The organism is Thermodesulfovibrionales bacterium (assembly GCA_035686305.1).
Lineage (GTDB): Bacteria > Nitrospirota > Thermodesulfovibrionia > Thermodesulfovibrionales > UBA9159 > DASRZP01.
In genome coordinates this window covers 1-43,846 of record DASRZP010000094.1, presented here as the reverse complement: position 1 = coordinate 43,846, position 43,846 = coordinate 1, and the positions used below count along the sequence as shown (strand labels likewise).

27 protein-coding genes are annotated in these 43,846 nt (G+C 49.2%); 7 read left to right on the top strand and 20 right to left on the bottom strand.

Annotated features, from left to right (window positions below):
• The 9 genes from VFG09_11005 to VFG09_10965 all read right to left on the bottom strand — a co-directional run.
• A partial coding sequence (locus VFG09_11005) for a hypothetical protein (protein ID HET6515679.1) occupies positions 1 to 708 on the bottom strand: 708 nt, incomplete at its 3' end.
• Positions 709 to 911: 203 nt separating this feature from the next.
• Positions 912 to 3,935, bottom strand: a complete 3,024-nt coding sequence (locus VFG09_11000; GenBank protein HET6515678.1) for a fused MFS/spermidine synthase — start codon at positions 3,933 to 3,935, stop codon at positions 912 to 914.
• Between the two features lie 85 nt (positions 3,936 to 4,020).
• On the bottom strand, positions 4,021 to 4,422 hold the full coding sequence (locus VFG09_10995) for a hypothetical protein (protein HET6515677.1): 402 nt from the start codon (positions 4,420 to 4,422) through the stop codon (positions 4,021 to 4,023).
• 82 nt (positions 4,423 to 4,504) lie between these two features.
• On the bottom strand, positions 4,505 to 6,667 hold the full coding sequence (locus VFG09_10990) for a tetratricopeptide repeat protein (GenBank protein ID HET6515676.1): 2,163 nt from the start codon (positions 6,665 to 6,667) through the stop codon (positions 4,505 to 4,507).
• A 1-nt stretch (position 6,668) separates the two neighbouring features.
• Complete coding sequence (locus tag VFG09_10985) at positions 6,669 to 7,022, bottom strand: DUF2304 domain-containing protein (GenBank protein ID HET6515675.1); 354 nt, start codon at positions 7,020 to 7,022, stop codon at positions 6,669 to 6,671.
• Positions 7,023 to 7,024: 2 nt separating this feature from the next.
• Positions 7,025 to 7,732, bottom strand: coding sequence for a glycosyltransferase family 2 protein (locus tag VFG09_10980; GenBank protein HET6515674.1), 708 nt, complete (start codon positions 7,730 to 7,732; stop codon positions 7,025 to 7,027).
• Position 7,733: 1 nt separating this feature from the next.
• Positions 7,734 to 9,146: a hypothetical protein gene (locus VFG09_10975; protein HET6515673.1), complete on the bottom strand. Its 1,413-nt coding sequence runs from the start codon at positions 9,144 to 9,146 to the stop codon at positions 7,734 to 7,736.
• Positions 9,143 to 10,243 carry a hypothetical protein gene (locus VFG09_10970; protein HET6515672.1) on the bottom strand — a complete coding sequence of 367 codons (1,101 nt, stop codon included), beginning with the start codon at positions 10,241 to 10,243 and terminating at the stop codon, positions 9,143 to 9,145. The genes VFG09_10975 and VFG09_10970 overlap by 4 nt, the downstream gene beginning before the upstream one ends.
• Positions 10,244 to 10,253: 10 nt before the next feature.
• Entirely contained in the window at positions 10,254 to 12,401 is a 2,148-nt protein-coding gene (locus VFG09_10965) for a tetratricopeptide repeat protein (GenBank protein HET6515671.1), read from the bottom strand.
• Positions 12,402 to 13,084: 683 nt separating this feature from the next.
• Here VFG09_10965 and VFG09_10960 point away from each other — a divergent pair.
• Complete coding sequence (locus tag VFG09_10960) at positions 13,085 to 15,115, top strand: tetratricopeptide repeat protein (GenBank protein HET6515670.1); 2,031 nt, start codon at positions 13,085 to 13,087, stop codon at positions 15,113 to 15,115.
• Positions 15,116 to 15,306: 191 nt separating this feature from the next.
• Here VFG09_10960 and VFG09_10955 read toward each other — a convergent pair whose 3' ends face one another.
• Complete coding sequence (locus VFG09_10955) at positions 15,307 to 15,900, bottom strand: hypothetical protein (protein HET6515669.1); 594 nt, start codon at positions 15,898 to 15,900, stop codon at positions 15,307 to 15,309.
• 439 nt (positions 15,901 to 16,339) lie between these two features.
• On the opposite strand from VFG09_10955, the gene VFG09_10950 reads away from it, so the two are divergent.
• Positions 16,340 to 16,990, top strand: coding sequence for a DUF2155 domain-containing protein (locus VFG09_10950; protein HET6515668.1), 651 nt, complete (start codon positions 16,340 to 16,342; stop codon positions 16,988 to 16,990).
• A 264-nt stretch (positions 16,991 to 17,254) separates the two neighbouring features.
• Here VFG09_10950 and VFG09_10945 read toward each other — a convergent pair whose 3' ends face one another.
• Entirely contained in the window at positions 17,255 to 21,718 is a 4,464-nt protein-coding gene (locus VFG09_10945) for a hypothetical protein (protein ID HET6515667.1), read from the bottom strand.
• Between the two features lie 521 nt (positions 21,719 to 22,239).
• Between VFG09_10945 and VFG09_10940 the strand changes: the two genes are divergently transcribed.
• Positions 22,240 to 22,758, top strand: a complete 519-nt coding sequence (locus VFG09_10940) for a tetratricopeptide repeat protein (GenBank protein ID HET6515666.1) — start codon at positions 22,240 to 22,242, stop codon at positions 22,756 to 22,758.
• A gap of 148 nt (positions 22,759 to 22,906) precedes the next feature.
• Here VFG09_10940 and VFG09_10935 read toward each other — a convergent pair whose 3' ends face one another.
• The 3 genes from VFG09_10935 to VFG09_10925 form a co-directional block, all read right to left on the bottom strand.
• On the bottom strand, positions 22,907 to 23,476 hold the full coding sequence (locus tag VFG09_10935; protein HET6515665.1) for a hypothetical protein: 570 nt from the start codon (positions 23,474 to 23,476) through the stop codon (positions 22,907 to 22,909).
• A 74-nt stretch (positions 23,477 to 23,550) separates the two neighbouring features.
• Positions 23,551 to 24,444: a response regulator gene (locus VFG09_10930; protein ID HET6515664.1), complete on the bottom strand. Its 894-nt coding sequence runs from the start codon at positions 24,442 to 24,444 to the stop codon at positions 23,551 to 23,553.
• Positions 24,437 to 25,483, bottom strand: a complete 1,047-nt coding sequence (locus tag VFG09_10925; GenBank protein HET6515663.1) for a HAMP domain-containing sensor histidine kinase — start codon at positions 25,481 to 25,483, stop codon at positions 24,437 to 24,439. The genes VFG09_10930 and VFG09_10925 overlap by 8 nt, the downstream gene beginning before the upstream one ends.
• A gap of 227 nt (positions 25,484 to 25,710) precedes the next feature.
• Here VFG09_10925 and VFG09_10920 point away from each other — a divergent pair, with 227 nt between their 5' ends.
• A complete protein-coding gene (locus VFG09_10920) occupies positions 25,711 to 25,923 on the top strand; it encodes a hypothetical protein (GenBank protein ID HET6515662.1) in 213 nt (70 codons plus the stop codon).
• A gap of 98 nt (positions 25,924 to 26,021) precedes the next feature.
• Here VFG09_10920 and VFG09_10915 read toward each other — a convergent pair whose 3' ends face one another.
• Positions 26,022 to 27,500, bottom strand: a complete 1,479-nt coding sequence (locus VFG09_10915) for a fused MFS/spermidine synthase (protein ID HET6515661.1) — start codon at positions 27,498 to 27,500, stop codon at positions 26,022 to 26,024.
• A 422-nt stretch (positions 27,501 to 27,922) separates the two neighbouring features.
• Entirely contained in the window at positions 27,923 to 29,980 is a 2,058-nt protein-coding gene (locus tag VFG09_10910) for a tetratricopeptide repeat protein (GenBank protein HET6515660.1), read from the bottom strand.
• Positions 29,981 to 30,210: 230 nt separating this feature from the next.
• Between VFG09_10910 and VFG09_10905 the strand changes: the two genes are divergently transcribed.
• The gene (locus VFG09_10905) at positions 30,211 to 32,088 is read left to right on the top strand and encodes a tetratricopeptide repeat protein (GenBank protein ID HET6515659.1); all 1,878 of its coding nucleotides are present in this window, start codon (positions 30,211 to 30,213) and stop codon (positions 32,086 to 32,088) included.
• Between the two features lie 191 nt (positions 32,089 to 32,279).
• Here the strand turns inward: VFG09_10905 and VFG09_10900 are convergent, their stop codons facing one another.
• The 3 genes from VFG09_10900 to VFG09_10890 all read right to left on the bottom strand — a co-directional run bounded on the left by VFG09_10900 (position 32,280) and on the right by VFG09_10890 (position 39,710).
• Positions 32,280 to 34,142: a tetratricopeptide repeat protein gene (locus VFG09_10900; GenBank protein ID HET6515658.1), complete on the bottom strand. Its 1,863-nt coding sequence runs from the start codon at positions 34,140 to 34,142 to the stop codon at positions 32,280 to 32,282.
• 1,057 nt (positions 34,143 to 35,199) lie between these two features.
• Entirely contained in the window at positions 35,200 to 37,185 is a 1,986-nt protein-coding gene (locus VFG09_10895; protein ID HET6515657.1) for a tetratricopeptide repeat protein, read from the bottom strand.
• A gap of 305 nt (positions 37,186 to 37,490) precedes the next feature.
• Positions 37,491 to 39,710, bottom strand: a complete 2,220-nt coding sequence (locus VFG09_10890; GenBank protein ID HET6515656.1) for a PDZ domain-containing protein — start codon at positions 39,708 to 39,710, stop codon at positions 37,491 to 37,493.
• Between the two features lie 557 nt (positions 39,711 to 40,267).
• On the opposite strand from VFG09_10890, the gene VFG09_10885 reads away from it, so the two are divergent.
• Positions 40,268 to 40,807, top strand: a complete 540-nt coding sequence (locus tag VFG09_10885) for a hypothetical protein (protein HET6515655.1) — start codon at positions 40,268 to 40,270, stop codon at positions 40,805 to 40,807.
• 191 nt (positions 40,808 to 40,998) lie between these two features.
• Positions 40,999 to 43,092 (top strand): tetratricopeptide repeat protein, encoded by a 2,094-nt coding sequence (locus VFG09_10880; GenBank protein ID HET6515654.1) that lies wholly within the window; start codon positions 40,999 to 41,001, stop codon positions 43,090 to 43,092.
• An 82-nt stretch (positions 43,093 to 43,174) separates the two neighbouring features.
• Here the strand turns inward: VFG09_10880 and VFG09_10875 are convergent.
• On the bottom strand, positions 43,175 to 43,846 hold a 672-nt coding region (locus tag VFG09_10875), incomplete at its 5' end, for a glycosyltransferase family 2 protein (GenBank protein HET6515653.1).

The window sequence follows — 43,846 nt, the reverse complement described above, 5'->3', positions numbered from 1 at the left end:
CAGGTATCGAGCTGCCTGATTCCATAGTGTCCTACGGTCCCTTCTCACAAAATGGTCATAAGCGATGACCAGAAAGGGAAAGACAAGCGCCGTTTCCTTGCATAATGTCGCGAGAAAAAAAAGAAAGACTGACAGAGGGTAGTGAGGATGGAGAGAGGGAATCCTATTTGCAGGCAGCTTCATATAGAGCAGAAGCGAGGCGAGGCAAAAAAAAGTGAAGGAGAGATCCGGTATGCCGCTGACCCAGCTGACTGCCTCGGTATGGATGGGATGGGCGGCGAACAACAGCCCTGCCGAAACAGGGGCGCTCAGGGCCGGTAGCCTGTGCGTTAGCTGGACGCCGGCGAGGAACCTCGACGCCAGGACAAAGACAAGGAGGGAAACCCCGGCATGGATAACAATGTTGATAACATGAAATCCCAGAGGGTTAAGACCGAAGAGGGCATAAGTAAGCATGTAGATGATGTGCATTAATGGTCTGTAATAATTGCTCCCCTCGCCGGCAAATCCCCAGGCGCCTGAAGTGAATATAACGGTGATGCTGTGAAAGTTTCTGATCCAGGGATTCTGGACGACTTGGGGGATATCGTCATAGACAAAACCGTTCCGGAGGGTATCCAGGTAAAGAGCGATTGCAAAAAGAGGGATAATGAACAGCCAGAGGCTGTGAGGCGATTTCTTCAATGGCGTGCCTGTCTTATGTTCCACGCTTCTATCGAGGCCAACGCTTCTTTACATATGTTTTATGACTCACCACACTAGAACCTATCTCAAAATCGGTTCTCGGTTCAAGGTTGTCATTCGCGCAAGCGGAGCGCGCCGGGAATCCTTCTGAAAACAAAGAAAGATTCCGGACAAGCCGGAATGACACAAGCAGAGAATATCATAAAATTGCAATTTTGAGATAGGTTCTAGTATTCACTCTTTTCGACTTTTAATTCGACCATACTCTTGATCTTGGGGAGAACAGATGCCACCACCGGATATTCCGCTCCGTGAGCGACAGCCGTCTTCCTCTCCTGGTCATAGACTTCCAAAACACTTTTCATCACATCATCGACGAAGCCTCTGATATATTCGTCCCTGTTTGCACCTCGGACCCTTAACTTTCCAAAAACGACACGAGAAGTATTATCGACAAAAAACACCCGCGCCCTTTCCTTGCTGCTTCTCATTATGACCGCGGAAAACTGAAGTTTAGTAATCTCGCCCTTTTCATTGACAATAGATAATTCCACCTGTTTCAGGAGACGTGGTTCCCCTCCTTCCTCACCGCGCACCTCCTCCTTAAGAATTCTCCATGGGGAATACGCCGGGTATCGAGTCTCCAGTTCATGCGCCAGCTGTTCAAACCCGGGGGTATCAGAGCGTCCCGCAAGGCTTAGGACATGGGCCTTGTCATAGAGAACCCCCGCGTCCAAATTTTTCGACCATCTTTCTTTCTGTCTCGCTCGGCCGGCTTCATCCGAAGGGATACTCAGATAAGGCAGAATGCTTTCCCGGTATTTGACGATGTCAGATAAATTCGTCCCCATGAGGTGAGACTTTCCTATGCTGCGGGGCGCGGAGAATTCAAGGTACACGTTATCATCAGTATTGATTATCCCCCCACTGCTATAAGCCCTTGAGCCCTCATTTCCCATGACGAAATAGCTCAGAAGATCCTCTGCAGATCCCATCTGGACTGTCTGTAAATCCTGAAGGACTTCCGGCGCCCTGATCCGCCGCTGCAACTCCTCCTCGTCAATGAGAATGGGGGAGTTACTGCCGATGAGTATTGCGTCATTATACGTAAGCCATACAGATACGTACCTAAAGTTCTCCCTGAAGGTCTTCACAACAGACTTGAGGTTTTCCTCAGTGAGTTCATAGATAGGCAGCCATTGGCTGACTATGCCGCCCGGATTGAGATGTTGAGCAGCCAACCTGAAATATTCGGTGGTATAAAGATACCCTGCCCCGCCGAACCACGGATGAATCGGGTCGGCGGTGATGACATCGAACTTCTCCCTGGTGGTCAGCAGGAAATTCCTACCGTCATTAAAGACAACCTTCACCTTCGGATTATCCATGACATAGTGGTTGTATATCCCGAAAGTCCTCGCTACACCAAGGACCTTTGGTTCAATTTCCGCAAGGGTGACCTGCTCCACACTTGGATGCACAGCAGTAGCGCCAAGGGTCATCCCGCTTCCCGTGCCAAGGACGAAGACTTTCTTCGGGTTCTTATTGAGCAGCATCGGCACGTGTCCCAATGCGTATTGGAGTTGCCTGTCTTCATTGCTGTTAGAAGCCTCAACCCTGCCATTCGTTATAAAATACTGGCGTTCCCCTGAGCGTATAGAGCTCACGATTGCCTGGACACCCTCGGCAGAATAGAGGACGTCGTTGTTTTCCATGGTCTCACGAATCTTCTCCGGCGTGCTGTATAACTCCGGGATATGGGATTGATAGATGGCGTAAAACTTGGTATCCCATATTTGCCAGACTCCGGGATTGAACGCCAATACCAATATGGCCGTTGCCGCTGCACCGACTATTGCCCGATTCAGCATCTTCCTGCCCCAAACACTCACGATTACGAACAGCCCGAAACCGATATTGATCAGGATCAGAAACTGCAAGGACTGCTGTATCCCAAACAGATAGATGAGGACAAAGCCACTGACTGCTGACCCGAGTATGGCGCCGATTGTGTTATACGCCAGTATCTCACCCACCGCGCTTCCCACTATCCTTTTATGCTGGGCATGGATATTTCCTGCCAAGGGAAAGGCTACCCCCATAAAAAAAGCAGGCACAAAAACAGAAGAGAACGCAAGGACGAAGTTGGACAACTGTCCCGTCCCAAACTGCCCAATCCCGAAATGTATACTGCGGAAGAAATCATGCAAAGACACGCTGTGCGACGGTAAGTCCCGGATGTTCAGTGTCACAGCCAACGCAGAAAGCCCTATCATCACCTGGACCAAGCCAAAGGCGACTATTGATCTGATGGGATAACCCCTGGCATCTCTGCGAAATGATGCAAACACCCGGAGAATCAATCCGTATGCAGCGCTTCCAAGACCGATTCCCGCAAGAAAGGCCATCAGTATAATGGCAAACCCGTATACACTTGCGCCTATTACAATGCTGAGAATCCGGGTCCAGAGTACCTCATACCCCAGTGCACAGAAGCCGCTTACCCCGATCCCCCAGAGCACCAGCTTGAGCGAAAAAAGATACCCCGGCCCTTCTGCTGAGCCGGCATGAAAGGTCCCTGCGTCAGCCGGTAATTCTGCCTCGCGTTGATTATCCTGAAAAACTTCCTCTGCCCTATTTTCTAAAGAGATCGCGAGAGCACCGACCATGGCATTGATGAGCACAGCTATCGCCAAGGTCGTTCCGACCGAATAGTTGGGCAGTAACACAAAACTTGCAGTCGTGCCACCAGCAACGGCGCCGAGGGTATTGAAGCCGTACAGGAAAGACAGACGAGACCCGAGCGTTCTTGCCCGCGTCGAGATCAGAGACGACAGTACCGGCAGCGTTCCACCCATAAGCGTCGTCGGTCCAATCAAGACAATAAACGAGAATGTGACACGCAAGAAAGAAAGATACAACGGGGATGTTACGGCAATCTGTGCCAGGGGGACGTAAATTGAGGGGTAGAGCTTGAGCAGCAGCACAAATAGTAAAGCAAAGGCCGCGATTCCAAGTTCAAGCATTCCGTAGAGCCTTAACAGCTTCTTATAAGTGCTGACTCTCTTGCCGATGAGGTAACTGCCAAGGGCCAGCCCTCCCATAAAAACAGAGAGCACGGTGGTAACTGCAAGGTGCGAGCCTCCAAAAACAAGACTCAAAGAACGGACCCACACTACCTCATAGATGAGTGCCGATGCTCCTGAGAAGAAAAAAAACAGATAAATAGTGACCAATATAAAGAAGTGCAAATGGACGCTTACCTCTGCTTATGCCTATTCAATTGTTTGACCGTATTCCGGATAGACTGCCGGATTTCAAAGCAGTCCGGCGTGGCTATCTACACAACACCCTATAAAGCTCAGCCTCGGGAGAATTGAGCTTGGCGCCATCATAAGACTCGAGATCAAAAGCGCGCCAGCCGGAAGGGAAGTTATTGAAAAGAGGGGGCTTGGTGCCCCTCTCGGTTCTTGTCCTGAGGTCGCGTATGAGCTTAAAGTGACAATCGATTTCTGAATCGGACCAAGACTTGGAAGCATCACTGTGGATGGTCATCATTTTAAAGCCGATGCCGTCCTTCGCGGTCCGCGTCACGCTGTCGGGGCGGTAGAAGTAGCGCTCGCCGCTCTTGCTGTCGGCGGTGACAAATTTCCAGGATGTATCTTCTGCCGCCCCAACAGAGGCCAAATCAGCCACCAAGAGGGCGAGGATGAAAAATACCTTGATTCCCGTGTTCATAGCCACATAATCCTCCTTATGCTTTTCCCCTTCACGCCGTTGTCTTTCAGCGGCCTCAGGGAGTACACAAACCATTCCATATCTATTTCTGCCCCACCTTCTGCAAGGCCCTGCATCCTGCTTCACTGCCTTTATCGCATGCATGCTGAAAATCTGCGAGCGCTTCGCCGCGATGACCTGCCCGCATTTTCGCTACTCCGCGACTGACGTACGATTCAGCATTGCCGGGCTCCAGGAATATGGCATGGTCAAAATCGCTCATTGCCTGAACATGCCTGCCCTCAAGACTGTAAGCAATTCCTCGACCGCTGTAAGCGCTCACAAGACTTGGGTCGAATGCAATCGCCTGCGAATAGTCCTCGATAGCCTTGTCGAGTTCGCCATTTCCTGCATAGGCCAATCCCCTGTTCTCAAAGAAAAGGGCATTTCGGGCATCCAGGGCAATCGCTTGAGAGTACTGCTCTATGGCAAGGGAGAAGGCCCCCCTAAGATGATAGACGAATCCAAGGTTGTTGTAGGCGTCCGCATAGCCGGGGTCGATGGCAATCGCTCTGGTGTAATCCTTTATTGCGCTGTCGTAATCGCCCTTTTTGGCAAGGGACATTCCACGGCCGAAATAAAAGACAGGGTTGTCCGACCCCAGGGCAATTGCCCTGGTCTCTGCCTCAATTGCCCTGTCGTAGAGACCCTTTTGGTAAAGGGCATTCCCCAAGTTGTTGAATGCCGCCCCATAGGAGGGATACAGGGCAACCGCCCTCTCGAACTGTGCAATCGCCCGATCGTATTGGCGCATGTTGTAATAGGCAAGGCCAAGACCGTTGTATCCCCGTGCCTTCATCGGGCTTTTTTGTATGACATCCTCCCACAAGCTCACCTCGGAGCTCCACACAATATTACGTGCAAATGTAAGACCGGCAAGAAAAAGCGACGTTATCGCAAGGAGCGTGATGAGCACCTTCACAGACCCTTTACGTCGGGATGTGAGTTTCTCTGCACCCCCAAAAAGAGCGCTCGTGCATGCAAGGATAAACCCGATTGAGGGCAGGTAAAGCCTGTGCTCAGAGATGACATCGGCAATCGGTATAATGCTTGATTCGACCGCAAGGGTTATGAAGAACCAGAAGATACCGAAGGCGACGAGACGCAACGAGTGGCGCGTGCCGGGTGAGGAGGAACTCCGTGAATCCTGCGGCACGACACGGGAATGATAAAGGGAATATGCGCCGATTGCGACGATTGCCGACAGGATGAGAAAAGACAGAAACACCGCCGGCACAAAGAAGGAATCGTACAGGGGATAGTCGTGATCAAGGCTCTGTCCCATGGGCCAGAATAGTAGCCTGATATAGGTGATGATGACCCGCATCTCGGTCGCCAGATACTCCCAGCGAGAAAGCGCGCTGTGAGCCCGAAACATCCCGCCCGCATCGCCCATGAGTTCTCCAAGGGGCTTGCCCGTTGTTCCCGCCATACTCATGGGAATGATGAGCATGGTCATCAGCAGCGGTATTAAACCGAGCAACCGGCTGCCGACCTTTCCTCTGAAAAACATCATCTCATACAATGTGACAATTGCGGGAAGCGTAAAGGATATCTCTTTGGTCTTCATGGCAAAGACTGCGGACAGCAGTGACGAGCCATAGAAAAACCACCTTCCAGGCTTCTCATGACCCTCCAGACGCCACGTGATATACAGAACAAGGGAAAGCAGGTAAAAAAAGGTTGCCAGAGAGGTGAGCCTCTGGACAATATAGGTAACAGCCTCGGTCTGAATAGGATGACCGGCGAAAAGAAGGGCAGAAAAAAAAGCTACAGTTCGAGCGCGGCCCCCTAAGGATGATCCTCGCATATTCGGTGTCCGGAAGGTGAGGACAACAAGGGCGTAAACTAAGAATGCATTCAGCGTATGAATCGCAAGGTTGACCGCGTGATAGCCAGCCGTCTTCCCATTCTGCGTCGCATAGTTAAGGGCAAAGGTGAAATAGCCTACGGACCTTCTGCTAAAGTCGTGTTCATGAGCAAATCTTTCTCGCCCTGCCGGATCGAAGAAGAGCCGTATGTCCTGCACGAAGGGCCTTTTTAACATCCGGTCTACGTCGTCATACTGAAAAGGCGCACGAAAGGTATTCACATAAGCAAGAAGGCAGACGACAATCAGGAGGATATAATGAATCGCAGATATGCCGGAGGGAATCGCCTCTCCAAAAGGGGCTGTTGTCTGCACGAGGTGCTGTTCTCGCTTCATTTCAGTTGTCTGCTTCCCTCTTCTCCTCAAGTGACTTCCTGAGCAGGGCTACCTCCTGAGTCAGGTCCTTATTCTTTTCAAAGAGTTCGGAAATGACAGTAGAAAAGTGCACGTTGATTACAATGAGGAACAGAAAGGCGAGAATAAAGATAAAAGAAGGTGGATACTGAATGCCTACGAGCAGGGATAGCCATTCCAAAGAGCTTCGTGATATTGAGAAAAAAAGCATGACAAAAGCGGCGACAAGCCACAGAAGCGAATATTTCTCCTTAAGTCTGTTTCTCCTGATGAGTTCGACCACAGACATGAGGATCAGCGCCGTGACGCAGGAAGTCAGAAAAGGTATGATATCCATTCTTACCCCATCGGCACTCTCTTCACCATATCGATCATTATCGCCAAGAGCACCTTTACCATGTAGTAGAAAGCGTTCACAGATGTTATGGACGAACTGCCGGAAAGCCGTTCTCGCATAAGCACCGGGACCTCTATCGTCCTGAAGCCCGCCCGGTGAAGGAGCACAACAGCTTCAGGCTCCGGATAGTCATCGGGGTAATTCCTGGTAAAAAAAGCCATAACCTTCCGATTGGCAGCCCTAAAACCGGAAGTCGGATCAGTAATCCGCCGGCCGACGAGAAGAGAAACCACCCGGGACAGAATCTTTATGCCGAAGAGTCTGGCGAATTGCCCTTGGTACGCCTTTTCACCAAGAAATCTCGACCCTATCGCAAAATCTGCTGCTCCATGTATAATGGGCGTGATAAGCGCCTCGAGTTGATCAGCCCTATGCTGGCCGTCTCCATCGAACTGCACTGCCATCTCATAGCCTTTTCTTTCCGCGTACTTGTAACCCGCCTGCATCGCTCCGCCAATGCCGAGGTTATGAGGCAGGCGAAGAACATCTGTGTTACACTGCGCTGCAACATCCGCTGTAGAGTCTGTCGAGCCGTCATCCACCACAATGACATCGAGATCCGGGGCATGGGTCTTGATATCATTCAGCACCCTCCCGATGTTCAATGCTTCATTAAAGGCAGGTATAATGATGAGACCTTCTACTGACATCTCATAAACCCTCGCGGTTCTGCAATTTTATAGCGATCAGCACTGTTATATAATACACCATTGGAAGGAATGTCAGGATGTTGCGGTCGATCGCAGTCAGCGTAGTTACCCACATATAACTGCTCGTTGCCACATACAGGAAAAGGAACAACGTGAGGCCCGTAATGAGGGGGACGAGAAGATACTTCAGATCGGAACGGAGAATGATTCTTGCCCCAAACAAACAGAGCGCGAACAGAAAAGGAAATATCATGTTGAAATTGGCTGACATCACAAGCTCTTTCAAGATCACTGGCAGGACCTCAACATGGAGCCCCCGCGCGACGGCCGCTCCAACCTCTTTTTCCTCCCCGTAGCTTACGGTGGCGCCCGTGGTGAGTAAAAATACATACCATGGAACCGCAACAAAAAAAACAGGAGTGAGATAACGGAAAAGGTTCGACCAGGACATTTTTTTTATGCGAAGGAGCATCAGTCCCAAAGCCCATGCAGCAGCAAACAACAGTCCCTCCATTTTTGTCCAGAGGCCAAAGGCTGCAAAGATGCCCATCAATACAAGCGGACCGCCGCTGCCATGACCATTACCGTTTGAGGTGCTTTTGATGTATGTCCAAAAACAAATCGCACAGCCAAGCGCATAATAACCTAAAGGCAGATCTGCATAGGCGATAATGGCATGATAGGTGAGCAAGGGAGCACTTGACACGAAAAAGGCTGCCAGAAGGGCAACGAGCTGTGATGCCTCCCGCCTCACGGAGAAGTACGTAAGGCCGATAATCGAAATATAATAATAAAGGCTCCATACCTTCATATATGATTCATGCACCTCGTTCATGCAGAGAGACGCCCAGACCTGGAGCAGCGGAATATGCAGGGGATACCTCTGAATCTTGAGATACCCCGCACCGAAATAATGTTCATTGGACGGATCGAGGGCTAACCCCTTTTCAAAGAAGATGAACTTTGCACCGGAACTCCAGTGCGCCCAGCTGTCAAAGGAATTCACCGGAAGGATATAGCTCTCGTATGAGACAATCAATACTTTTAAGATGATCCAGCAGAACAAAAACACGAGGAAGGCGCTTCTCAGGCGCCCGGCCATGGACCTGTTCCACTGAATAGTAAACGAAGGTAAGGAATTCCTCTGAAATAATGCTCCCGATCTGTAGGCCGGATAGCCGAAGGCGATCACCGTTACGGCCTGAATCAATGAAACAATGAGGGTGCTGAACGGGATGCCGGCCCAGGCGATCAGGAACATCTCGAAGGTCATCAGACCCGTACCTAAGCCAAAGCCAAAGAAGAGTCTTTCAAAAAAACCAATTTCGGGATTAGAGCGGAGGACATATGTCACAAACAGAAACCCTGCCAGAACAGGTAAGAGGATAGCATAGGTAAGCATGAGGAGCATCATTGCGGCATCATCCCATCGAGCCGGTAAAGAAAAAAATCTTTCCTCAGGGATTGCATGAAGAATGCGCGGTCTGCGACGACGGCTTCGCCTCTCTTCAGCACTTTCTCATCGGGATCATAGGTTATACCGCTATCACTGCAGACGATGACATATCTCCCGTGTTCGGACGCTTTCAGCGGCAGGAGGTAATATTTGATTTTTTCGGCAAGGGTCCCGCACTCAATCCTCACTGATGCATCGGGAGGGATCAGTTTCCTGACCATGCCGGCAAACTCGTATGATCCTGTAGCATCCACGAGCGCAACTCTCTCTTCATAGGTCCTCTGGGACAGAGTCGACCTATCTAAACGCCACATCCAGTACCATCCATAGTCCATTCTCAGGGCAAAGAGAATTCCTGCCAGGACGAAGGAGATGATGAGCGCCTTCCTCAGCGCGGCCATGTTCACTGCTCTGAGGGCAGCAATCGCGCAGACTATGGAGCTCAGGATAAATATATAAAGCAATGCAAGCAACGATACCTCGCCGACAAAGGGCATATCGATAAAGTTCACTGTCGCGGCCCTTGCATAGCCTGCGCTCCAGAATTCCATCCAGCGTATGCGTGCTAACTGGAGGAATGAAGGCTCATAACACCTCACATAGTCCAGTTCAACCTTGTCAAGACCAAGACCGCCAAAGGCAAAGGCGAAGGAATCTATGGGAGAATTCCCGACATCTCCCTCCCGCATATTGACGCGGTAGACATTAAACCTATCGGGGAGCCCAAGCTGAAATTCCTCCTGCCATGTCTGGTTATTAACGGTCTTCATGACGAGGTACCCCAAAAGATATGTTGCGGGAGCCTTGAGCCTGAACTCCACGTATGTGACCCTCGGAGGGATATTGAGATTCGGTGGAGATACAAACCAGAAGGTATCATCGCCACGCGTAATAACGACTCCGGAACTCCCTTGCTCCACAGAGGCGTGAATTGCCTTCCAGTGAAGCGAACTCCCGGCCTCATTGAAGTTCCACCTATATTCCTGGGCATGCCCGGTGTCACAGAACAACAACGGCAGGCATAATGCGATGAGGACTCTCACCCATAACGGCATTACATGTTCCTTATTTTCGATGGGCGCTCTCCAGAAGTCTCTTTTGGGTAAGCTCAAGATAATAACGGGCCTCGTGAAGATCAGGAGCGATGTTCAGTGCTATCTGGAACTCTCTGAGGGCTTCCTCAAAATTCCCCGTGTTCATGTAAACCCTGCCGATGTTCGCATGTATCTCAGGGTTGCCGGGCTGAAGCTCTAAGGCCCGTCGGAATTCTCGCAAAGCCCCATCGGGATTGCTCTGCTTCATATACACCATTCCCAGGTTATTGAAGGCCTCAAAACTCCTCGGCTCAAAGCGTATCGCCAACCTGAATTCCTCGGCAGCTTTATCCAGGAAGCCCTGCTTTGCGTACACCAGCCCCAGATTGATATGTGCCGCGGCAAAATCACCCTTGGCTGCAATGGCTGCCCGGTACTCATGCACTGCGTTATCAAGATAACCGCGTTCAGAGTAAACATTACCGAGATTGTTATGGGCTATGGCATAATCAGGCTTGATTTGAATAGCTCTCATCAACACCGAAACGGCCTCTGCAAACCGGCCCTGCTTAGCGTATGCCGCACCGAGGTTTGCGCGCGCAACGACATCTTCATCTTCGGGATAAAGCACAATAGCTTCTTTGTACAACCGGATCGCCTCGTCAATACGTCCCCATTTCTCGTATATGGTCCCCAAATTATTGTATGGGTGGGAGAGATTAGGGTCAAGTCTGATTGCAGTCCGGTAGAGACCAGCCGCTTCTTCGAGAGCCCCCCTGACATCGTAAACCTGACCAAGGTTATAGACGGCTCGAGCCTTTGCAGGGCTTTTTTTCACAGCGTCCATCCAGAGAGTCCGGGCATCATTCCACACCATATTCCTCGAAAATGTTGCCAGTCCAAAAAGGAACACTACGATGGCAAGCAATGGGGTAATCGTCTTGATGATAAATGCACTCCTGCTCTTCAGTCCGTCCCCAAAGGCCACCACCGCTGTAACACAGGCACTTAATAGGCCGACAGAGGGCAGATATACCCTATGTTCAAATATTACGTCAGCAATGGGGATAATACTTGACTCTACAGACAGCGTAATGAAGAACCATATGATCCCAAGCGAGACCAACCGCAATCCGAATCCGCCTTCCGACACATCCCGTGCCGAACGGCGGAAGAAATATACGCCAAGGGCAAATAACGAAAGCAGGAACAAAAAAGAGAGTAGGACGGGAGGGGTGAAAAGGGAACGGTAAATCGGATAGTCGTAATCAAGGTTTTGGTTGACCGGGAAGAAGAGCAGCCTTACATAGGTGACAATGACACGGAATTGGGTCATCAGGTAATCCCATCTCGTCACATCCGTCTGGATTTTTGTGGCCTCACTCACATCGGAGAGGACTTCCCCCAGAGGTTTACCAACGTTTAACATGCTTTGGGGGATGATGAGGAGCGTTGCGACAATCGGCGCAAGAAAAGGCAGCCTCTCGCGCATCGGCAATCTGAAGAAGAAGACTTCATAGAGTACTACCATGACCGGAAGGGTAAAGGCATTCTCTTTTGTCTTCATTGCAAAGACGACTGCAGCCAACGAGAGAAAATACCAAAAGAGGGCCTTCCCACCCGATGGCTTCTCAGAATTCCCCATAAGCCTCCACTTCACGTATAGACAGAGCGACATGAGGTAAAACATCGTCGCGAGGGAAGTGAACCTCTGTACTATGAAGGTTACCGCTTCGGTCTGGACGGGATGGACCGCGAAGAGGGCTGCGGAGAAAAAAGCGATCGGCCGCCATGACTGGGAGAGGGAAGAGTTCCTCATGTATGGGGTTCTAAAGGTCAGTACAATAAGCGCATAGACCAATAGGGCATTGGCGATGTGGACCGCGAGGTTGAAGACATGATAGCCTGTTACGTCGAGACCCCCAAACGCATAATTCATGGCTATTGTCAGGTAGCCGATAAATCTCCTTGGGTTATACTCGTATCCGGTCGTGTTGAGAAAAAAATTGTTCATGTCTTTTATGACAGGGTTCTCTAGTATGCTTGGTTCGTCGTCAAAGACGAAGGGCGAATGCAGGCTGTTTGAATATGCAATGAAGCCAAGGATGACGATAAGAAAAAGATGAGCAGTCTTCCATCCAAGAAAGCGGGCCCCAGCTCCATTCGATTCGAAATGCACTTTCACGCTCCCGGCCCCGTGTTGATCACAGGATTCCCTCTTCTGCGGGCGCCTCTATCGCCGAGAACCTCCCTGCAGCCCCTTGTACCTTACCGTTTAGAAGGGCTAAGGCTTCATTCTTAAGAGAAGCTGGATTGATCGACTCCGGAGTCATTAATATATGCCTCAAGGACCTTTCGGCGGCAACCCATGCATAGTCCCGATCAGACTGTTTCATCAATTCTTTCGAACATCAATGCTGCAGCGCCTGAAAAAAAATGGGATCAATCAGGACAAGGAATGCACGCCGCACACCTTGTAACGCATTGGACGTATCTCCACCGCATTGTCTATGCTTTTCGTCTATTATGCCACTGGTACCTGCTCAATGACAAGCTCAGCGAAGATGGATCTCGGCAAGTTAAAGGGCATTCTCATGCGCAGGAAGCAGATTTCCGGCACTCCTATTTTGGTTGCTTGTGTCACAAAGTTCCCTGCCATGATAAAATGACTGGGTGCACGGATTTGGTTTTTTTATCTTGTGATTGATGAAGACGGATATTGTATCCGAAAAAAAGAGGACATTGTTGGCCTTTAGTTCCGGCTTCGGTTCGAGTCTTGGCTTGCGCTGAGCTGCCTGAGCCTGTTGAAGGTAAGGGCATTTCAAGTGTTAAGGGTTCTTATTCATTCCATGTGAACCATGAATGAGTTTCAGATTTTTTATGAGAAAACCACATACCTCTGAATACTGCCTCGCTGGTTTGGCTGCCCTTATCACGTTTGGAGCCTATCTCGCTTCCCTTCAGAATAGTTTCATAGCAGAATGGGACGACGGTGAATATGTCCTGAATAATTTTCATATTCATTCATTCACTATGGCTTTTCTCAAGTGGGCATCCCTTGATTTCTATGCAAGCAACTGGTTTCCCCTTACATGGATATCCTATGCCCTTGATTATTCCCTTTGGGGATTGAATCCTTTGGGCTATCATCTCACGAACAATATTCTTCATGCTGCCAACACCTTTATCGTGGTGTGTCTCGTAGTGAGGCTTCAACGCATCCTGAAGGAGACAGACCAAGGGAGTCGAGTAACATCACTGCTAAGTGGCCGTGCGATTCTCGTAACGGGGGGAGTTACGGGTTTGTTGTTCGGTCTTCATCCCGCGCATGTGGAATCGGTGGCATGGATCGCGGAGAGAAAAGACCTTCTGTGTGCGCTGTTCTTCCTCCTCAGCATCACAATGTATACACGATATGTAAACCGTGTCGGCGAAGACATAGCTCAAAAAAAGTGGATGCGGTTCTTCTTCAAGGAATATCAGCTTACTCTTGGTTTTTTTGTCCTCTCGTTATTAAGTAAACCGATGGCGGTCAGCCTTCCTGTTGTTCTGTTAATCCTGGACTGGTATCCTTTAAGAAGAATCCTGTCACTTAAAGCACTCTACGCAGCGCTTGTAGAAAAACTTCCCTTTATTGCGTTAAGCCTCATCTCATCGGTACTGACTATTCTTGCACAAAAAAGCGGAGGTGCTATAGTTTCGGTGGAGTACGTACCCTTATCAGAAAGGTTGCTTGTAGTCGCACGATCTCTCATCACTTATCTGTGGAAGATGGTGGCGCCTCGGAATTTTATTCCCTATTATCCCTATCCGAAAAACATATCACTTGCATCTCCGGAATTTGTTCTTGCTGTGGCTCTCGTGATCGGAATAACAGTATGTTGTGTTTTAGTTGCGGGGAGAAACAGGTTGTGGTTGACGGCCTGGGGCTATTATGTTGCTACCTTGCTCCCCGTGATCGGCATTGTGCAGGTGGGAAGTCAATCAATGGCAGACAGATATACCTACTTACCCGGTCTTGCGCCCTTTCTTATCATCGCCTTGGGAACATCATGGCTCTGGGAGAAAATCATAAGCCAAAAACGGTGGAGGTTCATCGCTTCGGCTCTCTTTCTCGCTGGGGCGATGGCGACATGCGTAGGCTTGTCGTACACAACGATTAGCCAAATAAAGATCTGGAAAAACGGCCTTTCCCTGTGGAGCTATGTTATCGAGAAGGAACCCGGGCAGGTTTCCATCGCTTACACGAACCTTGGCTCGGTTTATCAGAAAATGGGTCAGTACGACAAGGCAATGGAGAACTTCGACAAGGCGCTTTCCTTAGATCAGGGCGATTATTTGGCATACCTAAACCGTGGCTCGATATTTGACAAATTGGGCCGATTAGATAGTGCAATTGAAAGCTATAACAAAGCGATCATGTTGCATCCAAACGCTTATGAGGCTTATTTTAACCGCGGTCTGACATACAGCAAAATTGGCAACCTTCCTAGGGCAATCGAAGATTTTCAGAAAGCGATAGCATTAAATCCGAATGAATACAGGGCCTATAATAATATAGGCGTCCTTTACAGCGATGGAGGAATGTATGATAAGGCGATAGAGTCCTTCAGTCGCTGCGTTGAAATAAACCCGGATTACGCAATAGCTTACAATAACCGAGGGTTAAACTATTCCTTCATTGACCGGTACGACAGGGCTATTGAAGATTTTACTGCAGCAATCCGCCTGGATCCTAATAATGATAGCGCATATTTTAACCGTGCCAATATGTACCTCAGAACCGGCAGGAGGGTGCAGGCTGAAGCGGATTACCGGAGGGCGTGCGAACTGGGAAACAGTGATAGTTGTAATACATTGCCAATGGTGTTATCGACCTCTCCTCTTCGATAGAAGTGCCCTCAACAGCACTACGAACTTACTTCCTCAAAATTTTATCTCATTAGACAAAAATGCCGAAGGCAATCACCGGCAGGTCGAGACGTCAGTCATTGCATGGATTGTCCTGATAAGAGTGGAATTGACGGGTAATGAATTCGATCCATAAGAAAGCTGCAGGAGGCAGTCACGATTATCTTTCTCGGTTATTGCGGGTGCAACCGGTAATATTCCTCCATATAATCTCTAAACACCCTTTTGTCTCCTACCCAGCTCTTACTTTCCCAAGACCACTGAACTTTTAAATAAATTCTCTCGACGTAATCTCGATATGCCTTTTCCTCTTTATCCCATCGCTCGGTCAACCACTTAGGGACCTTTCCCTCATAAAAGGAAAGCACATCCGCTCTCAGGTCGGCTTTCTCCTTGTTCAACCCATTTATCGCAGCCTCTAACCTTACTTTTTCGTCTTCGAGATCCTGAAGGCTCTTGATCATCGCGCTGGACAGCTCTCCATACCCCCACTCCAAATCAGAGTTCATCCTTTCCCGATTCGCTCTCGTAAGGCGGTAGTTCTTTCCAAATGCAGAATGTTTATTCCGCAGGACCGCATTAATCTTCTTTAATCGGGAAAGATATTCTTCTTGAGTTTTATCGGGTCCATCTGTTTTCTGTACGTCTCCTATTTGCTGTTCACCTACGCGTGGAGTCTCCGCCGCGTCCTGATCCGCAGCATGAGCGTTCCCAATCACCATGAGCCCCATGCTAGAAATGATTATAGACAAGAAGAACTCTCTCATTACATCCACTTTAGTTCTTGAGTTCATATCAGGTGGTTTATATTCTAGATAGTTGACGATGAAATTTCAACCTGTTGATTCCTATAGTGACGTCCTCCTACCCGCATTCACTTCAATCTCAGCGGACTCACATCAAACACAACAAGTCTCAAGTCATGGCAATCCCTCACTACCCCTGTTGATCAGATGGGCAAAACGCTTTCTTGCCAAAAATTTTCAAATATGGTACTGTAGTTTGCAATTATAATTTTTGGATTTCATGGATTTATAGCGTGAAAAGAGCATTGTCAGACATTGCAGAAATACAGAGGGTCCTATGGCTGGGGGCCGCAGCAAGAGGGCGAATTGTCCTAAGGCAAGACTCGTAGTAAACCATTTTTGGACTGGTTGCGAGTTGTTTCGGAATCGAGCGATAATAACATATTTAGGAGGTTTCACGATGAGAAGGTTTTTAATCATAAGCATCGGAATTGTTCTGGCTGTCAGTTTCGGCCTTGGAGCCTGCAAAAAGAAGGAGGAGCAACCACTTCCTCAAGCCCCACAGACAATGGAGCCCGGCATGCAGATGCCACCGGCAGGTCAGATGCCACCAGCAGGTCAGATGCCGCCGGCAGGTCAGATGCCGCCGGCAGGTCAGATGCCACCAGCAGGTCAGATGCCGCCAGCAGGTCAGATGCCACCAGCAGGTCAGATGCCGCCAGGGCATGGGGCTCCGAAGGGTGAAATGAAGGTTGTTGTCCCCGATGCAGTGAAAGGGAAATGGTCTTCGGTGAAGATAGTCTTTGAGGATAAGGCCGCCAAAACGTTAAAGGAATATACAGTGAAGCTCAACAGCGATTTCCAGATCCCCAATTCAGACCTGAAGATATCCGTTGGAGAATTCCTTCCTGACTTCAGGATGCAACCCGGGAAACCAGGGACGGCAACTTCTGCCACGAACGACCCCAACAATCCCGCAGTCGGCGTAAAAGTTTTTGAGGGTGGCAAAGAGATATTCAAGGGATGGCTCTATGCAAAGTTTCCGAATATTCATCCCTTTGAACACCCGAAATATGGTATTTTCCTGAAGGAGGGGGTGAGGAAGGGATAGGGAATCAGCGCCCTTACCCTTAGCTCAGTTGGAAAGAGCGTCGGACGACTCCTTTTTTAGTCCGGCCTGTGATCTCTTTCTCATCACGCTCTTTGGCTACCCGCTGTTTTTTATCTTCACTGACAGACGTCTGTCCAATCCAAGGCTCTGCTTTTGTGGCCTTCCCTGAGGCTTGCTAAGCTGCCTGTTTCTTCATGAGATTGATGGAAAAATAAGGCCAGACAGAAATGTCTGGCCTACTGAGATTCCAAGCCAAGCAGGACGTCATTTGAAATACGCGTTGATGGTGTGATTCGCCGTTACGTTCGAAAAGGTAAAGCTGGTTTTTGAACCCCAATTTGCCCCATCGACGATCACGCTCCGTACCGTATGGCCTGCATCCGGCGTGATCGTGAAGGTCTGGCTGCCGCCTTTGTTCACCGTTATCGTGCCCGCGGGCGTGATGCTTCCGTTGACGTCGGCCACAGCCGTTATGGTATAGACGTTCAGCGTGAAGGAGGCGCTGATCGTGTGGTTCCCCTGAACATTAGAGAAGGTGTACGAGGTCAGCGCCCCCACGGACGACCCGTCTACCTGAAGGTCGGCTACACGATACCCGGTGGCCGCGGTGATCGTGAACTTCTGGCTCGCGCCGCCCAGCACTGACACGGTGCCCGGGGATATGGCGCCGTTGGCTCCGGCACTGGCTGTGATCGTGTATGAGGGGTTCGCTGCAAAGGTCGCCGCAATCGTGTGGTTGGCCGTGATGTTAGCGAAGGTATATATGGTCACTGCGCCCACTGACCCCCCGTCAACCTGGACATCCGTGATGCTGTATCCTGCTGTAGGCGTGATGGTGTAAGTCTGGCTGGCGCCAATGTTCAAAGTGGCAGTGCCCAACGGCGATATGCTCCCCCCCGTTCCCGCGCTGGCCGTGATCGTATAGGTAGTCATCTTGAAGTAGGCATTAATCGTGTGGTTGGTTGTGACATTTGTAAAAGTATACGTGTTTATTGCACCTATGTTTACGCCGTCAACGATCACGTTCAGCACCTGATATCCCTGATTCGGTGCGATCGTATAGGTCTGGCTGGCGCCTTTGTTCACCGTTATCGTACCCGTTGGCGTGATGCTGCCGTTCACGTCGGCAGAAGCCGTGATAGTATAGACATCCAGGGTAAAGGTTACGCTGATTGTGTGGGTTGTCTGGACATTGGTGAACGTGAACGAGGTTGGCGCACCCACTGATGCCCCATCAACCTGCACGTCGGCTACCCGGTACCCCGCATTCGGCGTCATCGTAAATTTCTGGTTGGTGAACTGTTGCACGGACATCGTGCCTGTCGGTGAAATGTTGCCATTCGGTCCCGCACTGGCAGTAATGCCGTAGTATAGTATCAGGGTAAAGGTTGCCGAAATGGAGTGGTTCCCAGCTATATTAGCAAATGTATATGTCGTTACCGGACCAACAGACGCACCATCAACTTGAACATCGACTATGCGGCACCCCCCATTCGGCGTGATGGTGAACGTCTGGTTGGTGCCGCCCAGCACTGACACCGTCCCAGGGGATATGGCGCCGTTCGCTCCCGCGCTTGCCGTTATGATGTATGACGGGTTTGGTCCAAAGATCGCAGAAATCGTGTGGTTGGCCGTGATGTTCGTGAAGGCATATGTGGTCACCGCACCGACTGATGTCCCATCAACCTGGACATCCACGATATGGTACCCTGCCGTGGGCGTGATGGTGTAGGTCTGGCTCGAACCAATGTTGAAAGTTGTAGTGCCAGCAGGCCATGTTATGCTCCCACCCGCTCCCGCGCTGACCGTGATGGTAAAAGTCTGCACCGTGAAGTACGCGTTGATGGTGTGGTTGGCCGTGATGTTCGCAAAGGTGTAGCTGGTTATCGCACCCTTGCCTGTCCCGTCAACAACCACGTTCTGCACCTGATATCCCTGATTCGGCGCGATCGTATAGGTCTGGCTGGCTCCCTTGTTCACCGTTGTCGTGCCCGACGGCGTAATGCTTCCGTTGACGTCGGCCGTAGCCGTGATGGTATAGACATCCAGGGTAAAGGTCGCGTTGATCGTGTGGTCCGCCTGGACGTTGGAGAACGTGTACGCGGTCAGTGCACCCACTGATGTCCCGTCAACCTGCACGTCGGCCACGCGGTACCCCCCCTTCGGCGTGATCGTGAAGGTCTGGTTGGTGCCGCCCAGGACTGACACCGTCCCGGGGGATATGGCGCCGTTCGCTCCCGCGCTTGCCGTTATGGTGTATGATGGATTCGGTCCAAAGGTCGCCGAAATCGTATGATTGGCCGTGATGTTCGTGAAGGCATATGTGGTCACCGCACCGACTGATGTCCCATCAACCTGGACATCCACGATATGGTACCCCGCCGTGGGCGTGACGGTGTAGGTCTGGCTCGAACCAATGTTGAAAGTTGTAGTGCCCGCAGGCCATGTTATGCTCCCACCCGCTCCTGCGCCGACCGTGATGGTAAAAGTCTGCACCGTGAAGTACGCGTTGATGGTGTGGTTGGAAGTAACGTTCGCAAAGGTGTAGCTGGTTATCGCGCCCTTGCTTATGCCGTCGACAATCACGCTCTTGACCTGATATCCCTGATTTGGCGCGATCGTATAGGTCTGGCTGGCGCCGTCGTTCACCGTGGTCGTGCCCGCTGGCGTGATGCTTCCGTTGACATCGGCCGTAGCCGTGATGGTATAGACATCCAGGGTAAAGGTCGCATTGATCGTGTGGTCCGCCTGGACGTTGGTGAACGTGTACGAGGTAACCGCGCCTACTGATGCCCCGTCTACCTGAACGTCGGCCACGCGGTACCCCCCATTCGGCGTGGTGGTGAATTTTCCAGTCCACCCAGGGGGAACGGTCATGGTGCCCGACGGCGCAATGTTGCCGTTTGGTCCAGCTGTGGCCGTCAGCTTGGGATCGACCAAGGTGATAGTGAATGTAAGAGTTCTTATGGTTTCGGTGTTCCCGGCATTGTCTATCGAGAAGAACCTCAGATCAGTTGAGTTTCGTATAATGAAAGGGCTACGGTATAAAGTTGCAGGGGTACAACCGGTGCCCAGGCAATAGTAGGCAGCGTTACAGCCGCTTCCACCGCCGTCACCGCAGGTCAAAGTAATAGTCTGGGCAATGCTATATGCTCCTCCTGCGGGCGATGCTGTTGTTATCGGCGGAGTGGTGTCTGATACCGTATCGGCTCCGAAAGTTGCTGCTATGGACATGTCAGCAGTGATATTGGCTATCGTGTATGAGGTGCACGAGCCCACCGAGCTCATGAGCCCTGCTGTCGGTCCAACTTGCACGTCCAAAACCTGATATCCTATACCCGGCGTTATGGTGCATATTGAGCTCGAGTTGTAACCCACAGATGTCGGGATGCATGAGACGCGACCTTGGCCAAGGTTAAGACCCATGGGTACTGTGGTCTGACCTTGATCATTGTTGCCCCAGGCCACCACGGTCCCGTCGCTCATCAGGGCTATAGTATGATATGCTCCTGTCGCTACTGCCATAACATCGCTTAGGCCTACCGGCACGGCGCTCTCACCGTACGTGTTATCACCCCAGGCCACCACCGTCTCATCGCTCTTTAGGGCCACGGCATAAGACCCTCCTGCGGATATGGCAATGACACCCGAGAGGCCAGCAGGTACCGTACTCTCACCGTACGTGTTATCACCCCAGGCCACCACCGTCCCATCGCTCTTCAGGGCCACGGTATGATACGCTCCTGCTGCCAAGGCCGGTGAGTTTGTTGTTACGCGGTACCTGGTTATAAGGTTAAGGCCGGCAGGCGTAGTGCCCTCACCGTAAGAGTTTCTTCCCCAGACCTCCACGGTCCCGTCGCTCTTCAGAGCCACCGAATGTTCTTTTCCCGCCGAAATAGCGATCACATTGTTAAGATCAACAGGCACTATGGTCTCACCGTAAGTATTGTCACCCCATACCACGACGGTACCGTCGCTTTTCAGAGCTAACGTGTGATTCGTTCCCGCCGCTATAGCTACAACACCTGTAAGATTTGCCGGCACGTTGCACTGACCCTCCACGTTCCTGCCCCAGGCTACAATAGTTCCATCCGTCTTCAGGGCAACAGAATGATATCCCCCCGCGGCGATAGCCACAACACCGGTGAGACCTGCAGGAACGGTGCTCTGCCCGTGGTCATTATGGCCCCAGGCCACGACGGTCCCGTCATTCTTCAGGGCCAATGTATGATACCCGGCTGCTGATATTGCGACGACGCCGGACAGACCGTCGGGCACCGTGCTCTGACCTTCGTCATCATAACCCCAGGCAAGCACTGTCCCGTCGTTCTGTAGGGCAACGGTATGATATGCGCCCGCTGCTATTGCGACGACGCCGGAAAGGAACGCAGGAACTGTAGTCTGACCGTAATTGTTCCAGCCCCAGGCCACGACCGTTCCATCGCTCTGCAGGGCAACGGTATGATACCCCCCTGCAGCTACCGCGGTGAAATCGGTTAGACTATTTGGAACATCGATCTGACCATAATAATCATAACCCCAAGCCGCAACTGTCCCGTCGCTCTTCAAGGCCACGGTATGATAAAAACCTATTGCTATTGCGGGCTGTGTGAACGACATCGTAATGTCAGCCCATACTGGTTTGCCAATTAGCAAAAACAATACGACCAGCGTTGTGACCAGAAGCCATGATCTTCTGCTCAGCTGTTTCTTGAACCGGCTTATCATCTTATTTCCCCTCTATCTTCGTGCACCAGGCTGCCTTGAGTGCTCCCCCCTTAACTATCTGCGTCAATATAAGAAGTAAGAAATTTCCAGCAATTATTATGCTCACTGAGGATAACGACGCTTGCAATTATAAATGCTTCACTATCTAAATTGCTTGCATCAACAATTCATCGAGAAAAAGAAGTGTTGACTCTAAAACTTCTCTTATCAGACTATTTATAATTCCACATTTGCTATATGGTTAAATACCGGGACTTCTGTGTTTTTTTACCACTTAGGGACAAGTTAGTCCTTCGACGACTGGTGTCAATGGTCATGTAAAAAAGTACCGATTCTGGGCCAGGATCGATTATCTCGGGGCGCCATATCCAAGCATGCGCTACTACAAAAGAAAAAGGCCTTAAGAACATAAGCCCCTACCCTGCTCATCGCTGAGTGAATACGTCTTGTTGTCATTTTGTTTGAGTTTAAGCCCCGTTTCCTGTTAAAATTTATTTTAAAAAATGGATATGGAGGAGGAGATGAAGAAGACCATTCTGCTCTTTGTATTTTTTGTGCTTATAACTGTAGGGTGCCGAAAAGAAGAGCCGAAGCCCCAGAATCAACCTCCTGTCGGCCAGATGCGCACACTGGATGAAGTGAGGCTTCTTGAGGCTCAGGTAAAGAAAGATCCGGCAAACTACCGGGCGTGGGTGGACCTAGGCAATGCCAACATGGACGCCTCTCGCTTCAACGAGGCTATCGAGGCGTATCAAAAGGCGCTCAGCCTTGGTCCTAAGAATGTCGATGTGATAGTTGACCTGGGTACATGCTATAGAGGGATAGGCAGGCCTGATCTCGCCGTCGCAGAATATAAGAAGGCCATCAATATAAACCCCAATCATCCAAATGCACACAGGAACATGGCCGTTGTGCTGGCGTACGACCTTAAGGACCATAAACAGGCTCTCAAGGAATTTGAGATTTATCTCCGGCTGGCCCCGAATGCACCTGACGTCGAAAATATAAAGCAGGAGATGAAGAAAATAAAGACGGGATAGAGTAGCTCATGAATGGGTGGATCGCATTCTTATAATCGCAGGGGAAGGGTGTTCAAGAGGGACGTGAAGGCAATCGGCCAGCCAATGAGAGGGTGTCGCTGCGTCTCTTGTCCGATCTGAATCTGACGGGTGACGTGCAATGCACCGCTTAATAAGCGTATTTTTCCAAGCTCTCCAGTATCTCGATATGGAGCCGCTCGGCGGGCACAAGGCGGAATTCCAGCACGGAAGGCTCCTTCTGAGCTCTGTCTACCGGCAAGGCGGTCGCCAAAAAGTAAAGCACGTAATCCCTTTCAAGCTCCGGCTCCGAGGCGAATAGGGAGTTCAGTATGACCGCGGCCCTCTCCTGGACATGGAAGCGCAATTCCTTTTCTAAGGCGGCATCCAGACCTACGGGATATCTCACACATACCAGGATGAGGCTGATATTGCGTCTGATTTCAGGATCTTTAAGGGCAGATAGGAAAACGTGGCCCAGCCTCCTCAGGACCAGTGGTTCCTTCCCTCTTGCGGGATGGCTGGCATCAAAGAGCAGAGATTGATCTACAAGTATCGATCCTGCCTTGAATCTGATGCCCTTAATATCTGCTGCTCCGAACTCGTCGGAGAGAATCTTCTTGATGTTTTGACTGAACTTGAGACGGGGTTTCGAAATGGCCAGGGCCGGCTCAAGAAACCTCTGGACATTCGTGGCCCGGTAATAAATTATAGCGCTCAACAGAAGTATCGCAATAAGTGTCAGAGCGAATAAGGGACCTGTCTGTAAGACGACTCTTATGGAAGGGGAAAGCTTCACGACAGTAAGGTCTCCTCTAATAATTTCAGGCTCTTTTGAGCAAGCGAGAAGTCATTCTCTTCGATTTCTGCAGGCTGATGGATCGCCTTGTTTCTCAGCCGCAATAAGCTCTGGAAGAGTCCCTTCTTGTAATGAGTGAAGGGACGGGTCCGATCAAGTGCCTTGAAGCAATCGGACAGTGCGGGGAAGGACGCCCCCAACACCGCGGCGGTGTAAGCCTTGAGCTGGTTTTCGATGTGATGCCCCAACAGGAGGGATGCGATGACCTTTTCCCCCTTCTGATAATACTCATGTGCGAGGTCAGCTGACAGGCCGTGCTGGAAGAGAGTAATATTTTCCCTGGACTCGGGCTCGTTGGGTACCAAACTCTGAATCTTTTGATAGACCTCAAGGCATTTATCGATCATGCCCTTCTCGATGTAAGATTCTGCAAGAAGGAAGAGATCACGCAACTTCTCGATGCCTCCTCGCTGCCTGGAACTGAAGGAATAGGCCCGCCTCAGCGCCTCAGTCTTGGTGTCCTTCTTATCAAGGACATCGAAGTGTCTTGCCCATCGCTTTCCTTTTAAGACATTATCTTTCGTAAAACGGAATAACTGCCCTGAAACCTCTGCTTTGCTCAGCTTCCCGCTGATGATGATGATATTCAGTGAGGGATGGCTCTCGAATATTTCAGGAAGGGCGTTTATGCCCTCTGTCAGGCCGTCGAACTCAATGTCGAGCGTCATAAGGTCGAAGTACTGGGTAGCGAGACGCTGCAAAGCCTGCTTAACGCTGGCCGCCTCCTGAAATCTGATGTCCGGTTCCTCATCTTTGAGGGCCCGTTTGATCTCGAGTTTGAGAAGTTCCCGGTCCTCGTAGTCGTCGTCGGCGATGAGGACCCTAAACATGGAGCGCCTCTTCCATGAAGGGAAGCTTGATGATTATCTCTGTTCCGACCCCGGGCGCAGTGTATTCCTTGCCTACCCTGATTTTCCCCGCATGGAGCCCGATTACATATTTTACGAAATAAAGCCCCTGACCCCAACCTTCTCGACTGGCATGGCCCTTGTAAAAGCATTGGTCCGCTTCCTGTTCATGCATGCCTATTCCCTCATCCCTGAAGGAAAGAGACAGATATTTCCTCTTCTGGTCGACATCGAAGGCGTATGACAGCGAGATTTGCGCACGCTTCTGGTTCGGCTTCTTATATTTTATTGCATTGTCCGTGAGATTTTCGAATACCGTCTTCAGGAGGGTAGGCGAAGCCACAATCGGAGAAGGCCGCATCGCACCTTCAAAGGTGAACTCCGCCAGGTCGCTATACTGGTCAGCCAGATGGGTGATCAGCGCGTGAAGGTCAACCCGCTCAAATTTCGTCAGTGCGGTTTCGCGGGCATCGGAGATTTTCTTGAAAATTTCGATATCCGCAAAGAGCTTATCCATGTTGTCGTCAATACGCTTTTTCGCATCTTCGGGGAGGTCGTGAAGCAGAGCGATGCGGCGCTTAATCCTGCCGAGATTGTTTTTGAATTCATGCCCAATGGTTGCTGATATGTAACGGATGAATTCATTCCGTCGTTCGATCTCTCGGTTCTTCAGTAAGAGCAGTTCGCTTTCACGGGCCTTTCTCTGTTTTTGCTGATACACGAGCGTAAAATATATGCAGAGTATGGTGAACGAGCCTGCCATTGTGGCGAAGGAGTAGAGCGCGGTCCTATTGGATGTCTTAAGCTCTCCTTCCAGCAATGCAAGGCGCATCTCCGCGGTGGCCTCCTCCGGGATCATTTCGTACCCTTTCCAGGGCATGAGAAGGGGCACGAGGCGGTCAAAGGGTCTCACGAAATGGTTGAAGTACATCATGCCCACTATTATCCAAATTACGATTGTAATCAGAAGCATGACAATGCGTTTAAGAGTATTGAGGGAACGTTTTAAATCAAAATTCATTTGTGATTGTAACTCATTTCCTAAGTTATTTTCCTATGTGTTTGACCTGATGCCCGATTCAGGCAGCATCTTAATGCACAAAGTGCTTCGGTCTATTCTATTCATTCTACACCGGCTGCATTGCTCCATAATGCCTTTTCTGTAATGGCCTCCTGAGCGGGCATGCGCCCCCGCCCGTTGCAAACAAGCGGCCTTGATAGTAGAATATTAAACGAGACACTTATCACGTGAGAAAAAGCGAAAAGGAACCCATCAGCCCAGAAGCACAGCGGCGTAACGTTATCGAGGGAAAGAGCTTCTTTGACAAGTACGGCGCTTATATGATCATAATTGGCCTTGTCGCATACGTCCTTCTCCTCGCAATCGGTACCTTAGCTGAAATATTCAACATACAGTCCATCCTTGATTGGTGGATATGGAGGCCTCCTGGAAAGAATTGAAGATAAAGGGCTTGTCTAAGGTCGGGAACAGTAACGGACAGGAGGGGTTCTTCCTAAATTCGTTCTTGAACTAGAGAAGCACCCCTTTCCCTTAATCGTTACAACAGCTCCCAGTCCACCATATGCTCTATAGGAGCTCTGTCGTCTGTAAGAACAGCGACGCCTGGGTCGAACTCGACCTTTTGAAATGACCTCATGCTGTACAAGGCTATCGCGTCGAGTTCGGTGCCTGAGGCGGAGGAAAGCTTCCCGAAGTCTATCTCACCATCCGAGGCGAGAATGAGGCTGTTGTTCGTGGCAGGGATCTTTACCCTGTAAACATTCCTAAAACTTGCGAGGAGAGTATTGGTGACACTTTTGAGGAGTGGCGAAGTGTCTCTAAAGCATGCCAGGTTGATAGCGAGGATACCATGAGCATTCATCTTTTGCTTGGCCTCGCGGAAAAAATTCTCGGTCGTGAGATGAAAAGGGATATAGATCTGCTGGGTGAACGCGTCAACTATTATGATGTCATACTTCTTGCTTATGAGGTTGAGGAAGATGCGTCCGTCCTGGTTATAAACTCGTGTCCTGTCGGTGAGGGCAAAGTATTCCCTTGCTATGGTAATGACCTTCGGATCGATTTCAATCCCGTCAACATTCACTCCTTTATGGAAATACTGGATCTGGTTTGCAATGATCCCCCCGCCGAGACCGATAAGGCAGACGGTCTCAGCTTTCTTCCCGGTAAGGTAAGGGAGAAGTGAATAATAATCAAAATAGTACCCCGTAACCGGCGAGTCCTTCCTCGCGATGGTCTGGAACCCGGCGATATTGTTATAAGCCAAAAAGCGATACCGTCCATTGTCCAGCACCTCAATATACTCGTACGCAGACTCAGTCGCGTAAATGAGCCCAGATTTCTTCCGTGCTGCCGGAAGCGGGACTAACAAAAACACTATGCACAAAAGAGGGAGGATTACATAACGCTTCCTCGCAAAACCGGCCGCGGTAACACCAAGAAGCAGCACGGCAAAAAAAAGAATAGTTCTTCCGGTGCCGAAAGTTGGAATGAACACCAGTATTGGAAGAAAAGTGCCGACGATGCTTCCAATCGTTGAGATGCCGAAAATATGTCCTGCAGAGTTACCCACATCTTCGCGGCTGGCGACGATTCTTATGAGGAACGGACTGGTCATGCCCATAAGGAGGATCGGCAAGGAAAAAAGTAGGGTTATTGAGGCAAGCGATCCGAAAAATATGAACGTAAAGGAGGATTTGGAATGCCTCAATACCGACATGATACCCCCGACCACAGATGGAGCAGCAAAAGGTATCGTAATGAGGAACGCACAGGCGGCGAGGAGTATTTTGAGGAGAATTTCAAGATTCGGCCTTCTGTCAGCCAGTTTCCCGCCAACCAGGTACCCTATCGAGAGTGCCACCATAATGATCCCTATGACATTGGTCCAGACAAAGGTGGAGGTACCGAAAAAAGGCGCCATGAGCCTGGAAGCCGACAACTCGATGGCCATAATGCACATGCCAGAGAAGAATGCGAGGATATAAATGTAGAGAAAATTTTTACGCGCCGCCATATTTCCTGGGAAACCTCTTGGGTGCTTAACGCCTCAGGGGCTCAAAGTCTTATTTCTTAGGCAATAGCTCCAGGATCGCCTATGAGTGTCCCGCAGTTCAAACTCTCTTTAAATTATAGAATATTTCGTCAACTCTTTGTCAACAACAGTGCGCATTATCTCGCGTACGGTCTGCTCAGAGTGAAACAATTATCAGCGACAAAAAAACCTCATCAGATTGCTTCAGCCCATTACAGCAATACATACTATTTTGAGTGTAGTGAGTCAGAAATCCCTTTACATGAGAAAGGTCGCAAAGTTCTTTACACGTCATTCCCGAGGTAGACCTTGATCTTTGATTCAATAGCTCACGGAACAAGGACAGCAACCAAACAAATCCCATGGCTCTTGCGGTAGACGCCGTCTATAGTGGCAAACATCTGTCATTTTTCCTGAGGCTTCGTCATCATCATTCTTGCCTTCTGCAAGGCGTTGCATGCATCTGCGTCACCAAGACTGCAACCCTTTGCAAAATCGGCAAGGGCAAGCGCTATCGCACCTGTTTTGAAATAGGCGTCTCCCCGTGAGAAATAAACGATAGCATAATTCTCATTCAAGAGGATCGTCTTGCTAAAGTCCTCTATAGCCATCGTATATTGATTGATGGACGCATAGGATATCCCACGGTTGTTATATGTAGCCGGATTGTTAGGCTCAAGTGCAATGGCTTCAGTTAAGGCTGCAATGGACCTTTCATACATACCTGCTTTCCCATAGAGCAACCCCAGGTTATTGAGTATCAGGGGATCCCCTCCCTTCAATCTCACCGCCCTTTGCAAGTCCTCAATAGCTTCATTCAGCCTGCCGACTTTATCATATGTCAAAGCGCGATTGTAATAGGCCCTGTAATCATCTGGCTTCAGCGTGACCGCTTTGTCATAGCTCTGGACAGCCTTGTCGAATTGACCCAACTTATAAAATATCGTACCCCGGTTGTTATAGGCCAGATAGTCATATTTATCCAGTGCGATTGCCTTCTCATAGTTTTCCAGTGCACCACTAAGCCGACCCATTTTTTGATAAACTAAACCAAGATTGGTATACGCAATCGAAGCCCTCCCAGGTTCCTTTTCGACAACATAACTCCACACCGAGAGGCCGTTTTCCCAAATATGTATCTGCCGAATTGTCAAGAATGACAGGCAACCGAATATCACAACTCCCGTACAAAGAAAGAAAATCCCCACTATTAATGCGGGCCGTTGTCGGTTGATCATCATCCTATTGTAAACCCATGAGGCTCCCAGGCCGACGATCAGGAAAGGCGCGAGGCTGGGCAGATAAGTATACCTGTCCGCCATCGATTGACTTCCCACCTGGACGATGCCAATCACAGGAAGCAGGGTGATGGCATAATAACCCAAAGCAGCTAGCCATACTTTTTGCTTGCTGGAGATCATGGCACAAGCGAACGTTATCCCGACAACCAAGGCAATGGCGAGCAGACTTTTCACAGAGAAGAGTGCAACGCCCTTCGGATAGGGATAGTAGGGAATCAACTCTATCGGCACGATCATCTTCTCAATATAGGCGACTAACGACTGGACCGCAATCAGCAACCGCGACGACAAGGGAACAACACGAATCTCTATAATTGCCCCCCCTGCCCTCTGTGCCAGGATAGTAAGGGCCGAAGATATCAGGCTGAATGCGAAAAAGGGAATTTTCTCCACAAATGCCGCTAGCGCTGCCTTGCCGGGGTGCAGTCTGCTTAACGGATACCAGTCGAGAATGAGCAGAACTATGGGCAGGCTCACTGCCATCGGTTTGCTCATCAGTGCAAGGACAAAAATAGATAGGGAAAGGAAATACCATTTTCTCCCCACCCAGCCATCCTCCCTCCAAAAGGGGAAGAAACCTGCCTCCCCGCACTTCAGGTGAGGCGATAGTGGTGAAGGAGACACATACCTCAAATGCGCCAGTATGCTGAGCAAAAAAAACAAGGCGCAGAGGAGGTCCTTCCGTTCGGCAATCCACGCCACTGACTCTACGTGTATGGGATGAAGACCAAATAATAAGCCTGTCACTCCAGCGGTTATCAGCATTCCAGCCTCATTCAGCGTCGCCCCCTTCTGCCCGCTCGGGACCGTTCCCTTTGCAAATTCCTGTAGTCTCATGATGAGCACGACCACTAGAAAGACATTGACTGCATGGAGGATATTATTGCTGACGTGATGTCCCAGAGGATTCAATCCCCAGATAGCGTAGTCTAAAGCATGGGATATCCAAGTGAGGGGATGCCAGTTGCTGGAGTAAAAGTCAAAAAAAGCCCACTTAAAAAATGCTGGACTGATGGAGCGAATGAACGGATTATCTAAAACATATTCACCATCATCCCATTCCGCAATGAAATCATTGTGTAGAGACCCCAGATATACTAGGAACGTGATGACGCCAACAAGTCCCGCCAGAGAATATGTGCGCTTATTTGTTTGTCTCATCGTACCCCGAAAAGGAGTTCCAGGAGATCGACACACCAGGTGAAAGGCTATCACCATGATGGCAGGACTGTCAAGTGAAGGTGAGACCGGCTTTGACCATGAGTTTGGCGACATGCATGTCTTGCTGTGCCCGGTCAAAGTGCTGTCAATATAGGCATATTCCATGAGAAAACAATAAATGGTTACAGAAATAGTTTGATGCTCCATACGCACTTTGATATCATTGGATTATGCTTTCATTTCCGCCGAAGCGGTCGGGCGTGATTAGTATCGCCCATAAGAACATAGCTGTGCATATGGCGCTCTGCATTGTCCTGGTCGGTGCCACCTTCGCTGTGTATGCCGACACGCTCGGCCATAGTTTCCTTTCGAATTGGGACGACAGCCTCTATGTTGTCGAAAATGAAGCAATACGAGGAATAACCTGGGGTAACTTAAAAGATGCATTTACGCGGTTTTACATAGGCAATTACGCACCCATTCATATCATCTCCTATATGCTTGACTACGAGGCGTGGGGATTGAATCCCCGCGGTTTTATTCTTTCCAATGTGGTCATGCATGCTGCCAATGGCCTGCTATTCTATGCGCTGCTTATGCGGCTACATCGGAACAAGGCCCTAGCGTTCCTTGCAGCCTTTATCTTCCTCTTTCACCCCGTCCAGGTGGAATCCGTCGCTTGGATATCGGAACGAAAAAATCTACTCGCCATGTTTTTTTGCCTGGCGTCATTTCATTGTCATATCTCCTACCGGACGATGCCTGAGCCGCGGCGCATGCGCTTTTATGTGTGCTCGGTTGTTGCCTTTGTGCTCGCTGTGCTCTCAAAATCGGTATCTGTCATTCTGCCGCTGGTTTTCATACTCTACGACCTCTGCTATCTTAAGGGGTCGCGCCAAGTCCGATGGCTGACCGACAAGATTCCCTTTCTGCTTGTAGCGAGTGCCACGGTCCTCATTGCCCTCAAAAGCCAACTGCCGGAACATGAGGGGGGGAGAATCTCCTATTCCATCGAAGGTCCCCTCGGCATCTTCTATACCATGCTCACGGTCCTCACGCGGTACTTCAAGCTGATTTTTTGGCCCAGGGGGCTGAGTGCTGTGTATATGCCCCCTATGAAGGTGCACATGGACGCCTCCGTCGGGTTTTCTGCCCTCTTTGCTGCTGTTCTTTGTGCCGTAGGGTGCTTCCTCTATAGGAAAAGAACACAGTTCTGTTTCTGGTACGCACTTTTTTTTACGGCCCTCCTGCCGGTCTCTCAAATTGTCTCTCTGGTAACGCTGATAAATGATCGTTATCTGTATTTCCCAATGCTCGGGGCGGCTGCATGTTACGGACTGCTGGCATTTCCCAGGGATCTTACCGCGCTGGATCTTCGCATGAGGGTCGTTGCGGCAGCACTTTGCCTCATCGTACTGCCTCTGCCCTATCTTTCATGGCAGAGGACATCGGTTTGGAGCAATGACCTGTCGCTGTGGAAGGACGTGACGACCAAGACACCGACCTCCCCGCTCGCCTGGAACGGTCTTGGCATGGCATATATCGACGCTGGGCGGCCGATAGAAGCAGCGGACGCCCTTCTGAAGGCGTTGTCGATTGACCCTGATTACGAACTTGCCCTGAACAATTTGGGCGCCCTTTACAACAGCACGGGTAAAATAGCCGAAGCGAGGCCCTTTCTGCTGAAGGCAGTGGAGTTGTTTCCCTATAAAATGAATGCTCTTCTGAACCTGGGAATTAACTATTACCTTTCCCACGAGTTCGAAAAGGCAGAACAAACATTTCAAAAAGCATTGGCGCTGAATCCCCAGTCGCCTCAGGCGTTGTCCGGACTGGGAGACGTCTACAGCGAGATGAACAAGCTCGATATGGCAAAGAGATATTATGGAATGGCCATACTCGCAGGCGGAGACGCTGCATACCTCGAATATGCGCTTGCTGGTGTAGATGCACGAGGCGGTCATCCACAGGAGGCTCTGGTCCACCTGGAGAGCGCGCTTCAGATGGGATACAATGACCTTCGGAACATCAGGGAAAATCCGGCCCTCGACAGCCTCCGGGGACTCCGCGAATTCAATATCCTTGTGCGCAGATATTTCGCCCAATAGATCGAATATATTTTGATTGTTCTTGTCTGAATAAGTTTAGCATAGAGCGAATCATGAGACATGAAGGGAAACACTTCAAGAAAAGTGTCGTCAGTTTACCTGATCCTTACTCTTTCCAGTGCTTCAGCCTGCTCTACCAACGTATATCTCCTGCCGTCGTCAATCCAGGAGATCCGATGTCCGCTCCTGTCCTAATTATTGGTCGATGCGGCCGCTTTCTTGACGCAGTTCGTCAGGTTGTTTCGGGCCTTCACATTTTGGGGGTTAAGCCGCAACGCTAGGTTATATTCGCGAATCGCCGCATCGAACTGTCCGCTCTGACAATAAGCAATTCCCAGGTTGTTATGAGCCTCATCGTAGTCAGGAATCAGTCTCACGGTGACTTGGTATTCTTGGACAGCCTCCGGGACCCTGCCCTGCTCCAGGTAAACGTTCCCCAGGTTGTAGTGGACTATGGCGTCTCCGGGCGCGAGCCTGAGCACAGTGCTGTACTCCTCGACTGCCTGGTCGTAGGCTTTCATCTTTTTGTATAACATGCCCAAATTGTTGTGTAGCTTGGGGTCATTGGGTTCCAGCGCGAGAGCAGTCATTAGCTCGCGTTTGGCATCCTCCAGATACCCCTCAAACGCATAATACATCCCTAAATTCTGATGCGGCCGAACTCTTAAGGGACTCTTGCGGGCCGCATCTTCCCAGAGGGATATTTCGCTCGCCCATACCTTGTTCCTCGCATGAGTTGCCAACGAGAACATAAGGACAATAACTCCACACAGACCATATAGCAATAATGAACGTAGAGTTTGGGGTCGAGATATTCTCCGTGCTGCGACCCCCCCTATAGAGACAGTGGCTAAAATAACGCCGACCGAAGGAAGATAGAGTCGATACTCGGCTGCCAGTTCACCCATAGGGACGATGCTTGATTCAACAGACATCGTAATAAAAAACCAGATGATGCCGAACGACGCAAGTCTTAATTCGGGATATGCCTTTTCCCTATTGGACGCCCTATAGAGAAAGACCCCCAGGAAGAATAACGTCAACAGGGCAACGAACGAGACAAATACCGGCGGTGTGAAGAGAGAATGGTAGATCATGACGTCGTGGTCCACATTCTGGTTGATGGGGAAGAAGAGCAGCCGCAAGTAAAATATGATCACCCGGAACTGAGTCAAGAGATAGTCGGTTCTCGTAATGTTGGACACATTGGCAGCGGTGATGGTCCTCATGGTGCTTTCAAGCGTGGTCATAGAGCCCTGCTGGATGAAAACCAGCGAGGGGATAATCGCGAGGGTGACAGCAAACGGTGCCAGTATCTTAAGTCTATTCCTTATCCTTCCCGTAAAAAAAGTAATCTCGTATAATGCGATGACGAACGGCAACGTGACGGTGAACTCCTTGGTCAACATAGCTGCGACAGTGGAGAGCAAGGAAGTAGTATAAAGCACAGAACGTTTATGACCGGAGGAGGAAAGCCTACTGGCAATGTACAGAAACAGGGCAAGAAGGCCTAAACAGGCGGCCAGTGAAGCGAAGCGCTGAGTTAGGTAGGTCACAGCCTGTGTCTGGACAGGATGGCTGACGAACAGCAACGCGGAAGCCGCGGCGATGGCACCGCAGAGCCGCGTGCTATTCCATCCGGCCACGGCACCGAAATAATCGGTCTTTGAGGTAGCTTTGACGATCCAGAAAACCAGCATTGCGCTGACGATGTGGATTAATAGGTTAACAAGATGATAACCAACCACGTTGAGACCATTAAGCCTGTAGTTCATGGCAAATGAGGCATATGCTATTATACGTGTCATGAACGCATACCGGAGGCTAACCGGGAATGCCTCGGGTGAGCCCTGGGTGAGCGTCGCAACGTCGGCAGGGGCTAAGATGTAGTGAAATGTCTTGATGGCTGGGTTATTAACGATATAGCCATCGTCGTCGAACTGGAATGGAACGGTAAAACTGTTGGAGTAGGAAAGCAGGCCAACTAGAGCAATCATCACTGGGATGAGATAGTTCTTATAATCCAGATTGGTGGGCTGTTCCGGTTCTTTCATACTAATCTCGTGGCTCCCGGGGTCACGGCAAGAGATTATGCTTGAGTACAGGCCTGATGTGGGGCGACAACCGGTAGTTTCATATCTATTATCACTATAGCATATGCGATTGTTTTGCTAAACCCCACAGCAGGGTTGACAAAGGTCGCCAATTAACCGACGCCATACCACCTGTCCAGTGAATACTGACAGAATAGGAGGATTTCTATGACTATGGAAGACCCCCATTCAGCTCTGAATGAACAAACACCCTATGAAAGGTTCAGGGAGAAGAGAAGTGCTGTCTTCCGTGTGAACACACTCTCTGTAGTCTAATGACCTGTTGAAGCTGATATGAAATTGTGTTATAAAATAATCATGGATATAAGTAATGCTGTAACTGTGACTATGAAAAGGATCTTCCGGGTGTCTTCCATTCCTGTATTAGTTCTCCTCTTGGCTAATTCAGCATCTTCTCAGGCGATCAATTGCCTTGATTGCCATAAAGACCTGACAGAAGGTCGAGTAGTGCATGCAGCAGTTCAGATGGGATGTGAAAGCTGTCATGCTGGAGTCGATGCATCCGCAATTCCCCATAAGTTTACCGGGAAAAAGGGACTTAAAGAAGAAGCCCCGAAGCTCTGTTACCAGTGTCACTCGAAAGATGAGTTTACAAAAAAGAGCCAGCATGCTCCCGTTGCGGGCGGGATGTGCCTTAGCTGTCATGTCCCTCACTCAGGACCAAATAATTCTCTCCTTACGAAAGAGCCGTCTCAACTTTGCAGGCAATGCCATGAGGACATCTTTACGAAGCCCCATTTGATGGTGGGTTCTCCTCCCCATGCGCATCCCCTGACAGGGCTCAAAGACCGTCAAAGGAAAGGGAAACCATTTAATTGTTTGAGCTGCCATGTGCCTCACTCCTCTGAGTGGGGAAAATTATTTCGCTATGAAGCTCAGAATACAGACGGCCTCTGCAAACATTGTCACGAGTTTCTGCAGTGATTCCTGATAAGGGAAGCCATCCTGCTAAATTTCTTAATTATCTGAAGATGGCTCTCGTGTAGCGAGTCCAACGCTACTGGGTTGTTTTCAATGCTCCACAAGCTTTTTCGTCACCGAATTCGCACGCCTTTTGGTAATCCGCGATAGCCGACATCTTATCGCCTCTCCTGAGGTACAGGCTGCCGCGATTGCGATAGGCAATAGCAAGGGTCCGATCCAATGCGATTGCCATATTGAAATCTTCGAGCGCCCGATCGTCCTGCCCGATAAAGAGAAAGGAAAGGCCGCGATTATTGTACAGATCGGCACTGTTCGGCCTCATTGCAATGCACCGGGTAAAATATTCTATGGCCTTGTCAAACAAACGGGCTTTTCCGTATGCCCTAGCCGCAGCGAGATACGAATCATAACGGGAAGGATCCAGGTCTATCGCGACCAGATAGTCCGTGATGGCTTCATTTATCCGGCCCGTCTTCTCGAGAATTACGCCGCGATTGTAATAGGCCTCGTACCTCGGGCCCAGCGCAATGGCCCTGTCCAAGTCCTCAAGGGCACTATTGAGCCTACCCGTTTTTTCAAGGGCGGTGCCCCGACTCATATAGGCGTCGCGAAAATTCGGATCAAGGGCAATTGCAGTGTTATAGTCCTCTATTGCCCTGTCAGGCTGTCCTGTATTCTCAAAGGCCAGTCCGCGATAATAATAGGCGAGCTGAATCCGCTCCGGATGCTGTTCGATGACATAGCTCCATAACCTGATGCTGTTCTGCCAGATGCCCAACTGCCTGATGGTTATGAAGGCCATAGAGAAAATGATGAACAGGGCCAGAACAGCGCCTGCCGGCCTCACCAAAGGATGCTGTTGCGACTCAGAGACTACTTTACGAAAAAACCACGCGGAAACAAGTCCTATGACCAGAAATGGCCCAAGGCTTGGCAGATACGTATAGCGGTCTGCCATTGCCTGCCTGCCCACCTGCACGATACCGATGACAGGGACAAGGGTGATCATGTAATAACCCCACAGGGCCATCCAGACCCTCTGCTTCCGCACCGCGATCGCGCAAAGCGCCGATATCCCTATCACAACCGCTACGGCCAGCAGATATGACCATGATAACAGCGATACGGAAATCGGATATGGATAAAAGGGGCTCAGGTTAAGGGGCCAGACCAATTTCCACAGATAGACTGCAAGAGATTTGACAGCCACAAGCAGCCGCGTAGAGAGAGGCACCGATTCCATCGGGACTATTGCCCCTCCTTGCCTTTGCGCCAAAATCGTCAAGACCGAGGAACCGAGGCTTAGCACAAAGAACGGCAGCTTGCCGACTACCGACTTCAGGAAAGATTCAAGTGATCGAATCTTGCCAAAGGGGTACCAGTCCAGTAGTACCAAAATGGCAGGAAGGCTCACCGCCATCGGCTTGCTCAGCAGGGCAAGCATGAACAATCCGAGTGAAAACAGGTACCGCTTATCCCAAAAGCACAACGAGGCTCTTTTCCGGGAGGTCTTGCCGTTTTCGGAATGCGCAAATCTCGTATAAGCCATAAGACTCAGGATATAAAAAAGAGCGCAGAGGAGGTCCTTCCTCTCAGCGACCCATGCCACTGATTCCACATGCAAGGGATGCAATCCAAACAAAAGGCCTGTCACCCCGGCGACAATGAGCGGTGCCCTCTCATCAGGCCATGACCCGTCCGCGCGTTTCCCTCTTTGTGCCGCATTCATTAACGCTACGACCAGAAATATAACTGCCCAGGTGTTTGCTGCGTGCAGGACAACACTCGTGAGATGATGACCGACCGGATTTAGCCCCGAGATTGCGTAGTCCACGGCATGAGATACCCAGGTTAACGGGTGCCAGTTACTCGCGTAAAAATGGCCGAACGCCCACTTGAGAAAAGACATGTCAAGTGCGCGTATGTGGGGATTCTCGATAACATACTGTGGGTCGTCCCACTCAACGAACTCGTGGCGAAGAGAGGACAAATACACAATGAATGTCACAAGAGAAGCCGAGGCTGCAAGATAGTATTCGACATGGCGTCTTCTTTTCATCGCAAAATTTTAACACATTCAAGCAATGTCTGTTCAAAGACTGCCAGGGTCTACACCGTAGATACTCACGGGCAAGCCCGTGGCACTTATTTCTTTACAAATTGGCCGAATCAGACTCTAGCGGCTTCTGTCCAACAGAAACCGGAAAAATGAAATCGATCTCTCCGTAACTTGTTGAACAGCGACAACACTGTCACCAGGGAAAAAGAGAGACAGGAAACATGGCAAGAACAATTGCTCAGGATCTGCGGCATTGATGCCGCCGCAACATGACGCCTACTCGTTATCCGCAGAAAGTATAAACATTATTCTTTCTTAATCCCAATCTTCATTGACACTGCATTGGTTTCACGTTCTTTAACGATCATTATTCCCATACTGTTTTCATCTTGAGCATATCCCTGTCCTTTGCTGATATACGTGTGTTGATCACTCTCTTGTTGGCCTATAAATATACCGAGACTCCCATTGGTTGCCGCACCTTGTACTAAGGTCCCTCCCGAATAATGGTCATGTCCTCCATCATCCTCGAAAAAACCAACTCCGAAATCATGCCCCATGCCCTGTGCTACACCGACCGATGAATAATAAAAATCATTGCCCTTCTGGTCTATCAGAACGCCAACGGAGGAATGAATCCCTGCACCCTGCGAATAACGCCCTGAGATATACTGGTCGTCTCCGGCCATATCGTTCAAGATGCCCAATCCGTAATAATAGGATGCGCCCTGGGCAAAGTAATCGGCAATATAGGTATCGTCACCTTCTTCATCAATGAGCATTCCTATTCCTCCCGGAACGCCATCTTTGTCTTTCTCAGGCCTTGCTCCCTGCCCGAACCCTTGGCCCATGCTAATGGTCGATTTTAAAGGATCTCGGAAATCCGGTTCTAAGCCCCCTACGTGGTAAAAATCATTGCCGGCTTCATCTATCAAGATACCGACTCCGCCAAAGAGGCCCAACCCCTGCCCCCCACGTGAGCACAGATAACGATCATTTCCCTTCCTGTTCACAATGAGGCCAATACCCATCTGTCCCGTACCCTGGCAAAACTTCCTTGCGGTATAAACTCCGTTTCCCTCGCCATGGTATAAGAATCCGATGCCCCAAAAACCTGCTCCCTGACTTCCATCCAATGAACTAAAAGTCGCATTACCACCGAGATCGATCAGAAAGCCACCACCCAAAACACCAGCTCCCTGAGAAAAATTCTCCTTGCTTAAGTAACGATTGTTCCCTCCCCAATCAATTACTAACGCTAGGGGCATCCCTGGTCTGGTTCCGCCAGCGTTATTGAGGTAGAGATCATCGCCGCCAAGGTCAAGGATTAAAGCTGCGTCCTCGGCGTACACATTAGGCCCCGAGCCACCAACTATCACCTTCCCTATGGGCGTCATGGCCTCATAAAGTATAGTGCCTGGCTTGTTTCCAAACCGCTTAATAATATCTTCTCTTAAAAGCATGAGATTGTCCCGAGTCAAGAAGGAGAGGAAGGAAGAGAACGCATTAAAGAGTTTTGTACGATCCACCTTCATCGAAATCTCTAATATCGTATTCCACTGGGAGTCGTCCCATGAATTTATAGCCTTATTCTGCAATAGAACCTTTTCTTCTGGAGATAGGTTGTTCAATGCCTCTTGGATTCGGTTCTTAGTTTCCTCCATGATCTGAAGTAGTGCAGGGAAACTGACCTCTGCCGGTTTTTCTGGCGGAGGCATATCGATATCAAGGAGAGAGGCAATCTTTTGCATGATATCACCTATATGCCAATTGCCGTCATGAGTATGAAGAGGTGAGACGACTTGTTCCGATAATTCCTTTGCAACCTCTCCGGATAACAAAGGATGTCGCATCATATAGGTCACCTCTTTCAACTGGAGCGGATGAGACTCTTTTTCATACGACAAGCCCGGGTTATGTATGGTGTTGGATCTCACATATAATTCATCACGAATATGGTTAAATATGGGTAGAGCGCTTTGAGTACGTAAGGTATTTTCAAGCATCGAGACTTGGCCAGAGCATTTTTCGATATCAGGGTGTCTAGCTTCCTGTTGTGCATGGGTTGGCGTCTCTTCCAGTGTAACGGTTAGGGAAAGTCTTTGGCCGTCCCGCAAAATATCCAGTTTGATTGGATCCCCTATTTTTTGCTGTTCAATCATTTTCTTAAAGGACATTAGGACATGCTCAGCATCGTTACAGGTGGGAACACCGTTAAACGACTGTATAATATCCTCATTTCTAAGGTCCGCCTTTGAAGCTGGCGTGCCATTAATGACCCCCGCGACCTGTATAAAGATGTTTTCCTTACACCCTTGAACAGATTGTTCTATTTTTTTGAAAGCTAAATAGATTCCAAGGTAAGGTTTCGTCTCCGCAGGTGGAAAGGGTTTTGAAGGCATATAGAGAAGATTGCAATACGAAATTGGCTCTATTGATGAAATGGATTCTGAGGGCAATAGGAACTGTCTATTGCATGAAAGAGCAGAAACAACCAAGAAAATAAAAAAACAACATTTTTTCACTGATTCTTAACTACTCGACCTATCAATCCTGGTCATTTTGCAAAGGTTTTTGATTATCCTGATTTGACTATTATAGCAAAATCCAAAAGCTTTAAGAAAAGAAGCGAATATGCTGGGCCTCTCTATTCTCGCCTGTATACGGGATAATTATACGAAAGCAACATCACTTTTCCTTTGAGCACACAATTGTTTTCCGCTGGTACACTTCACCTCTTCTAAAAACTCGACCTTGTCCCGAAGTTCGTTGAAGAAGTAAAGAGAGCTGGCTGGGAATAACTGGACAGCTACTTAAGTGATAAAGCCCTAAACTAAGAATCAGGGGCAGTCATCGAGTCGTGTCGAGATCGTCCCGTGTCGGGCTTCTAGTGAAGCCGAAAATGGCTGGTAGCCCCCAAAAAGACGGAAAGGAGCTGCGGAATAAGTAAAAGACCCGGGAGGAACGATAGCCCAGCGTTTAAGGCAAGGTAGCAGTGGAGGCACTGAAGGACGGGCAGACACTGGTCAATTGAATTTGAATAATATATAATGACAGTGAAAACAACGGTGGAGATGAGCTTATGAAGAGCAAAGGCAGAATATTTCTTCTAGGCATGCTCATGGTAATTGTAGGCTGTATGGCGACACGTTTTTCCGATGTTTGGGTTGATGAGACCTATCAGAAGGGTCCCATCAATGACATTCTCGTAATGGCAATTTTTCCGTCTCCAGAAAGAGCAATAATGGTTGAAGATGAAATGGCGAGACAATTACGATCGCGTGGGGTGAATACTGTTCAGAGTTATGTAGAGTTCCCCGGGAAACGGCCCAGCGAGGATGAAGTCATGTCACTTCTCGACAGGAGAAAAATGGATGCAGTACTGATAGCGAAATTTATTAAGAGGGAGTACAAGAGCACTGGTAACCCGAATGACCCTTATAGTGCGGCTGGCGCGCAACCGTATGCTGTTATTGAGACCAGTCTGTATGATGTGAAAACCCAAAAAAAGATTTGGTCGGCCTTATCAGAGACGTGGATTGTAGGCATGGACAGTCGCCTGAATAGCTCTTTCGTAAGTAATGTGCTTAAAAAGTTGGCCGATGATAAATTTATCAGGTAACAGCTTAGAAGTGAAATATAGGGTTCCTCTTATTTCTAAGGGTTAACTCGTGGGTGAATGCTCTTCTTCGCCCGAAGGACGCCAAATTCTCTCGGATCTTTGATTCGGCGAATTTGTAAGGGAAAACGCCACGGGCTTGACCGTAGGCATCTACTCTCCGCTGGAGATTCCTTAAGTATTGAGCTGACGGCATGAAAAACTATCCCAAAAATATTACAACCGAAAAAACATTGCTAGTCGTCTCTTTTCTCTTTATTGCTATCGTAGTTTTTTACCGTATTCAGGATGCGGATTTCTTCTGGCATATTGCAAACGGAAAGGTAATGATAGAGCAAGGCCGCATAATAAATGAGGAGATATTTTCCTATACCCGTCCAGGAATAATCTTCTCTAATCATGAATGGCTTTCACAAATACTATTTTATCTGCTTTTTAAGAATGGTGGCGCATTGGCAGTGGTTATCTTCAAAAGTGCGGTGACCGTATTGATAGCCTTTTTTATTTTCAAAACGGCTCGCTTTGCCGGGGCAGGTATCCCGCTTTCTGCCTTATTAATGATGGCTGCAATTCTTGCAGGATTGCCACGATATAGAGAACGTCCTGAGATATTCTCTCTCCTTTTTGTGAGCTTATTGGGATTTATTCTTTATGGTTTTAAGACCGGAAGACTCAAGAGAAAGTATTTATCCATCATCCCCATTATTATGGTGTTATGGGATTTCCTGCACGGAGCTCTTTACGGAGTTATCCTTCTCTCTGCTTTTGTGATCGGTGAGACGGCAAAGAGTATGTTCCCCATTTTTGCGGAGAGCTATACTGGTAGGATAAGTGTCAGAAGTGAGACCGGATACATTAAAACCTTGCTGATAGTTTATCTGGTCAGCCTGACGGCGATGGTTATAAACCCATACGGACTAAGGACCTATGGCATTTTCGTCGAGTTTCTCAGGGCCAATAGGATGGTTTTGAGCACAAATGAATTTGCTCCCCCTGATTTCATTAATTTCCCCATATTTTGGCTTTTTTTCGCTCTAATCACTGGACTGAGCCTGTTCCTTATAAAGAAAGTCGACTTAACCCAAATGTTAATTCTGATTCCCTTTACAGCGCTTTCGCTCAAATACAACCGCGTCACTGTAGTTTTCGCTTTGCTTGCGATCCCTTCGTTGGCTTACTATGCATCTTTGATGAAAGAGCGCGTGAAGAACAAAATCCTCGCTGCATATGGAAGAATATTATGTTATTCAGCCTTATCAATTGCCCTTGTTTATATATTATTGCTAAAATTTGTATTTCCTGTCGGCCCTTTTACCTTTGGATACAAAGTCAATGATCTCTTGCTTCCCGTAGGCGCGACGCGTTTTACCGAGCAGACTGGCCTTAAGGGCAATATGTACAATCCAGGACATTTTGGTGGTTACTTGGCCTATTTCCTTTATCCCGGACGGAGAATTTTCATGTATAACCACCATGTTGTTTTTGGTAATTTTCCGTCCATTATCGAAAACAAGAATTTGCTTGAAGATTACAATATACAATATGCAATATTGGAGCGATATTGGGGCAATAGTCAGTCGTACGGAGCTATCTTTACTCCCAAACTCTGGGTCCCCGTATTTTGGGATAACTCTTCGATAATCGTTGTCAAGAATATTCCTGAAAATTATTCTTTTATCGAAGAATATCGTCTTCGATTTTTCCTGCCAGATATTTCTGAACAGACAATAAAAGCATATGAATCAGATCCCGCGATCTTGCCTGTTTTTATAAAGGAGGTCTCGAGATGCCTCGCTTTCTATAGTAACGACATTCTGGCTGACTATCTGGGCTTCTTGATTATAAAGCACCTAAACATGTTCACTCCTAATGAAGGGATTCCCTTGGTTGAGGAGGCGTTGGAGCACAACTTTGCGAGCGCGTACCTCTGGAGTGCTGATGGTTTGTTTCACTTCGATAAAGCGGATTACCGAAAGGCAGAAAAACTTCTGACCCAATCGGTATCTATAGACCCAACCTTTGCTACCTCTTGGCTTACTCTTTCAAAGATCGCTTTTTCTCAAGGGAGATACAGCCAAGCTGAAACCTGTCTGAAAAATGTGCTGAGGGTCGAAAAAAATTATCCCGATGCGGTATACGGATTAGCAGTCGCTCACCTGAATCTAGGAAAAGTTGATCTGGCTGTCCAGGACTTGAATCATTTCCTCGCTCTCGTTCCTGAAGGTCCCGAGGCAGGACAGGCTCGAGAAATGCTTAGGCATATTCAATCCGCGACGGGTAAGCAATAAAGAGAGACAGTGGAAAATACCTTGTAGCAGGATTGCAGGAGATGCGCCTTCACGTCGTCTACCGCCTGATGGGCAATTTGTATTAACGAAATAAATTGTATTTGAAGATACATCGGAGAGCGGATATTCCGTCTCGCCAACCAATCTTTTTTCCTTCACTATAGGTTCTTCCTGAATATGAAATCCCCACTTCGTAGATTCTCACATTTAATTTAGCAAGTTTCGCCGTAATCTCTGGCTCAAAACCGAACCGATTTTCCTCAATAGTGATCTTTGTATATACGTCACGCGTGAATACCTTATAACATGTCTCCATATCAGTCAGGTTGAGATTCGTGAACACATTGGAAAGAAGCGTCAGAAGCTTGTTGCCTACCATATGCCAGAAAAATAAAACTCTATGCGGCCCCCCTCCGGCAAAACGTGAACCGTAGACAACATCTGCCTTACCTTCAAGAATAGGCTGGATCAGCTTCGGATATTCTTGGGGATCATATTCTAAATCGGCGTCCTGGATGATCAATATATCGCCTTTTGCTTCTCGGAAGCCCGTCCGCAAAGCGGCACCCTTTCCCATGTTCTGTTCATGGAAAAAAAGTCTTGTATCATCGGCTGCCAGCCCCTTGACAATTTCCCTCGTACCATCGGTTGAACAATCATCGACTAAAATAATTTCCTTAGTGATATCTACGGCCCTTATGCGTTCATAGACATCCTTAATAGTTTTCTTTTCATTGAAGACTGGGACAACAAC

Bases quoted from the DNA above. Each gene is read 5' to 3' on its own strand.
- VFG09_10995 (HET6515677.1), bottom strand. From the start codon at position 4,422: ATGAACACGGGAATCAAGGTATTTTTCATCCTCGCCCTCTTGGTGGCT.
- VFG09_10990 (HET6515676.1), bottom strand. From the start codon at position 6,667: ATGAAGCGAGAACAGCACCTCGTGCAGACAACAGCCCCTTTTGGAGAG.
- VFG09_10985 (HET6515675.1), bottom strand. From the start codon at position 7,022: ATGGATATCATACCTTTTCTGACTTCCTGCGTCACGGCGCTGATCCTC.
- VFG09_10980 (HET6515674.1), bottom strand. From the start codon at position 7,732: ATGTCAGTAGAAGGTCTCATCATTATACCTGCCTTTAATGAAGCATTG.
- VFG09_10975 (HET6515673.1), bottom strand. From the start codon at position 9,146: ATGATGCTCCTCATGCTTACCTATGCTATCCTCTTACCTGTTCTGGCA.
- VFG09_10970 (HET6515672.1), bottom strand. From the start codon at position 10,243: ATGCCGTTATGGGTGAGAGTCCTCATCGCATTATGCCTGCCGTTGTTG.
- VFG09_10960 (HET6515670.1), top strand. From the start codon at position 13,085: ATGAGTTTCAGATTTTTTATGAGAAAACCACATACCTCTGAATACTGC.
- VFG09_10955 (HET6515669.1), bottom strand. From the start codon at position 15,900: ATGAGAGAGTTCTTCTTGTCTATAATCATTTCTAGCATGGGGCTCATG.
- VFG09_10950 (HET6515668.1), top strand. From the start codon at position 16,340: ATGAGAAGGTTTTTAATCATAAGCATCGGAATTGTTCTGGCTGTCAGT.
- VFG09_10945 (HET6515667.1), bottom strand. From the start codon at position 21,718: ATGATAAGCCGGTTCAAGAAACAGCTGAGCAGAAGATCATGGCTTCTG.
- VFG09_10940 (HET6515666.1), top strand. From the start codon at position 22,240: ATGAAGAAGACCATTCTGCTCTTTGTATTTTTTGTGCTTATAACTGTA.
- VFG09_10930 (HET6515664.1), bottom strand. From the start codon at position 24,444: ATGTTTAGGGTCCTCATCGCCGACGACGACTACGAGGACCGGGAACTT.
- VFG09_10925 (HET6515663.1), bottom strand. From the start codon at position 25,483: ATGAATTTTGATTTAAAACGTTCCCTCAATACTCTTAAACGCATTGTC.
- VFG09_10915 (HET6515661.1), bottom strand. From the start codon at position 27,500: ATGGCGGCGCGTAAAAATTTTCTCTACATTTATATCCTCGCATTCTTC.
- VFG09_10910 (HET6515660.1), bottom strand. From the start codon at position 29,980: ATGAGACAAACAAATAAGCGCACATATTCTCTGGCGGGACTTGTTGGC.
- VFG09_10905 (HET6515659.1), top strand. From the start codon at position 30,211: ATGCTTTCATTTCCGCCGAAGCGGTCGGGCGTGATTAGTATCGCCCAT.
- VFG09_10900 (HET6515658.1), bottom strand. From the start codon at position 34,142: ATGAAAGAACCGGAACAGCCCACCAATCTGGATTATAAGAACTATCTC.
- VFG09_10895 (HET6515657.1), bottom strand. From the start codon at position 37,185: ATGAAAAGAAGACGCCATGTCGAATACTATCTTGCAGCCTCGGCTTCT.
- VFG09_10885 (HET6515655.1), top strand. From the start codon at position 40,268: ATGAAGAGCAAAGGCAGAATATTTCTTCTAGGCATGCTCATGGTAATT.
- VFG09_10880 (HET6515654.1), top strand. From the start codon at position 40,999: ATGAAAAACTATCCCAAAAATATTACAACCGAAAAAACATTGCTAGTC.